This window comes from Phytohabitans maris (assembly GCF_031085175.1).
Classification (GTDB): domain Bacteria; phylum Actinomycetota; class Actinomycetes; order Mycobacteriales; family Micromonosporaceae; genus Phytohabitans; species Phytohabitans maris.
The window spans coordinates 1-56,282 of sequence record NZ_JAVHUY010000034.1 but is presented as its reverse complement, the minus strand read 5'-3'; the positions used below and the strand labels follow the sequence as shown (position 1 = coordinate 56,282).

Genomic DNA, 56,282 nt, shown 5'->3' with positions numbered 1-56,282 from the left:
CTCCTGCGCGCCGAAGCGGTCCACCGCGTCCCGGGTACGCCGGTCGGCCACGTCCGCCACCGCGATCGTCGTCGCCTCGTCCAGCGGTTCCGGGTCGGCGCCGCCCGCCCGCGTACCGGCGTCGGTCACCACCGCCCGTTCCCGCCAGCGCTTGGGCAGCTGCTCGAAAAGCAGCTGCCGGGCCCGCACGTCCCCGGCCAGGACCAGCACGTCCGGCCCGGTCGCGTCGGCCAGCTCCGTGGCGGCGGCGGCCACGTCGCCCGTGTTGCGCTGCCAGGTGGTCTCCGCCTCCCGCTGGTACCGCGCCTGCGACCAGCCGCCGGGCTTGAGCTTGCGGATCGGGTACGACTCGTGGCCCCGTACGGTCTCGCTCCGCCGGACCCCGCCCGCGTCGAACTCCGACACCTCGCCGCCGGTCCGGTCGGCCACCACCCGTAGCCACTCGACCTCCTCGCCGCGCTGGGCGACCAGGGGCATGGTGTGCGGCAGGGGCCCGAAGCTGGCGAGGTCGGCGCGCGGGGGCGTGGGCAGCCGCTCGACGGTCACGTCGTCCGGCGCGGCCTCGGAGGCGAACATGGCCACGCCCCGCCGGTCCGGCTCGGCCGGCGCCCCGTCCAGCGCCCGGTCCATGGCGACCAGCACGCCGGCGGCGGCGCCCTGCGCGGCGAGGCTCTCCCGCAGCCCGCGCCAGCGCAGGTCCAGTGCCCGCGCCGCGTCCTCGGTGTCCGGGGTGGCGTCCAGGTAGGCCGACGCCCACGGGCCCGGGTGGGCGTACAGCGACCGCAGGAATGAGAGATCCATGGCGAAAGCCATACCCCGTGACAGCGCATTCACTCACCCGCCGCCCCCTCGTGGGAATGCGCCATTGTCGATACGCTGAGTGCTTGCCTGATAAACAATGGGTAGGACTGTCATGACCTGGGACCGGGAGCTCTTCCCCGAGCCCGTGGCGCACCGGCCGGGCCCGATCATCAACGGACACGTGGTCAAGCTGGAGGGCGGCTACTCGCGCGAGGTCAAGGTGGGGCAGCCGATCCTGGTCGCGGTGCTCGCCGCCGCCGGTGTGGTCCGCCTTGTCGTCTCGGTGCTGCGGGCCGGCTCGGGGGGCGGCGGGCGCAAGTGGAAAGAGCTCAAGAAGGGCCCCGAGTACCTCGTCACCCCGCTGCGGATCCGGGCCACGGACGGCGTCCTGTGCGAGATGGAGATCCACGGCCACCTGCCACAGAGCGCGCTCGAGCCGCGGGACCACGTGCAGGTGACGGTACGCCGCCAGAAGGACCCGGACCTCGCACCGCGGGTCGAAAAGATCGTCAACCTCACGACCGCCCAGCTCCTCACCCCGCACCCGCCGAACCTCTGGTCACACCTGGGCCCGGCGCTGCTGACCCAGGCGGTCCTGGGCGTACTGGTCTTCGGCACGGTCGCCGCCTGCACGCTGCTCGCCTGACCCGTTTCGCCGCCGGGCCGGGCGTGGGGTCAGGCGGCCGCCCGGAGGACCATGTGCGACGGGTAGGCGGTGACCGGCGGGACGCGCGAGCCGGACAGGACGGCGCCGGCCGCGCCCGCGGCGATCTGCTCGACCGGGTGGGGTGCATGCACCCGCTTGAGGTGAGAACGCTCCCAGGGATGTGATGCCCGGGTGAGACAGGAGCACCCGTGAACGTCGTAGCCGCCCGCAACGGGGTCGCCGCGACCTTCGGCCTCAACGGGCTGGCGGTCGCGTCGTGGTTCGCCCGCGTACCGGCCGCCCGGGACGCGCTCGGCCTCACCGCGGGCGAGCTCGGCCTGCTGATGCTCTCCCTCTCCGCCGGGGCGGTGCTCGCGCTGCCGGTGGCCGGGCTGGTCGCGCACCGGCTCGGCGCCGCCCGTACCGTCGCCACCGCCGCCCTCGCCATGGCCGCCGGCCTCGTCCTGGCCGGCAGGGCCGCGGGCGCCTGGGGTTGGGCCCCGGCCGTGGGCGTGGGGCTCTTCGCGATCGGGTTCGGCGCGGGCAGCTGCGAGGTCGCGATGAACGTCGAGGCGGCCGCCGTCGAGCGCCGGCTGGGACGCACGATCATGCCGCGCTTCCACGCCGCCTGGAGCCTGGGTACCGTCGCCGGGGCCGGCCTCGGCGCGGCCGCCGCCCGCCTCGGGGTGCCGATCGCCGCGCACCTGGCGGTCATCGCGGCGATCGTGGGCGGGGGCACGCTGATGGCGGTCCGCTCGTTCCTGCCGGACGAGCGGGCGGCGGCCGGGGGCGCCGGCAAGGGCGGCGGGCTGCTCGCCGCCTGGCGCGAGCCGCGCACCGTCCTCATCGGACTGCTGGTGCTGGTGATGGCGTTCACCGAGGGTACGGCGAACGACTGGCTCGCGGTCGCCTTCGTGGACGGGCACGGGGTGGGCGAGGCGGCCGGCGCGGCGAGCTTCGGCGTGTTCGTGGCGGCGATGACCGTGGGGCGTACGGCGGGCACGGTCGCGCTGGACCGGTGGGGCCGGCCGAAGGTGCTCTGGGCGACGATGGCGCTCGCGGCGGCGGGCGCCGCGGTCACCGTGTACGCCGACTCGCTCCCGCTCGCGCTGGCCGGCGTGGCGCTCTGGGGCGTGGGCGCCTGCCTCGGCTTCCCGGTCGGGATGAGCGCCGCCGCCGACGAGGAGAGCCGGGCGCCGGACCGGGTGAGCGTGGTGGCGGTGATCGGGTACACCTCGTTCCTGGCCGGCCCGCCCCTGGTCGGGCTGCTCGGCGACCGGGTGGGCGTGCTCCGGGCGCTGCTCGTCGTACCGCTGCTGATCGTCCCCGCCCTCGCCCTCGTACCGGCGCTGCGCCCACCACGGGTCGCCACCCCGGCCGGCCACACCGAGCCCGCCCGGTCACCGACCGCGATCTGACGACGCGGACGCCACCACCTGGCGGTACAGCTCCAGGTAGCGAGCCGCCATCACCGCCGGCGTGAAGCGGGCCGCCGCCTCGCGCATCGACTCGGCCGGGTCGAGCTTGGCGGCCGCCTCCAGCAGGTCGGGCAGCTCCTCCTCGTCTTCGGTGAGGAAGCCGGTGCGGCCGTGGTCGACCAGCTCGGGCAGGCAGCCCTTGGCCAGGCCCACCACCGGGGTACCCAGCGCGAGCGCCTCGACCACGAACGTGCCGCCCGGCTCCGACCAGCGCAGCGGGGCGAGCACCGCCCGCGCGCCGGCCACGAGGTCGTCCCGGGCCGGCGGGCGTACCGTGCCGAGCCAGCGCACCCGCCAACCGTCCACATAGGGCTCGACCCGCTCCCGGAAGTACGCCACGTCCGGATTGTCCGAAGTGGAGACCGCGGCCAGGTCCGCCGGCGAGTGGTACGGCCCCACCGGCCCGGCCAGCACCAGGTCGAACCCGTACCGGTGGGCCAGCCGCACCCCGAGGTCCTGCCCCTTGCCGGGCGTGATCCGGCCGAGGATCACCACGTGGCCGCCCTTCTCCGGCGGGCGCCGCTGGTCCGCGCCCTCGGCGAGCGGGGTGGCCAGGTGCACGTGGCCGACCGCGTGGGCACGCAGCGCCTCGGGCGCGCGGGCCACCTGGTCCGCGGAGACGCCGTTGACCCAGACCCGGCCGCCGCCGTCGAACGTGCCGTACAGCTCGGGATGCTTGAGCAGGTCCCAGTGGAGCGTGTGCAGCACCGGCGGGTCGTCCGGGCCGAGCGCGGCCAGCGTGGCCAGGCCGGCCGCCTCCACGTGGTCGTGCACGAGGTCGATGTCGGACCGCTCGCGCACCGCCCGGACGACCGCGTGCTGGTGCGCCGGCACGACGCCGTTCACCTGGTTGTACGGGCGCTGCAGCTGCCGGAACTGCCCCTCCGGGAAGACCGACACCAGCTCCTCCACCGCCAGCGTCGAGGTGCCCACGCTGGCGAGCACCACCTCGACGCCGAGCTCGCGCAGCGGGGGTACGAGCGTGGCGACGATGTTCTCGATGCCGCCGTAGCCGTCCGGCGGCACCGGCAGCCACGGGCCCGCGTTCATCAGCACCTTCATGAGACGACCGTCATCGCCGAGCGGAGCCGCGCCAGTGGTGGGCGCTCGCGCACCGAGACGTCGTGCACGACGACCTCGCGGCCGAGGCCGGGCAGCGCGTCCTCGCCGCCCCGGCGGAACTGGGTGAGCGCGTCCGCCGCCGGTTCGGGCGTCGGCACGATGCCGGCGCGGTAGAGGCGGGACCAGGCGGTGTAGAGGATCTGCGCGGCCATCCGCCCCAGCGCCTCGGTGCTCTGGTGCCGGTGGTGCCGCTCGCCGAGGTCGACCTGGGCCAGCGCGTCGAGCCCCACGGAGTCCAGCAGGTCGATGAGCATCGCCAGCTCCACGCCGTACCCGGAGACGAAGGGGAGCTGTTCCAGCACGTCCCGGCGGCCCGCGTACTCGCCGGCCAGCGGCTGCACGAAGCCGGACAGCTCGGGCCAGCAGAGGTTGAGCAGCGGGCGGGCCATGATCTCGGTGACCCGGCCGCCGCCGTCGCGTTCGGTGTCGGCCAGGGACTCCAGCGGCCGGTGGTAGAAGCCCTTGACGTACACGACGCTCGGGTCGGTGAGCAGCGGTCCGAGCAGTCCGGTCACGAAGTGCGGGCGGAACTCGCGCAGGTCGGCGTCGACGAACGCCACGATGTCGCCGCGCGCCGCCGCGAGGCCGGCCCAGAGCGCGTCGCCCTTTCCCTCCAGCCGGGGCAGGCCCCGGGTCATCTGGTCCTGGTCGACCACCCGCGCGCCGGCCTCGCCCGCGACGCGCGCGGTCTCGTCGACGGAGCGGGAGTCGACGACGATGACCTCGTCGACGAGCGGCACGCGCTCGACGAGGTGCCGGCGGATCGTCCGTACGATCGCGCCGACCGTGTCCTGCTCGTCGCGGGCGGGCAGCACGACGGAGACCGTGCTGGATCTCTTGGCCCGGACCAGATCGCGCGGTTTCCACTGGCTGGCGGTGCTGGTCCGGTACGCGGACCAGGCCTCCACGACAGGGCTCACCGAAAGCGGATGCCACATGGCGCGTGGTTTCCCAAAGATCGGGTATCCAACCGCCGCCAGCATGGGCCGGCATCGCGGCGAGGATCGGCGTTGGGAGCGGTATCGGATGGGTGGCAGGTGCGCGGTCGCGATGATCGGCGCGGGCAACGTCGCCCGGCGGCACGCGGGCGTGCTGGCCGGGTTTGCGGACGTGCGGCTGGTGGGTGTCACCGACGTGGTGCCCGACGCGGCCGGCGCCCTCGCCGCGGAGCACGGCGCGCTCGCGTACCCCGACGTGGCCGCGCTCGTCGACGCCCAGCCGGACGCGGTGTACGTGTGCGTCCCGCCGTTCGCGCACGGCCCGGCCGAGGAGGCGGTGCTCGCGGCGGGACTGCCGATGTTCGTGGAGAAGCCCCTGGCGATCGACCTCGCCACCGCCGAACGGATCGCCCCGCTCGCCGAGCGCGTGGTCACCGCCGTGGGGCTGCACTGGCGGTACCTGGCGGTGGTCGAGCGGGCCCGCGACCTGCTCGCCGGCCGCCCGGTGCGGCTGGTCAACGCCGCCTGGCTGGACAAGGTGCCGCCGGTCGACTGGTGGGTGCGGCGGGAGTCCTCCGGCGGCCCGGTGATCGAGCAGGCCCCGCACGTCCTCGACGTGATGCGGCTGCTCGGCGGCGAGGTCGCCCAGGTACACGCGGCCGGTGGCGGGCGCCCGCCGGTGGCGGGCGCCGACGTCGACGCGGCCACCGCGGCCATGGTGCGGTTCGAGAGCGGCGTCCCCGGCACGCTCACCACGACCTGCGCGCTGGGCTGGAAGCACCGGGCGGCGGTCGAGGTGATCGCGGACGGCCTCGCCGTCTCGGTCGGCGAGGAGGCCCTGCTGGTACGGGACGAAGCGGGCGAACACCGCTACGCCGGTGACCCGGTCGCGGCGCGGGTGGCGGTGGACCGGGCGTTCGTCGACGCGGTGCAGGGGGTGGCCGACGACGTGCGGGTGCCGTACGGGGAGGCGCTGCGCACCCACCGCCTCGCCGCGGCGGTCGCCCGCTCGGCCGCGACCGCGGAGCCGGTCGGTGTCTGAGCGCGCGATCGTGGTCACCGCGCCGGGGAGCGTGGAGATCCGCGAGGAGCAGTCACCGCCCGCGCGTGCGGGGACGTTCCGGGTCGAAACGCTCTACAGTGGAGTGTCGGCGGGCACCGAGCTGAGCTACGTCAAGGGGACCAACCCGCTGCTCCGCGCCCGCCTCGACCCGGAGCTCGGCCTCTTCGTCGACGGCGAGCCGGCGCAGGCGTACCCGGTGACCCGGCTCGGCTACATGGAGGTCGGCCGGGTCACCGAGTCGGCCACGCCGGCGGTGGCGCGGGGCACGCTCGTCGCGATGGCGTACGGGCACCGCACCGGCCACCTCGCCGACCCGCTCGTGGACCGGTTCGTGCCGCTGCCGCCCGATCTCGACCCGCTGCTCGGCGTCTACGTGGCGCACGCCGGCCCGATCTGCGCCAACGGGCTGCTGCACGCCGCGGCGGACGCCTTCGGTCCGGCGGTGCGCGACCTCGGCGACGGGGTGCGGGGACGGCGTGTCGCCGTGGTCGGCGCCGGCATGATCGGGCTGCTGACCGCGGCGTTCGCGCTCCGGCACGGCGCCGAGTCGGTACTCGTACTCGATGCGACGTCGCGGCGCCGGGCCGTCGCTGCGGCCCTCGGGTGCGCGGTGCTCGACCCGGCGGACGGCGACCCGGCGGTCGCGGTCAAGAGCCGGTGGCGCCGCGGGCCGGGCGACCGGGGCGCGGACGTGGTCTTCCAGTGCCGGGGGCAGCCGGCGGCGCTGCACCTGGCGCTGCGCCTGCTGCGGCCCCAGGGGACGGTCGTCGACCTGGCGTTCTACCAGGGCGGGGCGGGCGACATGCGGCTGGGGGAGGAGTTTCACCACAACGGGCTTTCGGTGCGCTGCGCGCAGATCGGACGGGTGCCGCGCGGGCTGGCCGCCGCCTGGGACCGGGAGCGGCTCTCCGCCGAGACGGTATCGATGGTGCGCGAGTGCGGCGAGGGGATCCGGCGGCACGTGGTGACCGCGGTGGTCCCCTTCGACAAGGGTCCTGAGCTGCTGCGCGACCTCGCATCGCGGGCACGGCAGGAGGTGGCGACGATCTTGGAATGCTGAATAGTACCGTTGCCCACCATGGGTGTGTCGCAGCGGTTGAAAAGCAGGATGCAGCGCTTCCTCCAGCGCCCGGGTACCACGGTCGACCTCGGCCCGCTGGAAAAGCTGCTCCCCAAGATCGGTAGTCGTGCGGAGGAGCTGGCCGACCTCAGCGACTCCGAGCTGACCGAGGCGGCCGCCGAGGCCACCGACTACGTGGACATCTGCGCGTTCGGGCGGGAGGCGGCCCGGCGCGGGCTCGACCAGACGCCGTACGACGTGCAGCTGCTCGGCGCGATGGCGCTGCTCTCCGGCAAGGTCGCCGAGATGGCCACCGGTGAGGGCAAGACGCTGACCGCCGCGATCGCCGCGTACGGACACGTGCGCCGCGGCAAGGGCCCGGTCCACGTGCTCACCGTCAACGACTACCTCGCCCGCCGCGACGCGCTCTGGATGGCGCCGGTGTACCGGCTGCTCGGCCTCACCGTCGGCTGGGTCACCGAGGCGTCCAGCCACGACCAGCGCCGCGCCGCGTACGGCAACGACGTCACCTACGTCTCGGTCAGCGAGGCCGGCTTCGACTACCTGCGCGACCAGCTCGTCACCGACATCGACGACCGGGTGCAGCGCGACCTGGCCTGCTGCATCGTCGACGAGGCCGACTCGATCCTGATCGACGAGGCCCGCGTGCCGATGGTGCTGGCCGGCACCGTTCCCGGCGAGCAGGACCCGGTGCACCAGGCGGCCGCCCTGGTCAAGGGCCTGGTCAACAAGCGGCACTACGAGATCGCCGACGACGGGCGCTCGGTCGCGCTCACCGACAAGGGGCTCCAGGCCGTCGAGGCCAAGCTGGGCGGCATCGACCTGTACGCGGACGAGAACGTCGAGCAGCTCTCCGCCGTCAACGTCGCCCTGCACGCCGAGGCGCTGCTGCACCGCGACGTCGACTACATCGTCCGCAACGGCGCGGTCGAGCTCGTCGACGAGATGCGCGGCCGGGTGGCCCAGCGCCGCCGCTGGCCGGATGGGCTCCAGGCGGCCGTCGAGGCCAAGGAGGGGCTCAACGCCACCGCCGAGGGCGAGGTGCTCGACACGATCACCGTCCAGGCGTACATCGCGCTCTACAAGACGCTCTGCGGCATGACCGCCACCGCGGTGCTGGTCGGCAACGAGCTGCGCGAGTTCTTCAAGCTCGAGGTGGCGGTCATCCCGCCCAACACGCCCTGCGTCCGGGTGGACGACCCGGACCGCATCTACGCCACCCGGGCCGAGAAGGAGGAGGCGCTGATCGAGGAGATCCGCCTCACCCACGAGGTGGGACGCCCGGTGCTCGTCGGCACCCTCGACGTCAAGGAGTCCGAGCAGCTCGCCGCCGGCCTCACCGCCGCCGGCATCCCCTGCGTCGTGCTCAACGCCAAGAACGACGAGGAGGAGGCGGCGATCATCGCCGAGGCCGGCACGTACGGCGCGGTGACCGTCTCCACCCAGATGGCCGGCCGCGGCGTCGACATCCGCCTCGGCGGCAGCGACCAGGCCGACTACGACCGGGTCGCCGAGCTGGGCGGCCTGTACATCATCGGCTCCGGCCGCCACGACAGCCGCCGGGTGGACGACCAGCTCCGCGGCCGCTCCGGCCGGCAGGGCGACCCCGGGCACTCGGTCTTCTTCGTCAGCATCGAGGACGAGCTGGTCGTACGGCACGCGCCCGAGCTCATCCCCGCCTCGCCCAAGATGCACGCCGACGGCCTGGTGGTGGACGACCAGGTCACGTACGCGGTCGAGCACGCCCAGCGGGTCGCCGAGGGCGTCAATCACGAGATCCACCGCAACACCTGGCGGTACAGCGTGGTGATCGAGCAGCAGCGCATCGCGCTCGCCGAGCGGCGCGAGCGGCTCCTCACCACCGACGTCGCCGCCGATCTGCTGCGCGACCGCTTCCCGGACGAGACCGAGGAGATCGACGACGAGCTGCTGTCCCGGGTGGCCCGCTCGATCGCCCTCTTCCACCTCGACCGGCTCTGGGCCGAGCACCTGGCCGAGCTCAACGAGGTCCGCGAGGGCGTACACCTGCGCGCGCTGGGGCGGCTCGACCCGCTGGACGAGTTCCACCGCTCGGCGGTGCCCGCGTTCAACGACCTCTTCCCGAAGATCGAGCAGCGGACGCTGGAGACCTTCGAGACGATCGAGGTGACCGAGGACTGGGAGCCGGCGCGCTCGGAGATGGTCCGCCCCTCGGCCACCTGGACCTACCTGGTGCACGACAACCCGTTCGGCTCCGAGCTCGACCGCCTGATCTCCGCCGTGGGCCGCCGCCTGACCTCCCGCTGACCACAGCTCCCACCCACCCGCCGCCTTCGGCGCGAGCGTCGCTCGTGCTGCTCCGCACGGCGCGCGCCCGTCGTGGGCGGCCTGACGCCCAAAACCGGTCGCCGCGGGGCGATCGTGGTATCCCGGTGCCCCTCCGAGGGCACCTGGATACCACGATCTCAACGACCGCCCGGCCCGGCGGGGCCGGTCGACGGGCGGCGGGCGAGGGCGGGGGCGGGGTTGGCTGGTTGTGATCTTCCCGTTCGCGGGAGGATCGGTCCATGAGCGAGCACTTCAACGTCGTGGTGCTGGGTGCCGGGCCGGGTGGGTACACCGCCGCGGTCCGGGCCACCCAGCTCGGCCTGTCCACCGCCGTCGTCGAGGAGAGGTACTGGGGTGGGGTGTGCCTCAACGTCGGCTGCATCCCGTCGAAGGCGCTGCTGCGCAACGCGGAGCTGGCGCACATCTTCACCCAGGAAGCCAAGACGTTCGGCATCCAGGGCGGGGTCACCTTCGACTACGGCGCCGCGTACCAGCGCAGCCGCAAGGTCGCCGACGGCCGGGTCAAGGGCGTCCACTACCTGATGAAGAAGAACAAGATCAGGCAGTACGACGGCCGTGGCGAGTTCGTCGACGCGCACACCTTGCGGGTGGGTGACGAGACGGTCACCTTCGACCACTGCGTCATCGCGGCCGGCGCCACCACGCGGCTGCTCCCCGGCACCTCGCTGTCGTCGCGGGTGGTGACCTACGAGGAGCAGATCCTCTCCGACGAGCTGCCGAGGAGCATCGTGATCGCCGGGGCCGGCGCGATCGGCGTCGAGTTCGCGTACGTGCTGCGCAACTACGGCGTCCAGGTCACGATCGTGGAGTTCCTCGACCGCCTCGTGCCGCTGGAGGACGAGGAGGTCTCCGCCGAGCTCGCCAAGCGCTACCGCCGCCTCGGCGTCGACGTGCTCACCTCGACCCGGGTGGAGTCGATCGAGGAGTCGGACGGCGGCGTGCGGGTCACCGTCTCGCGCGACGGGCAGCGGCAGGTGCTCGAAGCCGACAAGGTGCTCCAGGCGATCGGCTTCCAGCCCCGCGTCGAGGGCTACGGCCTGGAGAACACCGGTGTACGCCTCACCGAGCGCGGTGCCATCGACGTCGACGGCCGCTGCCGCACCAGCGTCCCGCACATCTACGCGATCGGCGACGTGACCGCCAAGCTGATGCTGGCCCACGCCGCCGAGTCGATGGGGATCGTGGCGGCCGAGACCATCGCCGGCGCGGAGACGATGGAGCTCGACTACGTGATGATCCCGCGCGCCACGTACTGCCAGCCGCAGATCGCCAGCTTCGGCTGGACCGAGGCGCAGGCGCGGGAGAAGGGCTTCGACGTCCGCGTCGCCAAGTTCCCCTTCACCGCGAACGGCAAGTCGAACGGCCTCGGCGACACGGTCGGCTTCGTGAAGGTGCTCAGCGACGCCCGGTACGGTGAGCTGCTCGGCGCACACCTGATCGGGCCGGACGTGACGGAGCTGCTGCCCGAGCTGACGCTGGCCCAGCAGTGGGACCTGACGGTGCACGAGGTCGCCCGCAACGTACACGCGCACCCGACCCTGGGCGAGGCGGTCAAGGAAGCCATCCACGGCCTGGCCGGCCACATGATCAATATGTGACGGCCGGCCCCGTCGATGGGCACCCCTCCCAGGACAGGGCGGCGCCGGCCGCGTAGCGGGCGTGCCGGCGCGCGTCGGCACGTTCGCCCAGCCTGGCCGACGGTCCCGGCAGGCCGTCGTCGGGCATGTGGTCGGCGTTCACGAAGACGCCGCCCGGCCGCAGGGCCGCGCGGATCTCGCCGTAGAGCTCCGCCAGGCGCTCCGGGGCCAGCCAATGCAGCGCCGTCGCGGTCAGCACCGCGTCGAAGTCGCGGTGAGGCAGCGACGCCAGCCAGTCCCGGGTACGCAGGTCGGCCGTCACCACCGCCGCCCCGGCACCCAGCGAGCCAGTCGCGATGTGGCGGAGCACCGGGTCGAGGTCGAGCAGGGTCGTGGTGGCCTCGGGGAACCGGCGTAGCACGCGCAGCGAGATCGACCCGGTGGTGGTTACCGCACGGGTGGCTGTCACGGCGTAAGTGTGAGAACGCGCGGCCGGGGGTACCAGAGACTTTGATCACCGTGGAGGAGGCTGCGATGACGCTCGCGCGCGACGGTCTGGGCGAGACGGGTGACGGTCCGGGCGGGACGAGTGGCGGTCTGGGCGAGGCGGGCGGCGGAGAGGTGGGCGGCGTTGCCGTGATCCACCTCGAAGGCGACCTGGACATGCGGGCCGAGGAGCGCGTGGTGGCCGAGATCGAGGCGGCGCTCGCCGGCCCGCCCCGCGAGGTCGTGGTGGACCTCTCCGCCGTGCCGTTCCTGGACTCCAGCGGCATCCGCGCGCTGCTGCGCGGGCGCGAGGCCGCCCAGCGCCAGGGGGCACGGATGTGCGTGCGAACCCCCGCCGCATCGTCGAGGAGGTCCTGCGGATCACCGGAGTGGCCCCCCTCTTCGGGCCGCCCTGACCGTCCCCGCCCCCGGTCGGGTCAGGCGTGGTCGGCGGCGCGGTGGGCGGAGAGGACGTCGCCGCCGAAGTCGCCGTGCGGGCGGCGCAGCACCGTGTGCGCGTGGTTGCCGTCGTCGCTCGTGTTGTCGTACTCGATGAGGAGGTCTTCGCCCTGGACCCGGTAGTAGTGCCGGCCGCCCGGCCGGGTCGGGCCCTCCCACGCGAACCACTGCTCGCCGCTCGCGATCCGCGCGTACTCCCGCCCGGCCAGCTCCGGCCGCAGCCGGTCCAGGTAGAGCGTGACCAGCCGGTCCAGCGCGGCCCGGGCGCCCGGCCCGAGGCGGCTGGCGGCCACGCCGCGCGGCTCGATCGGTTCGCCGGCGGTCGGGCTCGTGGCGGTGCGGATGTCGGCCGGGGCCAGGTCGGCGACGATCGCGGCCCGCCGGTCGGCGCCGGACATCGCCTCCAGCAGCGCGCGGGCCAGGTCCTCCTCGGCGGCGAGCGGGCGCAGGACGGTGCCGCCGGCGTACCCGACGCGGTGCGGGTTGGCGCCCAGGAAGATCGGGGCGGGGGAGACCACGCCGTCCGCGACCGTCATGGTCACCGAGACGTGGTGCCCCTCGAACCGCCAGCCCCACGGTCCGTCCCGCCCCGGCTCGCCGAAGACCGCCACCCAGTAGTCGTCGCTGTGCCGCCCGCGGGCCCACCCCTCGCGCCGGTCGAGCACCTCCTCCAGGGCGACGATCGCCATCGCCTGGGCGTACGCGGGCGGGCTCAGCGCGGTCGCCAGCAGCCGGTGCGCGGCCTTGCGGGCGGTGCGGTCCAGGTCGGCCAGGCAGGCGCCGGGGCGGGGGCGCGGGCGGTACTCGATCCAGCGGCGCGCGGCCTCGTCGGTGAAGGGCCGCGACGCGAGGGAGCGCTGCTCGCCGCCGAGCGCGGCCAGCAGCGCCTCCGCCGCCTCAGACATCTCATCGGGTACGCCGTCAGCAGCCATTCCCCCTGTATACCGCCTACGACACCTCGCGCCGCAGGAGTCGCACCAAACCTGCCGCCAGGGGCACCACCACCCAGAGCCCCACGGAGGCGGCGAGCTTGGCCCAGTCCGAGCCGGCCATCGCGTTCTCGGTCAGCGGCATCGACGTGACGCTGAGGTCGAGCCACTGGGCGGGCGTCTTCAACGCGCCGACCAGGCTGGTGAGCACGCTCCACACGGTCGGCAGCAGGAAGTAGAGGACGATGGCGAGCGGCGAGTTCATCAGCAGCATGCCGAACGCCACGCCCATGGTGATGTTGACGACCTGGAAGAGCGCGGCGCTGCCCAGCGCGCCGACGGTCAGCTGCCAGCTGCCGTCGCCGTCCGCGAAGGCGATGCCGGCCAGGTTGCCCAGCGCGGCGAAGAACAGCCCGGCGACGACCGAGGCGGCGGCCAGCACCACCCCGGCGAGGAGCTTGGCGGCGGCGACCCGCTCGCGTTCGGGCACCAGCGTGAACGTGGTGAGCGCGCCCCGCTGCGTCCACTCCCCGGTGACCGCGAGGATGCCGATCACCGGCAGCAGCACGCCGGACGGGAGGAGCGTGATCTGGAAGAACCCGTAGAACGTCCGGTCCGGCGGGTCGGCGGCGAAGAGCACGACCGTGACCAGCGCCGCGTACCCGAGGGCGGTCAGCGCCAGCAGCCAGAACCCGGCCCGCGTGTCGGTCATCTTGCGTAGCTCGACGAGGGTGAGCCGGCCGATCGACGGGCGGCCGACCTCGACATGGGTGGGCGTGCGGACCGGCGCTTCGACAGTGGCGGTGTTCATCGGGCTGCTCCGTTCGCGGTGAGTTCGAGGAAGAGCTGCTCCAGCCCGGCGCCGTCGGCGGGGCGGAGCTCCAGCAGCACGAGCCCGGCCGCGGCGGCGGTACGCCCCACGGTCTCCGCGTCGGCCTGGGCGACCAGCGCGCCGTCCGGGGTACGGGTGGCGGCCACGCCGGCCTCGGCCAGGGCGAGCTCCAGCTTCTCCGGATCGAGGCCGCGTACCCGGACGCCGCTGCCGGCCAGCAGCTCCTCCTTGCTGCCGTCGGCGACGACCCGGCCACCCCCGATGACCACCAGCCGGTCCGCCACCGCCTCCACCTCGCGCAGCAGGTGGGAGGAGAGCAGCACGGTGCCGCCCCGGTCGGCGAAGTCGCGCAGGACGGTACGCATCCAGAAGATGCCCTCCGGGTCCAGGCCGTTGGCCGGCTCGTCCAGGATGAGCACGCGCGGGTCGCCGAGGAGGGCGTGCGCCAGGCCGAGGCGCTGGCGCATGCCGAGCGAGTACTGGCGGACCCGCTTGCGGCCGGCCTTCGCGTCCAGCCCGACGAGGTCGAGCAGCGCGTCCACCCGGCCCCGGTCCACCCCCATGACCTGCGCGGCGAGGGAGAGCGTCTCGCGGCCGGTACGCCCCGGGTGCTGGGCCGAGGCGTCCAGGAGCACGCCGACGCGGCGGCCCGGGTTCGGTAGCCGCCGGTACGGCACGCCGTCGACCGTCGCCGCGCCGCCGGTGGGCGGGGTGAGGCCGCAGATCATGCGCATGGTCGTGGACTTGCCGGCGCCGTTCGGCCCGAGGAACCCGGTCACCGTGCCGGCCTCGCAGCGGAACGACACGCCGTCGACGGCCGTGTGCGGGCCGTACCGCTTGGTCAGGTGCTCCACACTGATCATGCGTCCAGCCTGCGGCTCCCGCCGGTACCCGCGCGTCGGCCCGCGGTCGGCCGGCGGGTGACCGGAGTCGGTTACCGCGCGACCGAGGTCTACGGGCGGCATTCGACTTTGGTCGGATGCCCGGGGCCGCGACGGGTCGTACCATTTGATCATGGTTGGTGCGGTGACGCCCGAATACCGTGCGCTGCTGCCCGGCGCCCTGCTGGCGGAGCCGTACCCGGAGGCCCGCGGGCCGGTGCGGCGCACGGCCCGCGACTGGGTCGTGGACGTGGTCTTCTTCCTCTTCTCGGTGATGCTGGCACTCCTGCTCGCCGCGTACAGCTACGAGCGCGGCATCGACGAGTTGCGGACCACCCTCGACCTCGCGGTCGGCCTGCTGTGCTGCCTCGGGCTGTGGGCGCGGCGGCGCTGGCCGGTGGGGCTCGCCGTCGCCGTCACGGCCGCCGGCCTCTGGTCCGCGACCAGCGTCGGCGCGGCGATCGTGGCGTTCTTCACGGTGGTGGTGCACCGGCGTTTCGCGGTCGCGGCGGCGCTGGGCGTGGCCGGGTTCGCCGGCGGGTTCGTCTTCCCGCTGCTGCGGCCGGAGTGGTCCAGCGACCCGTACTGGGTGGACATCGTCTGGGCGGCCGTGGTGACGCTGCTGATCCTCGCCTGGGGGCTGGTGGTCCGGGCCCGCCGCCAGCTCGTCCACTCGCTGCGCGACCGCGCCCACCGCGCCGAGGCCGAGCAGCGGCTGCGCGTGGCCCAGGCCCGCCAGGCCGAGCGGGCCCGCATCGCAAGGGAGATGCACGACGTGCTGGCCCACCGGATCTCGCTGCTGAGCCTGCACGCGGGCGCGCTGGAGTTCCGGCCGGACGCGCCGGCGCCGGAGGTGGCCCGTGCCGCGGGTGTGATCCGGGCCAGCGCGCACGAGGCGCTCCAGGAGCTGCGCGAGGTGATCGGCGTGCTCCGCGACGACCCGGCCGACGAGGCCCCGGACCGCCCCCAGCCGACCCTCGCCGACCTGCCCGGCCTGGTCGACGAGTCGCGCGCGGCCGGCATGCGGGTACGCCTGGACCGGCGGGTGGACGACCTGGCCGCCGTGCCGGTGGCGGTGGGGCGCAACGCGTACCGGATCGTGCAGGAAGGCCTGACGAACGCCCGCAAGCACGCGTACGGTTCCACTGTGGACGTGATCGTGGCCGGGGCGGCCGGCGACGGGCTCTCGGTCGAGGTGCGCAACCCGTGGCCGGTGGGCGTGCCGGCCGGGCCGCCGATCCCGGGCACCGGCACCGGCATCGTGGGGCTCACCGAGCGGGCCACGCTCGCCGGCGGGCGGCTGGAGCACGGGCGTACGGCCGGGGGCGACTTCCGGCTCTGGGCGTGGCTGCCGTGGCCGGCGTAGACCCGGGGGAGGCGCCCGGCGGCGCGCCGATCAAGGTGTTGATCGTCGACGACGACGCGCTGGTCCGGGCCGGCCTCGCGATGATCCTCGGCGGCGCCACCGACATCGCGGTGGTCGGCGAGGCGTCCGACGGGGCGGAGGTGGCCGCCGCCGTCCGCTCGTACGCGCCGGACGTGGTGCTCATGGACATCCGCATGCCCCGCCTCGACGGGCTCGCCGCCACCGAGGCGCTGCGCCGCCGCCCGGAGCCGCCCGAGGTGATCGTGCTGACCACGTTCCACGCCGACGAGTACGTGCTGCGCGCGCTCCGCGCCGGCGCCAGCGGCTTCCTGCTCAAGGACACCCCGCCGGCCGAGATCCTGCGCGCGGTGCGCCGGGTGGCGCTCGGCGAGCCGATGCTCTCGCCCGCGGTGACCCGCCGCCTCATCGACCACGTGAGCGACAGCGGCGCCGACGGGCGGCGGCGGCACGCGCTGGCGCTGCTCGCCCGGCTCAGCGACCGGGAGCGGGAGGTCGCCGTCGCGGTCGGCCAGGGCAAGTCCAACGCGGAGATCAGCGGCGAGCTCTACATGAGCGTGGCCACGGTCAAGGCGCACGTGTCCCGGGTGCTGACCAAGCTGGAGCTCAACAACCGGGTACAGGTGGCGCTCCTCGCCCACGACGCCGGCCTCACGCTCCCCTGAGCCGAGCCGCGCCGGGCCGGGCCGCGCCGGGCCGCGCTTTCGCCAGGCGCCGCGTGGCGGCGTGCGGGCTGGTCCCGTCCGCGAAAGGCATCGAGGTATGTAAGAATATCGACGTGATGACGAGGCTTGTGGCCGCCGCGGCCGGGGTGCTGCTGTTGTTCGTCGCGCCGGCCGCGGCGCCGGCCCACTCCCGGGGCGGGTGCGCCGACCGCTTCCTGTTCTGCGAGGACTTCGAGCGGCTGCCGCTGGGCGGGGCCGCCAGCCTCGAGTGGGGGATAGACACCAAGCACGGCACCCTCACGGTCGAGCGCCACCGCGGCGACCGCGTCCTGCACGTGCACACCGAAGGCAACGGGCGCGCGTTCCTCAAGGTGGACGACTTCGCGCCGCCCGGCAACAGCTTCTACGGCCGGGTCCGGCTGCGGGTCGCCGCCTTCCCGACCGCGCCGGACTGGGCGCACTACACGCTGGTCGAGGCGACCGGCCAGGGTCCGGAGATCGTGCGCCCGCTCGGCGGCCAGTACGTGCCCACGCTGGACCGCGCCCTCTGGGGCGTCGGCGCCGACGGCGGCCCGACCGGTGACTGGACCAACTGGCGCGAGTCCGCGCCGTCGGTCGCCGGCCGCTGGCAGTGCGTGGAGTGGCGCGCCGACGCGACCGACAACCGCGTCGAGGTCTGGATCGACGGCCGCCCGCGGCCCGACCTCACGGTCACCACGACGCAGCACGGTGGCAACCCGGTCGACTTCGTCTTCCCCCGCTTCGACACCGTGAAGATCGGCTGGCAGCTCTACCGGGGCGACCCGACCCCGGCGGCGTACGACCTCCTGCTCGACGACGTCGCCCTGTCGGCGACCCGGGTCGGCTGCTGAGCCGCCGCCCGGCCTACAGCGGGATCTGGCGCATCCGGGCGATCTCGGCCTGCTGCTCGGCGAGGAGGCCGGTGGCCATCTCGCCGACCCGCTCGTCGCGGCCGGAGTGCAGCAGGTCGGTGGCCATCGCGATGGCGCCCTCGTGGTGGGCGACCATCATGTCGACGAACCTCGCGTCGAACGCGGCGCCCCGCAGGCCGGCCAGGCCCTCGATCGCCTCGGGCGACTGCATGCCCTTCATGCCGGCGTGGCTGTGCCCGGCCTCGTCCGCGCTGAGGTCGCGCGCCTTCAGCCAGGCCTGGAAGACCGCGATCTCCGACTTCTGCGCGGCGGTGATGCGGGAGGCGACCGCGCGGATCTGCGGGTGCCCGGCCCGGTCGGTGGCGAGGGCGGCCATCTCGAGGGCCTGGGCGTGGTGCGGGATCATCATCCGCACGAAGGTGGCGTCGGCCTCGTTGTAGAGGCTGCCGTCCGGGGCGGGGAGCTGGTCGGAGGGGATCACCGAGGCACTCTCGCCGGGACGTCCGGGCACGACCACCGGTACCGGCGAACCGGTCGGGCTCGGCGACGCGCTCGCCACCGGCTCGCCGTCCGGGCCGGCCGCCCGCACCCCGAGGGCGACCGCGACGCCGGCGACCGCCACCACGACGGCGGCGACGATCGCATACCCCCGACGGCTCATCAGCCCCTACCTCCGAAAACGCGTGCGTCGCCGGCTCCAGACCGGGTGCCGGCGATCGTATATCGCTAGGATGACCATCAAAGTGACGGGTGTCACATCGACGGTTACGATGCCTCGGTAAGGTGTGCACCAATCTGGCGCCCTTTCGGCCGTGAAAGGGCTCTGAAAGACGGGGTATTTCCATGTTCAGATCCGCCCCACAAGGGTTACGGCGGCTCGGTGCCGTCGCGGCCGCCGCGTTCGCCCTCACGCTGGCCGTCGCGGCCTCCGCCTCCCCGACCAGTGCCCAGTCGCCGTCCACAAACGAGATTCCGGGCGTCGACGAGATCGTGAGCAGCGGCAACATCCGCCAGCTCGCCAACGTGCCGCTGTCGGGACCGCTCGCCGGCGGCATCAACTCCGACATCGCGTTCCAGGGGAAGTACGCGTTCGCCGGCAACTACAACGGTTTCGCCGTCTTCGACGTCAGCCGGCCGAGCCAGCCCCGGGTGGTCACCCAGGTGGCCTGCGTCGGCGGCCAGGGCGACCTCAGCGTCTACGGCAACCTGCTCTTCATGTCGGTCGACGCCTCCCGCAGCGACGACTCCTGCACCAGCGTGTCGCAGCCGGCCTCGGTCAAGGAGTCGTGGGAGGGCATCCGCATCTTCGACATCAGCAACGTGCGCAGCCCGCGCTACGTGAAGTCGGTCGAGACCAACTGCGGTTCGCACACCCACACCGTGGTGCCGGGCAAGGACCGCAAGACGGTGTACGTCTACGTGTCGTCGTACTCCCCGTCGGCCTCGTTCCCGGACTGCCAGCCGCCGCACGACCTGATCTCGATCATCAAGGTGCCGGTCAAGCGCCCCACCCAGGCGGCGGTCGTGGCGACGCCCAACCTCTTCCCGGGCGACACCGGCAACCCGCCGGGCGGGCCCAGCGCGCAGACCACCGGCTGCCACGACATCACCGCGTACCCGCAGAAGGACATCGCCGCGGGCGCGTGCATGGGTGACGGCATCCTGCTCGACATCAAGCGGCCCGAGTCGCCCCGCGTGATCACCCGGGTCCGCGACACGGTCAACTTCGCGTTCTGGCACTCGGCCACGTTCAACAACTCCGGCACCAAGGTCGTCTTCACCGACGAGCTCGGCGGCGGCGTCGGGGCGGAGTGCAACGACGCGATCGGTCCGGACAAGGGCGCCGACGCGATCTACGACATCGCCGGGTGGGGCGACCACCGGCGGCTCGTGTTCAAGAGCTACTACAAGATCCCCCGGGCGAACGCCGACACCGAGAACTGCGTGGCCCACAACGGCTCGCTGATCCCGGTGCCCGGCCGCGACGTGATGGTCCAGGCGTGGTACCAGGGCGGCATCTCGGTCTGGGACTTCACCAACTCGTCCCGCCCCAAGGAGATCGCCTACTGGGAGCGCGGCCCGCTCTCGACCGAGAGCCTGGTGCTGGGCGGATCGTGGTCGGCGTACTACTACAACGGCCACATCTACTCCAACGACATCGTGAAGGGGCTCGACGTCCTGCAGGTGCGGGACTGGCGGCTCTTCGGTGCCGAGTTCAACCGGTTCGACGTGCTCAACGCGCAGAGCCAGCAGCGCTACTGACCCACGTACCAGGCGAGCGGGTCCGGCCTCGACGCAGGCCGGGCCCGCTCACTTTTTCCGGTACCGGCGCAACCTCGACGCGGTCCCGGGACGTCATCGTGGGTGAGGGTTGTCGGGGAGGAGTACACCGCATGCGGGCGGACGACACGTCCGAGTACGTCGAGTTCGTCTCGGCGCGGCTGGCCCGGTGGCACCGGGCCGCATACCTGCTCTGCGGCGACGAGCACCGCGCCGACGACCTGGTGCAGACCACGGTGACCAAGCTCTACGTGCACTGGGCCCGGGCCCGGGGCGCGGACAACCTCGACGGGTACGTGCACCGCATGCTGGTCCGGGCGTACATCGACGAGAAGCGGCTGGCCTGGTCCAAGGTGTGGCTGATGTCGGCGACGCCCGAGCGGGGCGCCTCCGGCGACACCGGCGTGGAGGAGCGCGACCTTGTCGTGCGGGCGCTCGCCGAGCTGCCCAAGGGGCAGCGGACGGTGCTGGTGATGCGCTTCCTCTGCGACATGCCGGTGGAGAGCGTGGCCGCGGCGATGCGGTGCTCCACCGGAAACGTCAAGGCGCAGACCGCGCGCGGCCTCGCGACGCTGCGCGCACGCCTCGGCGAGGCGCCGCTCGCCGGGGTGGGCACGGGCAAGGGTGGGGGATTGGCCGAGTGACCGAAGAGTACGACGAGCGGGCGGACGACGTTCGCGTGCTGCTGGAGACCGCCCACGTGCCGCCGGCCCACGCGGACCTGGCGCGGGCCATCGCGGCCGGGGGAGCGGTGCGGCGCCGGCGCCGGTACGCGGCGGTCGCGGCCGCCACCGTCTGCGCCCTCGCCGGCACCGCCGCGGTCGGGCAGGCGCTCGACCGCACCCCCGGGGGCGAGCGCCTGGAGGTGCCGATCGGCGAGACGGTGACCGGGACGCCGGCCCCGTTCAGCGCCTGCACGGTGCGGCCGCTGCCGCCCCCGGCCGGCAAGGGCGTCCTGACCGGGCAGGTGGTCGCGGATCCCACCGGCCGGTACGCGGCGGCGAGCCTGGTCCAGCCCGACGGTACGGTCCGCCCGGTGCTCTGGACCGACGGCGAGCCCGCGCTGCTCCCCGCCGCCGGCGACGGCGCCCAGCCCCGCGCGGTCAACTCCGCCGGCGTGGTCGTCGGCACCTCCTCCACCGCCGGCGGCACCCCGCTGGCCTGGGTCTACCGGGACGGGCGGGTCACCAAGCTGGCCCCGGTCGACGGGTACGAGTGGTGGGTCCCGCTGGCCGTCGACGAGCGCGGCGACGTGACCGGCGAGGCGTGGCGCGGCCTGCGGTTCGTGGTCGTCACCTGGCCGCGCGCCGGGTCCCCGGTGCTGCTCACCCGCCCCGGCGACGTACGCGGCTCGGGCGTCGGCGGCGACGGCACGGTGGTCGGCACCCGCGGCGAGGGCGCCGACCCGTACGTCTGGCACGCCGACGGCAGCGGCCGCGCGCTGCGGCTCCCGCCGGGCGCGGCCACCGGGCAGGCGCTCGCCGTCCGCGGCGACTGGGCCGCCGGCTGGGTCGGCCTGCACCCGGAGGCCTCCGCGCCGCCGGCCCGCCCGGTCGCCCCGCGCGCCCAGGTCACCGAGTCGGACAAGCGGGTGCTCGACATGCTGGGTAAGGCCGCAGGCGGCAAGCTGGTGACCGCGCCGGCCCGCTGGAACCTGCGTACCGGACAGGTGACCCACTGGCCGGAGCGGGCGACGCCGGCCACCGCCGTCAACGCCTCCGGCTGGGTCGCGCTCCCCGGCGACGGCGGCCCGACGGTCGTCTCGCCCGGCGGCGAGGTGACGGCGCTGCCCGGCCCCGCCGACGGCTACCCGACCACGCTGAGCGACGACAACCGCCGCCTGTACGGCGAGCGCGTCCCGCGAAGCACGGACGCCGACTCGGCGGCGAAGCAGCGACTCATGAACGGCGGCCCCGCCACCGAGCTGCTGATGTGGCACTGCTGAGGCGACCGGCGCGGGGTCAGAGGTCGAAGAGGTTGCGCAGCGCGTCGTCGACCCGGGCCAGGCTGGCCCCGGTGATCATGCCGAGCCGCTCGGCGCCGGACGTCACCGGGAGGCGGCGCATGCGGTTGACCACGACGACGCCGGAGACCGGGTCTGTCTCGGAGAGTGGGACGGCGAACGGCGGCAGGTCGGTGATGCTGCCGCGCTGGCGGACGACCGGCGCGCAGTACGGCGCGGCGTTGGGGCGGTCGTTGTGGCTGTCGCCGGAGAGCACGACGACCCGGTAGCGCAGATCGGTGCGGTCGCCGATGGTCCACACCTCACCGCGGTTCACGAGGCCGATGCTACGCCGGCTCTCAGCTGATCAGCGGCGCGGGACTCGCGAGATCCTTTCGCGGATCTCGGTGAAGTGGTCGGCCACCGCGGCGGTGAGCACCTGCGCGTCACCACCCCGCAACGCGTCCAGGATGTCGCGGTGCGCGGCGGCCGCGACCTGCGGTGTCTCGGCGGTGCGGGGCAGCTCCGCGTTCACCTTGTCGAAGACGCTCCAGAAGACCCGCAGCAGGTCGCTGATCAGCTCGTTGCGCAGCGGCGCGTACAGCGTCTTGTGGAACAGCCAGTCGGCCTCGGGGCAGTAGCGCCCCTGCGCGGCCTCGCTCTCCATCGTGGCGACCGCGCTCTCCAGGGTGTCGAGGTCGGCGTCGTCGACCAGGGCGAGGACCTGGCGGACCAGGCCGGTCTCCAGCACCTCGCGGATCTGCACCAGGTCGCCGATGTCGCGCAGGTCGCCGCGGAGCGACAGGTGCGTGTGGAACGTCAGGCCGGCCTCGAGCGGCGAGAACGAGGGGGTGCCGACGTACGTGCCGAGGCCGTGGCGGATGTCGACGATGCCGAGCGCCTGCAGAGCCTTGATCGCCTCGCGCAGCGGGTGGCGGCTGACCGAGAGCTCGGCCATCAGCTCGGTCTCGGTCGGCAGCAGGGAGCCGGGGGCGAGGCCGCGCCGCACGATCAGCTCCTTGATCGCCTCTTGCAGCGCCCGCTGGTTTTCGCTGGCTCCCCGCCGCGGTTGGGTCATCGATCTTCTGTCTTTCCTCGATCAGTCAGGTCATAGGACGTCCGAGGTTACCCTATCGAAGCTGCTGGATGGGTATCCGCCGGAAGGCTATCCGCTCGCTGGGCCCGAAGTCGCCGGTCTCGTAGAGCACGCCCAGTGTGGCCGGGCCGAGCTGGACCAGGTCCGAGTACGCCGCGGGCAGCCCGGAGAGCGCGAGCGACGCCCGCCAGGTGGCGCCCCGGTCGGTGCTCACCCGCAGGGTCAGTGCCGCGCGGGCGGCCGGGTCGGCGGGGCCGGCGAAGACCAGCGGCGCGCCCGCCCCGGCGAGCTGGAGCACGCTGCCCTGCACGACCGGGCCGGCGAGCGTCGCCTGCGGCCGGTACGGCAGCTCGAGGCTGGCCCCGCCGTCCGCGCTGTACGCGTCCGCCCGGTTGCCTGGCCCGGTGCCGTTGTGCTCGCGGGTGTTGAGGTAGAGGCGGCCGTCGGGGAGCTCGGCGACGGTGGTCTCGTTCACGTTGAGGTACCCGTTGGGGTTGTCGTCGACCGCGCCGACCGCCCACGTCCCGCCGCCGTCGTCGCTGTACAGGGTGTGGCCGCCGTAGTACTTCGCCTCGGTGCCGGCGTCGGTCGAGCCGGCCGGCGGCGCGATCGAGTGGTTGGCCGGGACGACGAGGCGGTCCCGGTGCGGGCCGCGGGCCAGGCGGATGCCGTGCACCGGTCCGGTGGCGTACCACCGCCAGTTGGCCGCCTTGGCCGTCGCGGTGATCTCGCGCGGCGGCGACCAGGTCGCGCCCTCGTCGTCGCTGGCCTGGACGAAGACCCGCCGGCTCTGGTCGGCGGGGACCTCGCCGCGCATGATGGCCGCCTCCGTGGCCGTCCCGCCGTTGTACGTCGAGAGCAGCACCACCCGCCCGCTCGCCGTGACCACCGGCGCGGGGTTGCCGGAGGTGTTCGCGCCGCTGTCGACGACCACCTGGAGCGGACCCCAGGTGCAGCCGCCGTCGGCGGAGCGGCGCAGGACCAGGTCGATGTCGCCGGCGTCGCCGAGGCCGCCGACCCGCCCCTCGGCGAACGCGAGCAGCGCGCCGGAACGGGTGGCCACGATCGCCGGGATGCGGAACGCGCTGTACCCCTCGGTGCCGGAGGCGTACGGGACGGAGGCGTCGCACCGGGCCCTTTGCGCCTCGCGCGCCCCGCCCGCGGCGCCGCCGCTGGTGGTGGCCGTCGCGGCGCCGCTGGTGGTGGCGAGGATGGCGGCGCTCAGCAGGAGTACCGCGGGTCTCGTCAAGTGGGTCATGGGGGCTCCACTCGCTCGTTGGTGATCAGACATAGGACGTCCGCTGTGTCTTTGGCGACGGTAGGTGGGCATGTCGATGTCGTCAAGACGGGGTTCGGTTGGCGGATCCCTGGGTATGGCGGGCGGGACCCTGCATGCAGAAGAACCGGAGGGAGCTCCCGATGCTCACGCTGACCGACAACGCGGTGGCGGTGATCCGTAACCTCACCGAGCAGCCGCAGGTGCCGGAGGGCGCCGGCCTGCGTATCGCCACCGACAGCAACCAGGGCGCGCTCATGCTCACGCTCGCCGCCGAGCCGATGGAGGGCGACGAGGTGCGCGACGAGGCAGGCGCGCGCGTGTTCCTGGAGACCGAGGCGGCCCGCATCCTGGACGACAAGTCCCTGGACGCCGCGGTCGACGCCAACGGTGCGGTCCAGTTCGCCGTGGCCGAGCAGCCCGGTTGACCGGGCGGGCCCGCCCGTACCGCTGGGCGGGCCCACCCTCGCGCCGCGGCGCGGCTAGGGGTCGAGGAGCTCCAGCAGGCCGAGCGCGTGGGCGGTGGCCAGGGCGCCGGCCCGGTTTCGCGCGCCCAGCTTGCGGAAGAGCCGCGCCTGGGTGTTCTCGACCGTCTTCTCGGCGATTCCGAGGGATCGCGCGGTCTGCCGCACGCTGTGGCCGGCCGCGATCGAGCGGAGGATGTCGCCCTCGCGGATGGTGAGCTCCGGCAGGCCGGTGTCGGCCTCGCCGGCGTGCGTGCCGGCGGCCGCGATCAGCCAGTTCGCCGCCGCCGGGTCGATCGTGAGGTGGCCGGCGGCGGCGAGCGTCAACGCCGGCACCAGCGCCTCGCCGATCCGTTCCGCCGCCACGATGGCCACCGCCCCGCGGCCGAGCGCGTCCAGCGTCTCGCCGCGTCCCATCGGGCGGGTGGTGACCACCATGACCGGCGCCCGCGCGTCGCCGAGCCGCTGCCACGACTCCGCCGTCGGGTCGACGAGGATCACCGGTACCGCGCCCGAGCCGGCCTGGTCCCACAGGTCGAGCCCGCCGTTGCCGCCGTCGGTGACGAACGGGATGTGCTGGGCGAGCAGCGCCACCGCCACGTCGTACCGGGCGGGCCCGTCCGGTCCACAGAGGACAGCCAGGGTGAGGCCGCCGGCCGCGTACACCCTCGGGCGGGGCACCGGGGAGCGGTTGACCAGGCCGAGCGTGATGGCGCGGGCGATCGCGTGGCTCTGGCTGGTGACCGCGAGCTTCTGGTAGATCCGCCGCTTGCAGTTCTCCACCGCGAACGGCGTCATGGTGAGCAGCTCGGCGATCCGGCTGACCGGGTGCCCGGCGGCGGTCAGCGTGATGATCTCCCGCTCCTGGGTGCTCAGCCCACCGGGTACCGGCACCACCGCGCCCGAGCGGAGCGCGTCGGCGTGCTGGTGCAGCAGCATGAGCAGCGCGTCCAGCCCGTGCGAGCAGGGGATCAGCGTGTCCACACCGGCCTGGCGGGTGCCGGAGAGGTCGGTGGGGGAGAGCCGCTCGTAGATCACCACGAGCCGGATGCCGGCGAAGCGGGTGCGCAGCGCGCGCAGGGCGCGCAGCGCCTCGCCCACGGCGGGACCCGCGTCGTACACGACGAGGTCTGGTCCGCACAGGTCGCAGAGGCCGAGCAGGGCGATGTCGTCGGCGACGTGGCCGACCACCGTGAACTCCGGCTGCCCGGACAAGCAGACCGCCAGGGTGTCGCGGAACAGGCGCCGGGGCGAGCGGATGGCCACCCGCACCAGGTGCCCACTCGGTGCCGAAACCTGTCCCATACCGGCCTCCCCGGCGGTCAGGACTGCGTTTCCACTTTGTTACATAGACCCTAGTGAGTGTCAAGCGAAGGGAGGCCGGTACTAGGGGATTCCTGCGCCCGCGCGGCCTCCGCGAGGCGATGGCCGAACAGGGGCTGACCGGCCGGGTCGGTCAGCCGCCGCGGGTGGCCGACCAGGCGGTCCAGAGCCGCGCGTACGCGCCACCCGCCTCGACCAGCACCGCGTGCGGGCCGGACTCGACCACCCGGCCCGCGTCGAGCACGACCACCCGGTCGGCCGTGGCCGCCTGGGTCAGCCGGTGCGCGACGACCAGGCCGGTGCGGCCGTCCAGCGCGCGGGCCGCCGACTCCTCCAGCACCCGGGCGCCGGCGCTGCCCGCGTCGGCGGTCGCCTCGTCCAGGACCGCGACCGGCGGGTCGGCGAGGACGAGGCGGGCCAGGGCGAGCTGCTGCGCCTGGGTGACGGTCAGCTGGTGCCCGCCCTCGCCGACGACCGTGTCCAGGCCGTCCGGGAGCGCCCGCGCCCAGGCCAGCGCGCCGACCCGGGCCAGCGCCTCGCGCACCCGCTCGTCCGACGCGTCCGGCCGGGCCAGCCGCAGGTCGTCCGCGAGCCGGCCGGCGAAGACGTGCACCTCCTGGGTGATCAGCGCGACCAGGCCACCGGTCGCGGCCGCGCCCAGCTCCTCGACCGCCACTCCGGCGATGTGGACGGTGCCGTGGCTGGGCCGGTGCACGCCGGCGACGAGCTTGGCGACGGTGGTCTTGCCGGCCCCGCTCGCGCCGACCAGCGCCACCCGCTCGCCGGGCGCGATATGCAGGTCCACGTCGCGCAGCACCAGGTGCCCGGGGAGGTACGCGTGGCCGAGCCCGGCCGCCTTGACCGACGCCTCGACCGCCACCGGGCGTTCCGCCTCGGCCTCCCCAACCGGCGGCAGCGACGCGACGCCGACCAGCCGGGCCAGCCCCGCGGCGGCCACCTGCGCGTCGTCCACGAGGGAGAGCGCGATGTTGATCGGCCCGAAGAGGTTGTGGAAGTAGAGCGCGGCCGCGGTCGCCGTGCCGATCGTCACCGCGTCGGCGCGGACCAGCAGGAACCCCGCCGCGAGCACCGCGGAGAGCCCCGCGTACTCGGCGAGGTTGAGCCGCCCGTAGAAGCGCGTGATGAGCCGTACCGCCCGCAGGGCGAGCGTGACCGTGGCGGTGGAGCGCTCGGTCACCCGCTCCACGTGGTGGTCGCCGAGCCGGAACGCCCGTACCGTCGCGGCGCCGCCCACCGTGTCGAGCAGTTGCTGCTGCTGGGCGCCGACGCTGACCCGCTGCGCCGCGTAGAGCGGGACGGCGTGCCGCACGTACCAGCGGACGGTGTGCGCCTGGATCGGCACGGCGAGCAGGGCGGCGACGAAGAAGCGCCAGTCGAGCACGGCGAGCGCCACCAGGGTCAGCGCGATCGCCAGCACCGACCGGGCGAGCTGGGGCAGGGCGCGGCGGACCGCCTCGGCCACGATGGAGACGTCGGCGGTGACCCGGGCGGTGAGGTCGCCGGAGCCGGCCCGCTCCACGCGTTCCAGGGGGAGCCGCAGCGCCCGGGACACGAACCGCTCGCGCAGCTCGGCCAGCATCCCCTCGCCGAGCTGGGCGACCAGCGTCACGCCGAGCGCGGTCAGTCCACCTTGGACCACCGCGGCCCCGACGATCAGCACGATCGGCCAGGTGACCGCGCTCGCCGGGCGGCCGCTCGCGACGATGTCGACCACGCGGCCGAGCAGCGGCGCGGTGAGCAGGCCGGCCGCGGTGGCGGTGACGAGTACGGCGAGCGCGCCGAGCGCCAGGAGGCGGCGGCCGCGCAGCAGGTCGCGTACGGCGGCCCAGGTCCCGCCGGCGCTCGCGGTGGGCAGCAGTGCGCTCACTGGAGCACCGCCGCGCGGTACGCCGGGTCGAGGTCGACCAGGGCGAAGTGGCTGCCGGCCGCGGTGACCGCGCCGCCGTGCAGGACCACCACCCGGTCGGTGGCGGCCAGCAGGGCCGGGCTCGTGGTGACGAGCAGGGTCGTACGGCCGGCCCGCACCTCGCGGATACCGGTGGCGATCCGGGCCTCGGTGACCGCGTCCACCGCCGTGGTCGGGTCGTGCAGGACGAGGACCGGCGGCTCGGCGGCGAGGGCGCGGGCCAGCGCGACCCGCTGGCGCTGGCCGCCGGAGAGCGACTGGGCGCGCTCGTCCAGCACGGTGTCGGCGCCGTCCGGCAGGCTCCGCGCCACCTCGTCGGCGGTCGCGGCGGACATCGCCCGGCCGGCCGGGGCCGCGCCGCCGGCGGCGGTGACGTTGGCCAGCAGCGGGCCGGCGAAGAGGATGGCGTGGTGGGCGGCGACCAGGATCGCGCCGCGCGCCTGCGCCGGGTCCAGTGTGGACAGTGGTACGCCGTCCAGCGCCACGGTGCCGGCATCCGGGTCGGCGTCCCGCCCCAGCACGGCCAGCAGCGCGGTCGCCGCCGCCGGGTCGGGGGCCACGACGCCGAGCAGCTCGCCCGGCGCCACGTCCAGGTCCACACCGGACAGTGGGCCGTGGTGCACGCCGGTGAGGGTGACCCGCCCGCGTACCGGGGAGGGGAGCGACCCCGCCCCGGCGGTGACCGCGGGCGGGGCGGCGAGCACCGCGTCGATCCGCCTCGCCGAGGCGCGCCCCTGGGCGAACTCGGCGTTGACCCACGCGAAGATCTGCAGCGGGGTGAGCAGGAACAGCGCCAGCCCCACGGCCGCGACCAGGTCGCCGACGCTGATCTCGCCGCTGGCCGCGAGCCGGCCGCCGACCAGCGCGACCGCCGCGATGAAGACCCCGGTCAGGGCCAGGATGGCGCCGTCGTGCACGGCCTGCGCGCGGGCCGCGCGCAGCGTCGCCGACAAGGACTCCCGGCTGGTACGGCGGTAGCGGGCGATCGCCGCTCCCTCGGCGCCGATGCCCTTGAGCACCCGCAGCCCGGTGACCAGGTCGGCGGCGACGCCGGAGGCGTGTGCGGCCCGCTCCTGCTCGACCTCGCTGCGCCGTTCCAGCGGGCGGCCGAGCAGGTGGCCGAGCCAGAGCAGCGGGGGAGCGCCGAGCAGCACGACCAGGCCGAGCGGGATCGAGATCCAGAGCAGCGCGACGGCGCTGACCAGCAGGCCGGTGAGCGCGGCGACCGCCGAGGGGAGGACCACGTTCACACCGCCGACCCGGCGGGCGTCGCCGGTCGCGATGTTGGTGAGCTCGCCGGCCAGCCGCCCGGCCTCGGCGCCGCCGCGCGGGTCGAGGATCCGGCGGGTGAGCCGTACCCGCAGGTCGTGGCCGGCCCACTCGGAGGCCCGCTCGGCGGCGCGGGCGCCGAACCGGTAACTGGACGACAGCACCGCGAACACGGCGGCCAGCACCGCGAGCCACAGCGCCAGCCTCGTCGCCGACCCGGTCGCCACGGCCTGGTCGATGACCACGCCGATCAGCACCGGGACCAGCGCCTCGCCCGCCTGATGCCCGGCGGCCAGGGCGGCGGCGAGCCCGACGTGTCGCCGCTGGCCGCCGATCGCCCGTCGCAGGGCGGTACCTCGATCACCTCGCATAGTAAGGCGAGGCTAATCTAACCGTTGTGCGGATGGCGAGAGGGACGGCCGCCACGGCCGCGCTCGCGCTGGTGTACGGGATCGCGTTCCGCCGTACGCTCTCCGGGCAGGTGTGGCTGATCGGCAGCCTGAACGGCCGGCGCTGGGACCACGTGCGGCCGCTCGCCCTCGCCCTGGCCGTGCTGCTGCTGGTGCTCCACTATGGACGGAAGCTGGCCCTGCTGGAGTTGGGGGACGACACCGCTTCGTCGCGCTCGCGGCGCCGCGGGTGGCGCGGTGGCTGACCCGGTCGGCGGGGCCCGGCCTGACCGCGGTCGGGCTCGCCACCTCCGCGCTCGGCGGCGTCTACCTGGCCTGGCTCCTCACCCGCGAGTGGCGCCGCACCCGGGCATGGAACGGGCACCGACGCCGCCCGAACGGGCATCCGAAATTCAGGGGCATGTCCGAAAAATCCTTGGGCAAGCGTTGCTCCCGTGAGTCCGAACGGGCAAAGTCAGGCGCAGGAACCCGTGCTGTGAACCGGCTCACACCGTTTCGCCGGTGTTAGAACTTGGTTACGCGCGGCTGGACTGTCGCTTCGCGGTCCGCGACCCGACCGGTGAAGCGGGAAACGCAGTGAGGGGGTGGGGAACCAGGTGAACGCCGACGAGCGGCAGCACCGCATCCTCGTCCTGGCCCGCAGCAACGGCGACGTCGACGTGGCCAAGCTCGCTGCCGAGCTCGCCGTGGCACCGGAGACCATCCGGCGCGACCTGCGCACGCTGGAGCAGCACGGCCTGGTCCGGCGTACGCACGGCGGGGCGCGCGCGGTGGAGACCGCCCGTTTCGAGACCACCCTCGCGATGCGGACCACCCGCCGGGTGCCGGAGAAGCGCCGGATCGCGGCCGCCTGCGCCGATCTCGTGGGCGACGCCGAGACCATCTTCGTCGACGAGGGGTTCACGCCCCAGCTCATCGCCGAGGCGCTCCCCGGCGACCGGAGCCTGACCGTGGTCACCGCCTCGCTCAGCACCGCCGCGGTCCTCGCCGCCAACCCGGCCACCACCGTCCTGCTGCTCGGCGGGCGGGTGCGCGGGCGCACGCTCGCCACCGTCGACCACTGGGCCACCGCGATGCTGGCCGGTTTCGTCATCGACCTGGCGTTCGTCGGCGCCAACGGGATCTCCCGCGAGCACGGGCTGACCACGCCCGACCCGGCCGTCGCCGACGTCAAGTCGCAGGTCGTCCGCGTCTCCCGGCGGCGGGTGTTCGCCGGGGTGCACACGAAGTTCGGGGTGAGCAGCTTCTGCCGCTTCGCCGAGATCGCCGACTTCGAGACCATCGTCACGGACGCGTCACTGCCCGCGTCCGAGGCGCACCGCTACTCCCTGCTCGGCCCGCAGGTGCTGCGGGTCTGAGCTTCGCTGAATCGCTTTTCGGGAGGTCTGTCGTGTCACGCCGCCCCTTATTTATTGGTATTTCAGCACTTGTCATGATGCTGGCCGCCACCGGCTGCTCGGGTGCCGGCGGCTCCGGCTCGAGCAGTGATGGGGAGAGCAAGACCATCACCGCGCTGATGGTCGGCAACCCGCAGATGGAAGACATCGCCAAGCTCACCGCGGACTCGTTCACCAAGGAGACCGGCATCACGGTGAAGTTCACGATCCTCCCGGAGAACGAGCTGCGCGACAAGGTCACCCAGGACGTGGCCACCCAGGGCGGGCAGTACGACGTGGTCACGATCGGGGCGTACGAGGCGCCGATCTGGGCGAAGAACGGCTGGCTGCACGAGCTGTCGTCGTACGCCGACAAGGACTCCGGCTACGACGAGGCCGACCTGCTCCAGCCGATGGTCAAGTCACTGTCCGGTGAGGACGGAAAGCTGTACGCGGCCCCGTTCTACGGCGAGTCCTCGTTTCTGATGTGGAACAAGGAGCTCTTCGCCGCCAAGGGCATCACGATGCCGGAGCGCCCCACCTGGCAGCAGGTCGCCGACTTCGCCGCCAGGCTCAACGACAAGCGGGCCGGCGTCGCCGGGATCTGCCTGCGCGGCCTGCCCGGCTGGGGCGAGGTCTTCGCTCCACTCACGACGGTGGTGAACACGTTCGGCGGCACCTGGTTCGAGAAGGACTGGACCCCCAAGGTGAACTCGCCGGAGTTCACCGAGGCGACCAAGTTCTATGTGGACCTCGTCCGCCGGTACGGTGAGGCGGGCGCGTCGCAGGCCGGCTTCACCGAGTGCCTCAACACGTTCGGGCAGGGCAAGGCCGCGATGTGGTACGACGCGACGTCCGCCGCGGGCACGCTGGAGGACACGTCCGCGTCCAAGGTGGCCGGCAAGGTCGGCTACGCGTACGCGCCGGTGAACAAGACCAAGGCGTCCGGCTGGCTCTGGGCCTGGGCGTGGGCGATGCCGAAGACCACCAAGCAGGCCGACGCCGCGTGGCAGTTCATCTCCTGGGCGACCGGCAAGGAGTACGAGAAGCTGGTCGGCGAGAAGCTGGGCTGGTCGCGGCTGCCGGCCGGCAAGCGCACCTCGACGTACAACCTGCCCGAGTACAAGCAGTCGGCCACCGCGTTCGCGGACATCACGCTCAAGGCGATCGAGGAGGCCGACCCGACCAACCCGGGCCTGCAGCCGCGCCCCGCGCTCGGCGTGCAGTTCGTCGGCATCCCCGAGTTCGCCGACCTCGGTACCAAGGTGTCGCAGGAGGTGGCGTCCGCGATCGCCGGGAAGACCACAGTGGAGAAAGCCCTGGCCGACGGGCAGAAGCTCGCCGAGGGCGTCGCGGAGAAGTACCGGAAATGAGTTCCGCGACGCTGGAGAAGGCACCAGCTCGGCCCGCCACACGGCGGGTCGGGCGGGTGCCCTCCCGGCGGGACCGGTGGTCCCGCCGGGCACCGCTGCTGCCCGCGCTGGTCTTCGCGATCGTCGTGACGCAGGTGCCGTTCCTCGTCACGCTCTACCTGTCCACATTGAGCTGGAACGCGCTGCGGCCGGGGTCACGCTCCTTCGTGGGGCTCGACAACTACGGCACCGTACTTTCCGACGGGCGGCTGCGCGCCGCGCTCCTCAACACCGTCGTGCTGACCGCGAGCGCGGTCATCGTGTCGGTGCTGCTCGGGCTAGGACTGGCGATCCTGCTCGACCGGAAGTTCCCCGGCCGGGGCATCGTGCGCACGCTGCTGATCACGCCGTTCCTGGTGATGCCGATGGCCGCCGCGCTGCTGTGGAAGCACGCCATCTACAACCCGGCGTACGGCCTGATCAACGGGATCCTCGGCGGTGACACCGACTGGGTCTCCCGGTACCCGATGGTCGCGGTCGTCGCCACGCTCGTCTGGCAGTGGACGCCGTTCATGATGCTGATCATCCTGGCCGGGCTCCAGTCGCAGTCCCTGGAGACGCTCGAGGCGGCCCGGGTGGACGGTGCCACCGCGTGGCAGACCTTCCTGCACGTCACGCTCACGTACCTGCGTCCCTACCTGGAGCTCAGCGCCCTGCTCGGCTCGATCTACCTGGTGCAGACGTTCGACGCGGTCTTCACCATCACCCAGGGCGGGCCGGGCACGGCGACCACCAACCTGCCGTACGAGATCTACCTGACCACGTTCCGCAAGTTCGAGTACGGCGAGGCCGCCGCGGCCGGTGTCGTCGTGGTGATCGGCACGATCGTGGTCGCCACGTTCGCGCTGCGGGTCATCTCCGGACTGTTCAAGATGGAGGTCTCCAGATGAGACGTCTACCGTGGACGATCCTCGCCTGGGCGTGCGGGCTGTTCTTCTTCTTTCCGGTGCTCTGGATGGTGCTGACCGGCTTCAAGCGCGAGGCCGACGCCGCGTCCAACCCGCCCACCTGGGTCTTCACGCCCACATTGGACGGATACCGGCAGGTCTTCGACCGCGACCTCACGCCGTACCTGCTGAACTCGCTGATGGCCAGCCTCTTCTCGACGCTGCTCGTGCTCGTGCTGGCCACCCCGGCCGCGTACGCCCTGTCGCTGCGGCCGGTGGCGAAGTGGCGGGACGCGCTGTTCTTCTTCATCTCCACCAAGATGCTGCCGGCCGTCGCCGCGCTCCTCCCGATCTACCTGGTCGTCAAGGAGCTCGGCATGCTCGACAACGTCTGGACCATGGTGATCCTCTACTCCGCCATGAACCTCCCGCTGGCCATCTGGATGATGCGCTCGTTCCTGCTGGAGGTGCCGGCGTCGGTGCTGGAGGCCGCGGAGATGGACGGCGCCGGGCTGCTCGTCTCGATCCGGCGGGTGCTGCTGCCGATCGTCTCGCCCGGCCTGGCCGCGACCGCGCTGATCTGTTTCATCTTCTCCTGGAACGAGTTCTTCTTCGCGGTCAACCTGACCGCGACCCGCGCCGGCACGGCGCCGATCTTCCTGGTCGGGTTCATCTCCTCCGAGGGGCTGTTCCTGGCCCGGCTCTGTGCCGCCGCCACGCTGGTGTCCCTGCCCGTCGTGCTGGCCGGATGGCTGGCGCAGAAGCAGCTCGTGCGGGGCCTGTCGATGGGAGCTGTCAAGTGAAGGCCGCTGTGGTTGTCACCCCCGGGCAGATCGCGATCGAGAAGGTGCCGGACCCCACGCCCGGCCCACGCGACGTGGTCGTCGAGGTGGCCGGGTGCGGGATCTGCGGCACCGACCTGCACATCATGGACGGCGAGTTCGCGCCGGCGTACCCGATCGTCCCCGGCCACGAGTTCGCCGGCCGCGTCGTGGAGGTGGGCAGCGCGGTGACCGAGCTCGCGGTCGGGGACCAGGTCGCCGTGGACCCGTCCCTGCACTGTGGAGAGTGCTACCAGTGCAAGCGGGCCCGCGGCAACCTCTGCGAGAACTGGAACGCGATCGGCGTCACCAAGCCCGGCGGGGCCGCCGAGTACGCGCTCGCCCCGGTCGCCAACTGCTTCCGCCTCCCCGACGGGGTCAACGTGGCGGACGCCGCGCTGATCGAGCCGCTCTCCTGCGCGGTACGCGGCTTCGACGTGCTGCCCCGCCGGCTCGCCGACCACTACCTCATCTACGGCACCGGCACCATGGGGCTGATGATGATGGAGCTGGCCAAGCGGGCCGGCGCCGCCTCGGTGTCCATGGTGGACATCAACCCGGCCCGGCTGGAGACCGCCCGGCTGCTCGGCTGCACGGCCGCGGTCACCTCGGCCGACGAGCTGACCGCCCCGCGCGGCTGGGACGTGGTCGTCGACTGCACGGGCGTGGAGGCGGCGATCACCGACGGGCTCGGCCGGGTCGGCAAGGGCGGCACGTTCCTGCAGTTCGGCGTCGCGTCGTACGGCGCCCGCGCGGTCATCGAGCCGTACCGGATCTACAACCAGGAGATCACCATCACCGGTTCGATGGCGGTGCTGCACAGCTTCGACCGGGCCGGCGAGCTCTGGGCCGGCGGCCTGCTCCCGGCCGACGTCTTCGTCAGCCACCGCTACCCGCTCGACGACTACGCGAAGGCGATGACCCAGTTCCGCGAAGGCGTCGGCCGCAAGATCCAGATCGAGCCCCGTGTGATCGAAGCTCCCTCCAAGTCGTTCTAGCGACTTGAAGGGAGCTTCGATCACAGGCGTGGGGAGGTTACTAGAAACGATGAGCCCGAGATACTTCGGCGGGCGCCGAAGGGTTTCGGGCTTAGCGTCGGCGGCCATGGAGACCTTCTGGGAGCTGCACCACGGGGAGCGGCCGCTCGTGCTCCCCAACGCCTGGGACTACGCGTCGGCCGCCGCGCTCGCGGCACGGGGGTTCGCGGCCGTCGGTACCACGAGCCTCGGGGTGGCGGCGGGCGCCGGGAAGGTGGACGGGACCGGGGCGATCCGGGCCGAGACGGTGGACCTCGCCCGGCGGCTGCGGCGGCTGCCCTGCCCGGTGAGCGTCGACATCGAGGGGGGCTTCGGCGAGCGCCCCGACGAGGTGGCCGACCTCGTGGCGGAGCTCGCCGGCCTCGGCGTCGCCGGCGTCAACATCGAGGACGGGCGGGCGGACGGCACCCTCGCCCCGATCGACGAGCAGCAGTCCGTGATCGGCTCCGCCAAGTCGCGCGTACCCGGGATGTTTGTGAATGCGCGCACGGACACGCACTGGCGGCGGCGGCCGACCCCCGCGGCGCTGGAGGAGGCGCTGCGGAGGGCGCGGGGGTACGCGGAGGCCGGCGCCGACGGGGTCTTCGTGCCGGGGGTGACCGGCGACGCGGCCATCGGGGCGCTGGTGGCGATGGCCGGTGTGCCGCTCAATGTCCTTTATGTACCTGGAGTGAGCCTCGACCGGCTGGCGGCGCTCGGGGTGCGGCGGGTGAGCACCGGCTCGCTGCTCTTCCGGGCCGCGCTGACCGCGGCGGTCGAGACGGCGGCGGCGGTGGCCGCGCCGGTCGAGACGGCCGCCGCGCCGGCCGCGGCGGTCGCGCGGGCCGGGTCGGCGGCGAAGGGCCTGGTCAGCTACGAGGAGGTACAGGCGTTGAACGAACTCACAGCCGGGGCGCGTACAACTGACACGTGAGGACCACCTCCCGACGCGGGTTGCTTTCCCTGGCCGCTGCGTTCGGTGTCGCGGGCCTGGCTACTGCTGGTGCTGGTGTCGTGACACTGCGTTCTGATCGCCCCGCCGGAGCCACCACCGGGCCCGGGGGTGCGGGCACCAGCACGAGACCGACCCCGTCGCCGACGCCCGACCGGGTGGCGGAGACGAAGGTGGCGCTGGAGAAGTTCGTCAAGGCCAACGGCGGGCGGGTCAGCGTCGCGCTCTACGACCGGGCGACCGGGGCAGGGCTGTCGGTGGGCACGCGGCGCTTCCGCACGGCGAGCATCGTCAAGGTCGACATCCTCGCCGCGCTGCTGCTGGAGGACGACACGCTCACGTCCACGCAGCGGGCGCTCGCCACCGACATGATCACGGTGAGCGACAACGACGCGGCGAGCAGCCTCTTCCGGACCGTGGGTGGCGTTTCAGGGCTCAACAAGGCGAATGCCACCTTCGGGATGAAGGAGACAAAGGCCAACTCGGCCTGGGGCATCACCACGACGACCGCCGCCGACCAGGTGCGGCTGCTGCGCTCGCTCACCACCGCCGACGGTCCACTGTCGACGGCCGCGGCGCGCTACCTGTTCGGCCTGATGGGCCAGGTGGTCGACGAGCAGCGGTGGGGCGTGCCCGCCGCCGCGCCCACGGGGGCGTCCGGCGTCTGGGTCAAGAACGGCTGGGTCCAGGTCACCGCCGACGACGGTCTCTGGGTGGTCAACAGCATCGGTCGCATCGCCGAAGAGGGGCACGACTGGCTGCTGGCGGTCCTCTCCGACCACCACGCCACCCAGGAAAAGGGCATCGAGATCGTCGAGCAGGCCGCCACCACCGCCCTCACGTCCATGCGCGCCTAGGCTCGCACGCTCACGCCCGGGCCCGCGGCGCGGAGGTCCCGGCGGGTCGGCGTGGGCGCCGCGCGGGGAGGGCGGTGCGCGAGAATCGGCCCATGCGGATCAGCCTGCTCGGGCCCCTCCAGGTGCGCTCGGACGAGGGCACGGGGGTCAACGTCGGCGGGCCGCGGCCGCGTTCGCTCCTCGCCCTGCTGGCGTTGAACGCCGGCCGGGTGGTCACCACGGACCAGCTGATCGAGGGCCTCTACGGGCAGGATCCGCCGGACGGCGCGGTGAACGCGCTGCAGTCGCAGGTGTCGCGACTGCGCCGCGGCCTGCGGGCGGCGGGCGTGACGGCGCCGATCGAGATGCGGTCCGCCGGCTACCGGCTGGGGGTCGACCCGGAGCAGGTGGACGTGCACCGGTTCGCCCGGCTCGCCGAGGAGGGGCGGCGCTCCCTCGACGCGGGCGAGTTCCGCCACGCGGCGGCGCTGCTGCGCGAGGCAGTCGGGCTGTGGCGGGGAGCCGCGCTCGCCGACGTAGCGGGCGCACCGTTCGCCGCCGGCCAGGCGGTCCGGCTGGCGGAGCGGCGCGTCGCCGCCGTGGAGGACCTGGCCGAGGCCGAGCTGGCGGTGGGGCGGCACGCCGCGCTGGTGACGCCGCTGCGGGAGGCGGTGGAGGAACACCCGCTGCGGGAGCGGCTACGCGGGCAGCTGATGCGGGCGCTGGCCGGAGCGGGGCGTCAGGCCGAGGCGCTCGCGGTGTTCGAGGACGCGCGGCGGCTGCTCGCCGACGAGCTGGGGGCCGATCCGTCGGCGGAGCTGGCGGAGGTTCATCTGGCGGTGCTGCGGGGGGAGGTGCGGCCCCGCCCCCGGCGGACCGCGCCGGGGCCGGATGGGGCCGGGGCGGTGGTGCCGGCGCCGGTGAGCAGCTTCGTGGGCCGCGAAGGGGAGCTCGCCCGCGTCGGCGACCTGCTGGCCTCCGGGCGGCTGGTGACCCTGGTCGGCCCGGGCGGCGTGGGAAAGACCCGGCTGGCGCTGGAGGTGACCGGGCGGGCGGTGGAGCGGACCGGGGTCGAGGCCTGGTTCGTCGACCTGGCGCTGGTGGACGCCGACGCGCCGGCGGGCGGCGTCGCCGAGGCCGTGGTCGCGGCGCTGGGGCTGCACGACGCGGGATCGCTGCACCCGGCCAAGCGGCCGCCGGCGGGCGGCGGCGCGACCCGCCCGGACCCGGCCGGCCGGCTGGTCGCCGCGCTCGCCGAGCGCGAGGCGCTGCTGGTCCTCGACAACTGCGAGCACGTCGTGGCGCGGACGGCCCACCTGGTGCGGCGGTTGCTCGGGGCCTGCCGGCGGGTGCGGGTGCTGGCCACCAGCCGGGAGGCGCTGGGGATCACCGGGGAGTCGCTGTGTCCGGTGGCCCCGCTGGAGGTTCCGGTGGGGACCGGCACGGACCCGGCGACGGTCACCCCCGAGTGGGCGCTCGGGTTCGCGGCGGTACGGCTGTTCGTGGACCGGGCGGTGGCGGTCCGGCCGGACTTCGCCCTGGGCGGCGCCGAAGCGGGATCGGTCCTGCGGATCTGCGCCACGCTGGACGGACTGCCGCTCGCCATCGAACTGGCGGCGGCGCGGCTGCGCGCGCTGCCACTGTCCGAAGTGGAGGCCCGCCTCGGCGACCGGTTCCGGCTGCTGGCCCGCGGCGAGCGGACGGCGGTGCCGCGGCACCGCACCCTGCGCGCGGTGGTGGAGTGGAGCTGGGACCTGCTGGACGGGCGGGAGCAGGCCCTGGCCCGGCGGCTGACGGTCTTCGCCGGCGGTGCGCCGCTGGCGGCGGTCGAAGAGGTCTGCGCCGGGGACGGCGTGGACGACCCGGTCGAGGCCGCCGCCGGGCTGGTCGACAGGTCACTGGCGGAGGTGGACGCGTCCGGCCGGTACCGGATGCTGGAGACCGTCCGGCAGTTCTGTGCCGAGCGGCTCGCGGAGTCCGGCGAGGAGGCCCGGTCGCGGGAGGCGCACGCCGAGTGGTTCCTGCGGCTGGCGGCCGAGGCGGAGCCGTTCCTGCGCCGGTCCGAGCAGCTGGAGTGGCTGCGGCGGCTGGACGCCGAGCACGCCAACCTGCTGGCCGCGTTGAACCGTTCCGTGGCCGCCGCGCCCGATCGGGCGCTGCGCCTGGTCGCCCTGCTGAGCGGATACTGGCTGCTGCGCGGGTTGCGCGCCGAGGTCGCGCAGCTGGCCGCGGCGCTGCTGCACACCCTCGGCCAGGAGGTACCGGACGGGCTGGAGGACGAGTACGTCCTATGTGTCCTGGCCGCCAGGGCGGACGGCCGGGAGCGCCCCGGGCAGCGCGAGTGGTGGCGGCGAGCCGAGTCGATCATGTCGGCTCGGAGCACGCCGCCGCGGTACCCCTACCTCAGCTTCCTGTGGGCGGTGGCGGCCGGGCCGACCGCGGCCAGCCAGCGGCGCCCGGAGACGCACGTCGGCGCCGACCCCTGGTCGCAGGCGTTGCAGCGGATGGGGAACGGCTACGTGGCCCTCTTCGCCGGTGACGTCGGCGAGGCGGCGGAGCGGGAGTTCGACGCGGCGCTGCGCGGCTTCCGCGCGGTCGGGGACCGGCTGGGCACGGCGGAGACCCTGGACGCCGTGGCGACGCTGGCCTCGCGGCGCGGGCACCACGCGCGGTCGTTGCGGCTGTGGGCGGAGGGGATCGCGGCCGCCGTGGAGCTGGGGGCGGCGGCCTTCGCGGTGAACATGCGGTGCAACCGGGGGTACGGGCTGCTGGGCGCCGGGGATCTCGACGCGGCGCGCGCCGACTTCGCCTGGGCACAGTCGCGGGCCCGGCGCGGCGGCCTGCGCGAGGAGCTCGGCGCGGCCCGCTGCGGGCTGGGTGAGGTGGCCCGGTTGGACGGCGACCTGGCGCAGGCCCGCCGGCAGTTCGAACTGGCCCTGCGCGAGGCGCCCGCCGAGGCCACGTTCGGCGAGGTGACGCGGGTGCGGGCGCTGGTGGGCCTGGGCCGGGTGGCCGAGGCGGACGGCGACCTGGAAGGCGCGCTCGCCGCGCACCGCGAGGCGTTGGACACGGCGCTGCGGGGCGGCGACCTCGACGAGGCGGCCGGCGTCGTGGCGGCGTTGGCCGCGGTCGCGGTGGTGGCCGGCGACGGCGAACGGGCCGCGTGGCTGCTCGGGCTCGGGCGGGCGGTACGCGGCGGGGAGCCGGGCGTCGGGGCGGAGACGGAGCCAGCCACGGCGCGGACAGCGGCCCGGGCGCGGGAGCTGGTCGGCGCCCACCGGTTCGACCAGGCCCACCGGCGGGGCGCGTCCATGACGGTGGAGGCGGCGCTGGCCGGGCTCGGGGTCACGGCGGCGACCGACGCCATCCGGTGGAGCCGCCCACGGTAACGACACGGTCAGCGAACTGTCAGCGCGCGGTAGGCGCCGGGGCCGATGGTCGCCCGATGAGGAGATCACGCAGCACTCGGAACGCGCCACACCCACCCCCGGAGAGCGGCGAGGCCCTGCGGCTGGTCGAGGTGCGCAAGGTCTACGGCGACGAGGGGACGCGGGTGACCGCGCTGGCGGGCGTCTCGCTGTCCCTGCCGCACGGCACGTTCACCGCGGTGATGGGCCCGTCGGGATCGGGCAAGAGCACCTTGCTGCACTGCGCGGCCGGCCTGGAGGAGCCGGACGCCGGACGGGTGTTCGTGGACGGCCACGAACTGGGCGGCAGGAGTGAGACGGCGCTGACCAGGTTTCGGCGCGCGCACATCGGTTTCGTCTTCCAGCAGTTCAACCTGCTGCCGACGCTCACCGTGACGCAGAACACCACGCTGCCGCTGAAGCTGGCCGGGCGGCCGATCGACCACGCGGCGGCGCGCGCCGTCCTGGAACGGGTCGGCCTCGGCCAGCGGCTCGACCACCTGCCCGGCCAGCTCTCCGGCGGGGAGCGGCAACGGGTCGCCATCGCGCGAGCGCTGGTCACCCGGCCCGGTGTCGTCTTGGCCGACGAGCCGACCGGCGCGCTCGACAGCCACAGCGCCCGCGAGGTGCTCGAACTGCTCCAGGAGACGGTGCGCGGGTACGGGCGGACCGTGGTGATGGTGACCCACGACCCGGTGGCCGCCGCCTACGCGGACGTGGTGGTGTTCCTGGCCGACGGGCAGCTCGCCGGGCGGATGGCGAGCCCGACCGCGCGGGCGGTCGCGGAGCGGCTGACGCACCTGGGCGACGCGGCGCAGCAGGGCATCGGAGGTTGACGGCCATGTTCATGCTGGCTGTGCGATCCTTGCGGCGGCGAGTGGCCGCCTTCACCGCGACCTTCCTGGCCGCGTTCCTCGGCGCGGTGCTGGTGATGGCCTTCGGCTCGCTCTCCGACACCGGCGCCGCCGAAGGGGTCGCGGAGACCGACCGGCAGACCCTCTCCACCATGTCGACCGTGGTGGGCGGGTGGAGCCTGGTCCTGGTGGCGTTCGCGGTCACCTCCACGCTGACCCTGAGCGTGCGGCAGCGGGCCACCGAGATGGCGCTGCTCAAATGCGTCGGCGCCACCCCGGCCCAGTTGCGGCGGATGGTCCTGGGCGAGGCGCTGCTGCTGGCGCTGGCCGGGGCGCTCGTGGCCATCCCGGCCGGGGCACTGACCGGGCGTGCGTTGCTGGCCCTGCTGAAGTCCACCGACCAGGTCGCGGACGGGGTGCCTTTCGCCTACGGGCCGGTCGCCCTGGGCGCCGGGATCGGCGTCACGGTGCTGGGCGCCGCCGGCGCCGCGTTCCTGACCGCGCGGCGGGTGGCGAGGATGCGGGCGGTGGCGGCGTTGGGCAGCGCGGCGGACGCGGGTACGGGCGGCGGGCGCCTGGGCAAGGGCCGGATCATCCTCAGCGCGCTGTTTCTGGCCGGCGGCGTCCAACTGGGCGTGATGGCCGCCACGGCCGGTCCCGAGGGCTTCGACTCGATGCAGTTCGCCGGCTCGGCGGACATCCTGTTTGGGATCGGGCTCGCCGGTCTCGCGCCGATGCTCGTGCGCGGGGCGAGCGCGGCGCTGGCCCGCCCGGTGCGGCGGTTCGGCGGCGCCAGCGGCTACCTGGCGGTGCTCAACCTGCGGCAACGTACCGCGCAGTTGGCGGCCGCGCTGACCCCGGTGATCCTGTTCGTCGGCATCGGCGTGGGCACACTGTGGATGCAGGCCATCCAGAACGACACCAGCGCCGGGGCGGTCCCCACGACGCAGGAGGACGCCATCGAGACGCTGAACTTCGTGGTCACCGGGATGATCGTGCTGTTCACCTGCATCATGCTGATCAACACGCTGGTCGCCGCGACCACGTACCGGCGGCGGGAGTTCGGCCAGCAACGCCTCGCCGGGGCGACCCGCCGGCAGGTGCTGGGCATGGTCGTCCTGGAGGGTGCGGTGCTGACCGTCGCCGGGCTGGTCTGCGGCACCATCGCCGCCCTGCCCACCGTGCTGCCGTTCAGCTACGCCAAGACGGACGACTGGCTGCCCGACCCGGAGTACGGCATCTGGCTCGGCACGGTGGCGGTGGCGGTGACGGTGACGATGGCCGCCCTCGTCGGCACGGCGCGGCGCACCCTCCGGACACCCGCCGTCGAGGCGGTGTCGGTGGCGTCCTGACCTGGGCCTGGCTCCCGGCCCTCGCCTCGCTCCACCGGGCGGGATCCGGGCATCCGGGCCCAGCGGGACGGTCTGCACGGCAGTGACGGTGGGTGAGTGGACATACACCACATCTGTCACAGAGAATTGATGCGCCGGGTAGTGAACCCGGTACGCAGCGTCGACGTATAGCTGAAAACATCCGCGGTTCTCTTTGGCGGGAGGAGCCGTGACAGTAGCCATCGTTCCGTTGCCGAGGCGCGTGGTGGCCCGGCGCCGGCGTGCGTTCACGCTGCTGGCGTTCGTGCAGGCCACGCTCATCTTCACGATCACCGTGGTGTCGGTGCCACTGCCCGCGATCGGTCGTGAGCTGGGGCTGGAGCGGGCGCAGCTGATCCTGGTCAGCGCCGCGTACGCGCTCTCCTTCAGCGGCCTGCTGCTCTTCGGCGGCAGGCTCGCCGACCGGTACGGCGGGCGCCGCATGCTCCTCATCGGACTGTTCGTCTTCGCCGCGACGTCGATCGCCGCCGGCTACGCGGTGGGCTACGAGATGCTGGTCGGCGCCCGGTTCGGCCAGGGCGTCGGCGCCGCGATCATCGCGCCGGCGCTGACCGCGGTGCTGCGTGGCGTCTTCGCCGACCCGGTCAGCTACCACCACGCGATGGCGAGGTGGGGCGGCATCTCGGTGCTCGGCGCCACCTCCGGCGTCGTGCTCGCCGGCATCGCCACCACGTGGGTGTCCTGGCGGTGGATGTTCGCGGTGCCGGCGCTGATCGCCACGCTCGGGCTGCTGATCGCGCCCCGCCTCGTGCCCGGCGGCGGCGTCGCCCACCATGGCCAGCGCCCCCGCCTCGACCTGCCCGCCGCCGTGCTCGCCACCGGCGGCATCACGATGCTCAGCTACGGCTTCGTGATCACCGACCAGTACCCGTGGTCCTCGCCCCAGGTCACCGGCCCGCTGGTGGGCGGCCTGGCGCTGGTGCTCGCGTTCGTGCTGGTGGAGCTCCGCGGCAACACGCCGCTGCTGCCCCTCTCCTTCCTGGCCAACTCGCGCCGCGTGATCGCCCTGCTCGCCATCGGGCTCGCCGCCGCCGGCTCGTCGATCATCTGCCTGCTCCTCGGCCTGTACCTGCAACAGGTGCGCGGCTGGACCACGCTGCACACCTCGCTCGCCTTCGTGCCGTACGCGGTCTCGCTGATCGTCATGGGCCGGATCGGGCGGCGCCCCATCGAGCGGTACGGCGCGCCGGCCGTCGTCGCCACCGGCCTCGCGCTGTCGGCGGCGGGCTTCCTGCACCTGTCCGGCCTCGACCCGGCCACCACCTACCTGACCGGCCTGCTGCCCGGCCTCGTGCTGGTACCGGCCGGCGTGGCGCTCGCGTTCGCCGGCTCGACGGTGCTGGCCATGGCCGACGTGCGGCCGCGGCAGGCGGGGCTGGCCGGCGGCCTGATGAACACGTTCATGGAGATCGGCCCCACCCTCGGCGTCGCCCTGCTGATGGCCGTGGCCGCCGCCCGCAGCACCCACGTCGGCGGCGCCGACGCGGCCGCCGCCACGACCAGCGGCTACGCCTGGGCGTTCGGCGCCGCGGGGCTGGCGTTCGCGCTGCTCGCGGTGGTGGCGCTGGCGACCGAGCAGCCCGACCCGGCGACCGAGCCGGCCCGCGACGAGGCCGACCCCGACTACGCCTGGCGGGCCCGCGCCGCCGCCTAGCGCGCCTTCAAGAGGAAGATTCGAGCGACCGCGACGTCCGCGGTGGTCCGGACCGTCGCGCGGGGTGCATTCCCGCGGCCTCACCCTTCGCGGTGGGACGACTCCGGCTTGCGGCCGGAGTCGCGCTTTCGCACGCGCCGGGCCGCTGTGCCGACCCGCGCCGCCCTCGGTCTGGCGCCGGCGCCGACCTTCGCGGCAGATCGTGGTACATGGGTGCCCCGATAGGGGCACTGAAATACCACGATCGCCCGGTCACGGGGCGAAGGGGCCGCATGGCATTCCACATCAGTGCGGTGGCCACTGACCCTTGCCGGCTTCGCCGGGCCCGGGGTGACCAGCGGCCGAAGGCCGCCGGTCACCCGGTGAACGTTGGTGGCCACCGCACTAGCGCTCTTCGGGGTCGAGGCCGCGGGCGGCGCGGCCGCCGTCGACCGGGACGACGGCGCCGGTGATGAAGCTGGCCTGGTCCGACAGCAGGTGGGCGACCGTGGCCGCCACCTCCTCGGGGCGCCCCACCCGGCCCAGCGGGTGCAGCCGCCGCATCTCCGCGCCGATCCGGGTGGCGCCGGCCGGGCCGGCGTCGGCGAGGTAGGCGTCGTAGCGCTCGGTGGCGAACGAGCCGAGCGCCACCGCGTTCACCCGGATGCCGTGCCGGCCGTACTCCACGGCGAGTGCCCGGGTCAGCCCCTCGACCGCGGCCTTCGCCGTCGCGTACGGCAGCGCGCCCGGCACCGGCCGCTGGGCCTGGTGGGAGGAGACGTTGACGATCGCGCCCGGCGTACCGGCGGCGAGGAAATGCTTGACCGCCGCGGCGCAGCCGGCCACCGCCAGGCCGAGGTTGAGCGTGACGAGGTCGAGCACCTCGCGGGCCGGGGCGTTGTGCAGGGACGCGTCGCGGAAGACGGCGGCATTGTTGACCCAGCCGGCCAGCGGCGCCGCCGACGCGGCGAGGTCCGCGGCGCGGGCGGCCACCTCCTCGTCGCCGGCGTCGCCGGTCACGGTGAGCAGGCGGTGTGGCCGGCGCTCCCCGGGCCACCCGACCTCCACGTCGACGTCGGCGTGGCCGTGCGGCAGCGGCTCGCGCCAGTCGGCGTCGACCCCGACGACCGGGCCGTCGTGCAGGAGGCGTTCGGCGATGGCGCGGCCGATGCCGCGGGCGGCGCCGGTGACCACATAGGACCGGTTCACCGGAACGGGTCCGCGTGCGCCGGGCCCAGCGCCCGGTGGCTGCCTTTCGCCCCCGTGACGACGATCATTCCTGGAGCTTACCGAGGAGCCCGTTCATCCGGCCGTAGTCCAGGTCGCTCGCCAAGGAGTCGTACGTGCCGGTGGTGAGCACCTCGCGCATGCCCCGAGCGGCATGGGCATAAGCGGACAGCGCGATCGCCGCTCCGACGCTCACCCGGACCACGCCGAGCTTGGCCAGGTCGGGCACGGTGGGGGAGCCGGGGCCGGCCATGATGTTGAGCGGCGCGTCGATGCCGGCGGCGAGCGCGGCGATCGTCTCCGGGTCGGCCACACCCGGCACGAAGATCCCGTCGGCGCCGGCCGCGAGGTACGCCGCGGCGCGATCCAGCGTCACCCCCAGGCGGGTCGCCGGGTCGCCCACCGCGCGCAGGTAGACGTCCGTGCGGGCGTTCACGAAGAGGGGTACGCCGGCGGCGGTGGCCGCCTCCCGCGCGGCCGCGATCCGCTCGACCTGCTCCCCGGTGTCGCGCAGGCCCGCTCCGTCGCCGTCCTCGAGGTTGATGCCGCTGGCGCCCGCGCCGGCGATCGCGCGAACGGTCTGCGCGACACCGGCCGGATCCGGCGCGTAGCCGCCCTCGACGTCCGCGGTGACCGGCACGGCCACGGCGGCCACGACCCGGGCGACGAGGCCGGCGGCGAGGTCCCGGCCGAGGTGGTCGCCGTCCGGCGCGCCGAGGCTCCACGCGACGCCCGCGCTGGTGGTGGCGACCGCGGCCGCGCCGGCGTCCTCGGCGAGGCGGGCGGTGGCGGCGTCCCAGGCGTTCGGGAGGACGAGGAGGCTGCCCGGGGCGTGCAGCGCGCGGAAGGCGGTCGTCTTGTCGAGGTGGCTCGTCATGCCTCCACCCCACCAGCCGGTGCCGCCGATGTCTGGCCGTTTTCGGACATGAACCCCGGCCGGGCCGCCCCCCCCGGCCCTGCGTCCGTCCCGGGTGGATCCGCGCACCGCCGCGGGTCAGGTGAGCCAGACGATCAGGACGATCACGACCGCTATCGCGACCAGGACCGGGATCAGGCGGATCAGCACCGGCGCGGCCGCCGCGCGGAGCAGGTCGACCGGGGCGGGCTCGCCGGCCGCCGGGACGTCGTCGGCGCCCGCCTCGTGCCCGGGGGCGGGGCCGCCGGCCCCGGCGGGGCCGGCGGCCGAGGGGCCACCGCCGGAGGAGCCGGCGCCGGCGCCGGCTCCGGCGGGCCCGGCACCCGAAGGGCCGGGGCCAGCGCCGTTGGCGGCAGCGGCGGTGGGACCGCCGGCGGCGGTGGAGGGGGCCGCGGTCGACGAGGCGTCTGCCAGGACGGTCTCCCGGAGCTGGGCCACGAACTGGTCCAGCAGCTTGCCGCTGACCTGCGCGATCGCCCCGCGCCCGAACTGCGCCAGCGGCCCGGCCACGGTCAGGTCGGTCACCACCGTGACCCGGGTGCTGTCGCCCTCGCCGGCCAGGTCGGCCGTCACCACCGCGGACGCGCGGCCGGTGCCGCCGCTCTGCTTGCCGTTCGCCTCGATGACGGCGTGGTGGCGTCCGGCGTCGCGTTCCCGGAAGCGGGCCACGCCGGCGTACTGGGCGACGACCGGGCCGACCTTGACCTTCACGGTGCCGTGGTAGTCGTCGCCGTCCACTTCGGTCAGCTTGGCGCCGGGCATGCAGGGGGCGATCCGCTCGATGTCGGTCAGGACGGCCCATGCCTCGTCCACCGGGCGTGGTACGACGAACTCGTTGTCCAGGCGCACTTCTACTCCAAGATGGGCAGCTACTCCGAGACGGGCAGCGGGGACAAGACGGGCAGCAGGGAAGCGGAGGGCGGTACCACGGGCGGTGGGGGAGCGGCCCGGGGGCGGCTCGCCACGATCTCAGCGAGGATGGAGAGGGCGACCTCCGGGGCGGTACGGGCGCCGATGTCCAGCCCCGCCGGGGAGTGCACCGCGGCGGCATCGACGTCCAAAGAGGACAGTACCGCCGAGCCGCGGCGCCGGCTGGCGACCAGCGCCACGTACGGGACGCCGGCCCGCAGCGCCGCCGCCAGCACCGGCTCCTCGTCGTGGCCGTGCGAGGCGACCACCACCGCGGCCGCGTCCGGCGGGATCGGCGCGGCGGGGTCGGTGACGGCGTCCACCTGGTAGCCCAGCGGCCCGCCGAGCGCGACCAGCGCCCGCGCGACCGGGGCGTCGCCGAGCACGTGCACCAGCGGCGGCGGGAGCATCGGCTCCATGAAGATGTCGAGCGCCCCGCCGGACAGGCACGGGTTGGCGACCGTGACCGAGCCCTCGTCCTCCACGTCGGCGCCCGCCGACGGCGTGATCCGCAGCAGCGTCGACTCGCCGGTCGCGAGCAGGCGCAGCCCCAGCGAGCACACCGTCGCCTCGGCGCAGGTACCGCCGACGAACCCGTCGAGCGTGCCGTCCGCCAGCACCAGCGCGGAGTCGCCCGCCTTGGCGCTGGTCGGGCGCTGGGCGCGCACCACCGTCGCCAGCACGAACGGCGTCCGCCGGGCCCGCAGGTCCGAGGCGCGCAGCAGCAGGTCGGACGGGATCATGTGATCGCCAGGTCCGTGCGGATCGGCCGCCCCTGGATCGCCCGCCACACGTGCGCCGGCGTGAGGGGCATGTCGGCGTGCCGTACACCGTAGGGTTTGAGGGCGTCCAGGACCGCGTTGACGACGGCGGCCGGGCTGCCGACGGTGGCCGACTCACCGACTCCCTTGGCACCGATCGGGTGGTGCGGCGAGGGAGTGACGGTCTCGCCGAGTTCCCACGACGGGCATTCCATCGCGGTGGGGAGCAGGTAGTCCATAAAGGACGCGCCGAGGCAGTTGCCGTCCTCGTCGAAGGCGATCAGCTCCATCAGCGCCATCCCGATCCCGTCCGCGAGGCCGCCGTGCACCTGCCCCTCGACGATCATCGGGTTGATCCGTACGCCGCAGTCGTCGACCGCCACGAACCGCCGCACCTTCACCTGCCCGGTGCCGGGGTCGACGTCGACCACGCAGACGTACGCGCCGAACGGGAACGTCAGGTTGGGCGGGTTGTACACGGTGGTCGCGTCCAGGTGCCCCTCGACGCCCTCGGGCAGTTCGAGGCTGGAGTGGGAGGCGAGCGCGATCTCCTGGATGGTGCGCCCCTGCGACTGGTCGCCGCGCACGTACCAGCGGCCCTTCTCCCACTCCAGGTCGCCGGGGTCGACCTCGAGCATCGCGGAGGCGACCTGCCGGGCCCGCTCGCGGACCTTGCGGGCGACGACGGCGGTGGCCGCGCCGGAGACCGGGGTGGAGCGGGAGCCGTACGTGCCGAGGCCGAACGGGGTCTGGTCGGTGTCGCCGTGCACCACCTCGACGTCGTCCGGCGGGATGCCCAGCTCCTCGGCGACGATCTGCGCGTACGTGGTCTCGTGCCCCTGCCCCTGCGACTGCACCGAGATGCGCAGCACCGCCTTGCCGGTCGGGTGCACCCGAAGCTCGGCGCCGTCGGCCATGCCGAGGCCGAGGATGTCCATGTGCTTGCGCGGCCCGGCGCCGACCGCCTCGGTGAAGAAGCTGATGCCGATGCCCATGAGCGGCCCGCCCGGGGGGCGCGCGGCCTGCTCGGCCCGGAGTTCGGCGTACCCCGCCATGTCGAGAGCGAGCTGGAGGGCGCGCGGGTAGTCGCCGGAGTCGTACTCCCACCCGGTGGGGCTGGGGTAGGGGAACTGCTCGGGGCGGAGCAGGTTCTTCATCCGCAGCTCGGCGGGGTCCATCTCCAGCTCGTACGCGAGGACGTCGACCATCCGCTCGACCAGGTACGCCGCCTCGGTGATCCGGAACGAGCAGGCGTACGCCACCCCGCCCGGCGCCTTGTTGGTGTAGACGCCGGTGACCGCGCAGTGTGCGGCCTCCATGTCGTACGAGCCGGTGAAGACGTGGAAGAAGCCGGCCGGGAACTTGGTCGGCTGGGCGGTGCCGTTGAACGCCCCGTGGTCCGCGATCACCTTCACCCGCAGGGCGCGGATCTTGCCGTCACGGGTCGCGGCCACCTCGCCGCGCATGTGGAAGTCGCGGGCGAAGCCGGTGCTCATCAGGTTTTCCGAGCGGTCCTCCATCCACTTGACCGGCTTGCCGGTGACGATCGAGCCGACGACCGCGCAGACGTACCCGGGGTAGATGGGGACCTTGTTGCCGAAGCCGCCGCCGACGTCCGGCGAGATGACCCGGATCTTGTGCTCGGGCAGGCCGGCCACCAGCGCGTACACCGTGCGGTGGGCGTGCGGTGCCTGCGTGTTGCACCACATCGTGAGCTTGCCGGTGACCGCGTCGAAGTCGGCGACCGCGCCGCACGTCTCCAGCGGCGCGGGGTGGACGCGCGGGTAGAGCACATCCTGCGCGACCACCACCTCCGCCGACGCGAACACCGCGTCGGTGGCCGCCTCGTCGCCCGCCCCCCAGTCGAAGATGTGGTTGTCGGTCTGCCCGTCCTTGTCGTCCCGGATCACGGGGGCGCCCGGGTCGAGCGCGCGGCGAGCGTCCACCACCGCGGGCAGCGGCTCGTACTCCACATCGATCAACTCGAGGGCGTCGCGAGCCGCGTAGCGGTCCTCGGCGACCACGAACGCCACCTCCTGGCCCTGGAAGCGGACCTTGTCGGTGGCGAGTACCGCCTGGGTGTCCTGCGAGAGCGTCGGCATCCAGGCGAGCTTGAGTCCGTCCAGGGTCTGCCCTGTGATCACGGCCTTCACCCGCGGGTGGGCCTGCGCGGCGGCCGTGTCGATCGAGACGATCCGCGCGTGCGCGAACGGGCTGCGCAGCACCGCGCCGTGCAGCATGCCGGGCAGGTTGACGTCGTCGACGTACGTGCCGCGCCCGCGCACGAACCGCGCGTCCTCCTTGCGGTGCATCCGCCCGAAGCCGATCGGAGGCTGCTCCACAGTGGTCATGACCGTCCTCGCTTCGCTGCGGGCGGCCATGAGCTCACCAAAGGACTGTGGCCAATGATTCGCTCGCTTCGCTCACTCATGACGCGCTCACCTCCGTGCCGCGGGAAGCGGCCCAGCGAACGGAACGGACGATGTTTTCGTAGCCGGTGCAGCGGCACGACTGGCCGGAGATCGCCTCGCGGATCTCGTCCTCGGACGGGTCCGGGTTGTGGTCGAGCAGCCAGCGGGCGGTCATCATCATGCCCGGCGTGCAGAAGCCGCACTGCAGCCCGTGGCACCGCACGAAGCCCTCCTGCACCGGGTCGAGCGCCGCCCCGTCGGCGAGCCCCTCGACGGTGCGGACCGTGTGGCCGTCGGCCATCACGGCGAGCACGGTGCACGACTTGACCGGCGTGCCGTCGAGCCAGACCACGCAGACGCCGCAGTTGGAGGTGTCGCAGCCCCAGTGGGTGCCGGTGAGGCCGAGCTTGTCCCGCAGGAAGTGGACCAGCAGCAGGCGCGGCTCCACGTCGGCGGTGTGCTCGTCGCCGTTGACGGTGACGGTGATCTGCATCAGGCCCTCCCAGCCCTAGGTCGGCGCGGCCGCCGGCTCACGCCACGCCTCGCGCCCGCGCCACGGCCCGGCGCAGCGCGCGGACCGTCAGCTCGCCGGCCAGGTGCTTCTTGTAGTCGGCCGGGCCGCGCTGGTCGGCGACCGGCTCGCACCGCTCGGCGGCGATCCGACCCGCCTCGACCAGGACCGAGTCGGTCGCGGCCGACCCGCGCAGGAACTCCTCGGCCGCCGGCGCGTGGAAGTGCGCCGCCCCGACCGCGGTCAGCCCGATGCCGGCGTCGGCGATCGTGTCGCCGGCCAGCCACACGGCGGCTCCGGCGGCGGCCACGGCCCAGTCGCCGACCCGCCGCTCCACCTTCTCGTACGCCGAGCCGCCACCCGGTCGGACCGGCACCACGACCTCGACGAGCAGCTCGCCCGGGGCGACCACCGTCTCGTACGGCCCGGTGTGGAACTCCCGCACCGGCACCCGGCGCACGCCGTCCGGGCCGCGGACCACCGCCGCCGCGTCGACCGCCGCGAACGCCGCCGACAGGTCCTCGGACGGGTCGGCCTGGCAGAGCGAGCCGCCGACCGTGCCGCGGTTGCGCACGACCGGGTCGGCGATCACCCGTTCGGCGTCGTGGAAGATCGGGTAGTGCTCGCCCACCAGCGGCGAGGCGAGCAGGTCCGCGTGGCGGGTCATGGCGCCGACGGCCAGCACGTCGCCGTCGAGCCGGACGTACGCCAGCTCCTCGAGGTCGTTGATGTCCACGAGCGCCTCGGGCCGGGCGAGCCGCAGCTTCATCATCGGGATGAGGCTGTGCCCACCGGCCACCACGCGCGCCTCGCTGCCCCACTTGGCCAGCAGCGCGAGGGCGTGGTCCACACTGGTCGCCCGCTCGTACTCGAAATGCGCCGGCACCTGCATGGGGCCCATCGTCGTGACGATTGTGAGAAGCTGGCAATGCCGCGATAACCGAATGGTTAAGGGGTGGCCGCGATGACCCTCACCCAGCTCGGGGTGTTCGTGCTCGTCGCGCGGCTGCGCTCGGTGCGGGCGGCGGCCGACGTGCTCGGGGTCAGCGAGCCGGCGGTGTCCCGCTCGCTCGCCGCACTCCGCCAGCACCTCGGCGACCAGCTCGTCGTCCGCGACGGCAACGAGATGACCCTGACCGAGGGGGGCAACCGCCTCTTCGGCATCGCCTCGCAGATGGTCGCGCTCGGCGCCGAGGCCGAGGCGGCGGTCCGCGCGGCCCAGGGCGCGGCGGCCCAGCTGCGGCTGCTGGTGACCAGCACGATCGCCGAGTTCATCGCGGCGCCGCTGGTCGAGGCGTTCGGCAAGCGGTGGAGCGGCCAGATCGAGACCTCCTCCGGCGTCGCCAACGCGGCCGAGATGCGCGTCCTCCTGCCCAACCGCCTCGCCGACGTCGCGCTCGGCCCCGACCTGAGCGGCGACCCCGCGCTCGCCTCGGAGCCGGTGCTCCGCTACCGCCTCGTCGTGGTCGGCCCGCCCCGCCACCGCCCGGCCGGCCCGCCAAGCCGCTGGCCGTGGCTGGTCGACCCGACCGGCACCGACCCGGACAGCGAGACCGGGCGGCTGCTGCGCGCGTTCCGCGTACCCGAGGGTCGGATCCAGGTTTTTCCCAACCAGACCGCGGCGTGGTCGGCGGCGGCCGACGGCGCCGGTGTGGCACCGGCCGTCTCGACGCTGGTCAGCCGCGAGCTGCGGCGCGGCGAGCTCTCCGTCGTGGAGACCGAGCGGACGCCGGTGCAGGCCTGCTGGCACGTGACGACGCTCGCGCCGGACCGGCGGCCGGACGCGGCCCGGCGGCTGCGCAACTTCCTCGGCACACCGGACGCGATGCAGCTGATGTGCGCGCCGGGCGCGGGCGTGCCACCGTCGCGCTTCCGCCCGCCGGTGTACGTGACTATCTGGAGCTGATCGTCACCAGCACCGCGCCGCCCGCGTCGACCACCTCGAGCCGGTCGATCGCCGCACGCTCCACAGTGGTGCTTCCGAGCCCGGTGAAGGCGTCCTGCCCGGCCGCCATCCGCCAGCGCAGCGCCGTCCGCGCCGCGCCGTCCGCGGTGACCACCCGGAGCAGGCAGTCGCGCGGCCCCGGGAGCGCGGTCACGCTGAGCGACACGTCCAGGCCCGCCGCGGTGCGGCTGAGCCGCACCTCCGCCGCCGCGCCGGTCGCCGGGTCGCGCCCCGCGAGGCGCTCACCCGCCGCGCCCCCACCCGGGTCGCTCTTGATCGTGTCGGGCCTCGTCGCCGCCGGTGCCGGCTTCGTCTTTTCCTTGGTACGCGCGGGAAGCGCCCCGGTCGTCGCAGGCGTGACCCCCGGCGGTGGCGGGGATGGTGGCGCGGGCGCCGTGGCCGGCGACGCGCCGGTGGCCGGGGGAGCGGCGGCGGTGGTGGACGTGCCGGCGGCCGCGGCCGTGCCGGGCGCCTTGGCCGGCGCCGCGGCGACCGAGGCCCCGGGACCGGTCACGCTGGACCGCGCCACGATCGTGACCAGGCTGACCATCATCACCACGGTCACCGCCGCCGCGACGAGCACGAGCCGCCGCACGACGGCGCCGCTGCCCTTCCGCCGGCGCCGCACGGGTCCGCGCCGGCGCTCCGCTTGCGCGTGCCTCTCCTCCGCTCCGCGGTCTTGCTGTGCGCGCTGCGCTTCGCGGTCTTGCCGCGTGTGCTCCGCTTCGTGGTCCTCGCGTGTGTGCTCTGCTTCGCGGTCTTCCCGCGCGCGCTCCGCTTCGCGGTCTTCCCGTGCGGCGCGAGCCGGTCCGGGCGGCGGGCGGAAGCGGTCGTCGAGCTCGTTCCAGGCGCGCAGGTGCGGGCGGCGGCGCCGCTCGCGCGCGGGCTCGCGCTGGCGCGGAAAGAGCGGTATCACCGCCCCGGGCGGATGCGGCGGGATCCGGCGCACCCACCCGCGCTCGGCGTCGGCTAGCAGCGCCGCGGCGCCGCTCTGGCCGAAGAGCGTGGCCGCGTCGTTCAGTCCGAACAGCGCCGCCGCGTCGCTCTGGCCGAAGAGTGTCGCCGCGTCCACCTGCCCGAGCAGTTCGATCAGCGGGGCCAGGCCCTCCAGCGTCCGCAGGCAGTGGGCGCACGTGATCAGGTGCCGCTCGTAGGCGTGGCGTTCCTCCGCCTCGAGCAGTCCCAACGCGTACGCGCCCACGTCCGGGTGGACGCAGGGGCCTGGCCGGTCAGGCATCGACGGTCCCGCTCCCCATCAGCACCTTCTGGAGCGCGCGGAGCGCGAAGAACAGCCGCCACTTCACCGTCTCCGGCGGCAGTCCCAGGTCGTCGGCGACGTTTCGCACCCCGCGGCCCTTGAAGTACGCCTCGACGAGGATCTCCCGGTCCGGCCCGGGCAGCGAGCGGAGCCCGTCCAGCACCATCATCCGCTGCATCGCCGGCTCGACGTCGGCCGCGTACACGTCGGGCGGCTCGTCGTCGTAGCGCCGCTCCCGGCCGTACGGCTCCCGCCGGTACTGGTCCCGCTCGTACGGGTCGCCGCGGATGTCGTCCACGATCCGGCGGGCGATGCTGATCAGCCAGGGACGCAGCGACGGCGCCGCCACGCCGACCTGGTCCACGTCGCGCCAGGCGGTCAGCAGCGTCTCCCGCACCACGTCCTCGGCCATCCGGCGGTCGCCGTTGGTCAGGCTCAGCGCGATCATGAACAGCGGTTCGGCGTGCTCGTCGTACAGGCTGCGCAGCAGTCCACCCTCGGCCCGGTGGATGCCGGTGCGATGACTCTGCCTGTCGACGAGCGTGCGGCCGGCCGGACCGTGCACCGAGCGGGAGTGCCGCCCACGGCCGGTGACCGGCCGCGCCTCTAGGTGGCGCGGCGGTGACATGAGAGCTTCTCCACGAGGTCCCCCAACCAGTCGTGATCGTTGTCGCACCCGGGTACGGCGCTGATCTGCCGGTTGGATCGACGGTCCGGCGGAATTAAGGATCTCTTAAGGCGGATCGATGAACCTCATCGTTTCGTGGCGCGTCTCCGACTCCTTGACCGGTCATCCCCCTCCCCGCCCGCCGCCGTCCTCCTGGCCCTGGCCCTCGCGGCGTCTCCCGCTCTCGCCGCGTCTCCCGCTCTCGCCGCGTCTCCCGCTCATGGCGCGTCCGCCGCTCGCGGGGCGCCGGTGGCACTCGCCACGTCCGCCGCTCGTGGCGCGGCCCCGGTCGTTGCCGGGTCCTCGGCCCTTGCCGGGTCCTCGGCCCTTGCCGCGGCCCCGGCGCGCGGGGCGGCGCCGGCCGCTGTCGCGTCCTCGACGACGGTCACGCCGGCCGGTCACGGTTTCACCGCCACACCGGCGCCGGGCAGCACGGCCGACTTCCAGGTCGGCTCGGTGACGGTCACCTGCAACACGTCCGCGACCAGCGGCGCCGTCCCCGCCGAGCCGGACAACCACAGCCCCGACGGCCCGGTGACGGTCGGGGTGAGCCCGCCGACGTTCGACAACGACGGCGGCGCCTGCCCGACCGGCGTCTTCCTCACCACCGCCACGACCACCATCACCGGCGACTGGACAATCGGCCTCCAGTTCGACCCGGCCGGCTCCACCGGCACCCTCACCATCCCGGCCGGGGGCGTCACCACCCAGATCTCCGGCCTCGCCTCCTGCACGGTCCTGGTCGCGCCGGACGCCCCCGCGGCGATCACCGGCCCGCTGCTGGACGGCGGCGCGGACACCCCGCCGCGGCTCGACTTCTCCGCCGGTATCGACGTCCCGATCCGCGTGACCGGCGGCTTCGGCTGCCCGACGGCCGCGACCAGCGCGCTGTTCCGCGCCACCTACGAGATCGCCGACACCACCGACCCGACCCAGCAGCTTGCCATCACAGCCCGACCGGTAGCGGCGGGCCACGCCTAGATCCTTGGGTTTGGGAATCTGAACACGGGAGTCAGGTTTTCAGGCCGCGGTTTTTAGTCGTGTGCGGGTGATGTAGTCCTCGACGTGCTGGTCGATGGTGGCTAGGGCGTGGCGGAGGGTGGGTGGGGCTTGAGGCTGGTCGGCGGCGGTGAGTGGTCGTAGGAGTCGGTTGTGGAGTTTGGTGTAGAAGATCGCTAGGCGTTGCCCGTCGGGGGTCAGGGTGTAGGTGTGGGTGTGTTCGATCCGGTGGATTAGGCCGTTGGCGCGTCGCCGGCGTAGGTCGTAGGTCATCTGGCTGGTGCTGTAGCTGGTGCCGAGCAGCCGGGCGGTCAAGGCGCGAAGGCTGTTGTTGGTGATGCCGGTGACGGCGAACAGGTTCAGGCATAGGGCGCCGGTCAGGGCCATGACCGGCGGGTCGCCGAAGCGAAGCGCTGGGGCCCTCTTGCCGTCCTCGGTGAGGGTGGGTTGGGCGACCCGCTCGATGGCTGGGCTCGCCAGGACACAGCCCTGACCGACCCGGATAGTGTCCAACAGTCGGCGGTTGACGTCACGGGCCTTGAC

General features: G+C 74.0%; 52 protein-coding genes and 1 pseudogene (1 of these 53 running past the window's edge). 28 read left to right on the top strand and 25 right to left on the bottom strand.

Annotated features, from left to right (window positions below):
• Positions 1-801, bottom strand: the 5' portion of a protein-coding gene (locus RB614_RS30245) for a baeRF2 domain-containing protein (protein WP_308716091.1). 321 nt of this gene lie to the left of the window's left edge; only the first 801 of its 1,122 coding nucleotides appear in the window; its start codon is at positions 799-801; its stop codon lies off the left edge, out of view.
• A gap of 112 nt (positions 802-913) precedes the next feature.
• Here RB614_RS30245 and RB614_RS30240 point away from each other — a divergent pair, with 112 nt between their 5' ends.
• Positions 914-1,447 carry a hypothetical protein gene (locus RB614_RS30240; protein ID WP_308716090.1) on the top strand — a complete coding sequence of 178 codons (534 nt, stop codon included), beginning with the start codon at positions 914-916 and terminating at the stop codon, positions 1,445-1,447.
• A gap of 29 nt (positions 1,448-1,476) precedes the next feature.
• Here RB614_RS30240 and RB614_RS30235 read toward each other — a convergent pair whose 3' ends face one another.
• Positions 1,477-1,599, bottom strand: coding sequence for a hypothetical protein (locus RB614_RS30235; protein ID WP_308716089.1), 123 nt, complete (start codon positions 1,597-1,599; stop codon positions 1,477-1,479).
• A gap of 57 nt (positions 1,600-1,656) precedes the next feature.
• Here RB614_RS30235 and RB614_RS30230 point away from each other — a divergent pair, with 57 nt between their 5' ends.
• Positions 1,657-2,865 carry an MFS transporter gene (locus tag RB614_RS30230; RefSeq protein ID WP_308716088.1) on the top strand — a complete coding sequence of 403 codons (1,209 nt, stop codon included), beginning with the start codon at positions 1,657-1,659 and terminating at the stop codon, positions 2,863-2,865.
• Here RB614_RS30230 and RB614_RS30225 read toward each other — a convergent pair.
• Positions 2,848-3,987 (bottom strand): glycosyltransferase, encoded by a 1,140-nt coding sequence (locus RB614_RS30225; protein WP_308716087.1) that lies wholly within the window; start codon positions 3,985-3,987, stop codon positions 2,848-2,850. The two genes, RB614_RS30230 and RB614_RS30225, sit on opposite strands and share 18 nt — an antisense overlap.
• Entirely contained in the window at positions 3,984-4,985 is a 1,002-nt protein-coding gene (locus RB614_RS30220) for a glucosyl-3-phosphoglycerate synthase (RefSeq protein ID WP_308716086.1), read from the bottom strand. Before RB614_RS30220 ends, RB614_RS30225 begins: the two co-directional genes overlap by 4 nt.
• 88 nt (positions 4,986-5,073) lie before the next feature.
• On the opposite strand from RB614_RS30220, the gene RB614_RS30215 reads away from it, so the two are divergent.
• From RB614_RS30215 to lpdA, 4 genes are all read left to right on the top strand, one after another.
• Positions 5,074-6,027 (top strand): Gfo/Idh/MocA family protein, encoded by a 954-nt coding sequence (locus RB614_RS30215; RefSeq protein ID WP_308716085.1) that lies wholly within the window; start codon positions 5,074-5,076, stop codon positions 6,025-6,027.
• Positions 6,020-7,108, top strand: a complete 1,089-nt coding sequence (locus RB614_RS30210) for a zinc-dependent alcohol dehydrogenase (RefSeq protein WP_308716084.1) — start codon at positions 6,020-6,022, stop codon at positions 7,106-7,108. The genes RB614_RS30215 and RB614_RS30210 overlap by 8 nt, the downstream gene beginning before the upstream one ends.
• Positions 7,109-7,126: 18 nt before the next feature.
• Complete coding sequence (gene secA2, locus RB614_RS30205; RefSeq protein ID WP_308716083.1) at positions 7,127-9,415, top strand: accessory Sec system translocase SecA2; 2,289 nt, start codon at positions 7,127-7,129, stop codon at positions 9,413-9,415.
• 260 nt (positions 9,416-9,675) lie between these two features.
• Entirely contained in the window at positions 9,676-11,055 is a 1,380-nt protein-coding gene (gene lpdA / locus RB614_RS30200) for a dihydrolipoyl dehydrogenase (protein WP_308716082.1), read from the top strand.
• Here lpdA and RB614_RS30195 read toward each other — a convergent pair.
• Entirely contained in the window at positions 11,045-11,503 is a 459-nt protein-coding gene (locus RB614_RS30195) for a class I SAM-dependent methyltransferase (RefSeq protein WP_308716081.1), read from the bottom strand. The genes lpdA and RB614_RS30195 overlap by 11 nt on opposite strands.
• A 65-nt stretch (positions 11,504-11,568) precedes the next feature.
• On the opposite strand from RB614_RS30195, the pseudogene RB614_RS44385 reads away from it, so the two are divergent.
• A pseudogene (locus RB614_RS44385) lies at positions 11,569-11,871 on the top strand (STAS domain-containing protein); the annotation flags it as partial.
• An 86-nt stretch (positions 11,872-11,957) separates the two neighbouring features.
• On the opposite strand, the gene RB614_RS30190 reads toward RB614_RS44385, so the two are convergent.
• The 3 genes from RB614_RS30190 to RB614_RS30180 are packed head-to-tail and all read right to left on the bottom strand — an operon-like array spanning position 11,958 to position 14,603.
• A complete protein-coding gene (locus tag RB614_RS30190; protein ID WP_308716080.1) occupies positions 11,958-12,911 on the bottom strand; it encodes a DUF3500 domain-containing protein in 954 nt (317 codons plus the stop codon).
• A gap of 16 nt (positions 12,912-12,927) precedes the next feature.
• On the bottom strand, positions 12,928-13,719 hold the full coding sequence (locus RB614_RS30185) for an ABC transporter permease (protein ID WP_308716079.1): 792 nt from the start codon (positions 13,717-13,719) through the stop codon (positions 12,928-12,930).
• Complete coding sequence (locus tag RB614_RS30180) at positions 13,716-14,603, bottom strand: ABC transporter ATP-binding protein (protein WP_308716078.1); 888 nt, start codon at positions 14,601-14,603, stop codon at positions 13,716-13,718. Before RB614_RS30180 ends, RB614_RS30185 begins: the two co-directional genes overlap by 4 nt.
• Before the next feature lie 151 nt (positions 14,604-14,754).
• Between RB614_RS30180 and RB614_RS30175 the strand changes: the two genes are divergently transcribed.
• The 3 genes from RB614_RS30175 to RB614_RS30165 all read left to right on the top strand — a co-directional run bounded on the left by RB614_RS30175 (position 14,755) and on the right by RB614_RS30165 (position 17,542).
• Complete coding sequence (locus RB614_RS30175; RefSeq protein ID WP_308716077.1) at positions 14,755-15,987, top strand: sensor histidine kinase; 1,233 nt, start codon at positions 14,755-14,757, stop codon at positions 15,985-15,987.
• On the top strand, positions 15,966-16,670 hold the full coding sequence (locus RB614_RS30170) for a response regulator transcription factor (protein ID WP_308716076.1): 705 nt from the start codon (positions 15,966-15,968) through the stop codon (positions 16,668-16,670). The genes RB614_RS30175 and RB614_RS30170 overlap by 22 nt, the downstream gene beginning before the upstream one ends.
• Before the next feature lie 116 nt (positions 16,671-16,786).
• On the top strand, positions 16,787-17,542 hold the full coding sequence (locus RB614_RS30165; RefSeq protein WP_308716075.1) for a hypothetical protein: 756 nt from the start codon (positions 16,787-16,789) through the stop codon (positions 17,540-17,542).
• A 13-nt stretch (positions 17,543-17,555) separates the two neighbouring features.
• Here the strand turns inward: RB614_RS30165 and RB614_RS30160 are convergent, their stop codons facing one another.
• On the bottom strand, positions 17,556-18,224 hold the full coding sequence (locus tag RB614_RS30160) for a DUF305 domain-containing protein (RefSeq protein ID WP_308716074.1): 669 nt from the start codon (positions 18,222-18,224) through the stop codon (positions 17,556-17,558).
• A gap of 182 nt (positions 18,225-18,406) precedes the next feature.
• Here RB614_RS30160 and RB614_RS30155 point away from each other — a divergent pair, with 182 nt between their 5' ends.
• The 3 genes from RB614_RS30155 (at position 18,407) to RB614_RS30145 (ending at position 21,788) form a co-directional block, all read left to right on the top strand.
• Positions 18,407-19,825, top strand: a complete 1,419-nt coding sequence (locus RB614_RS30155) for an LVIVD repeat-containing protein (RefSeq protein WP_308716073.1) — start codon at positions 18,407-18,409, stop codon at positions 19,823-19,825.
• 131 nt (positions 19,826-19,956) lie between these two features.
• Positions 19,957-20,487 (top strand): SigE family RNA polymerase sigma factor, encoded by a 531-nt coding sequence (locus RB614_RS30150; protein ID WP_308716072.1) that lies wholly within the window; start codon positions 19,957-19,959, stop codon positions 20,485-20,487.
• Complete coding sequence (locus tag RB614_RS30145) at positions 20,484-21,788, top strand: hypothetical protein (protein WP_308716071.1); 1,305 nt, start codon at positions 20,484-20,486, stop codon at positions 21,786-21,788. Before RB614_RS30150 ends, RB614_RS30145 begins: the two co-directional genes overlap by 4 nt.
• A gap of 16 nt (positions 21,789-21,804) precedes the next feature.
• Here the strand turns inward: RB614_RS30145 and RB614_RS30140 are convergent, their stop codons facing one another.
• Genes RB614_RS30140 through RB614_RS30130 form a run of 3 tightly spaced genes read right to left on the bottom strand, consistent with a single transcriptional unit; the run spans position 21,805 to position 24,139 of the window.
• Positions 21,805-22,122, bottom strand: a complete 318-nt coding sequence (locus tag RB614_RS30140; RefSeq protein ID WP_308716070.1) for a type II toxin-antitoxin system PemK/MazF family toxin — start codon at positions 22,120-22,122, stop codon at positions 21,805-21,807.
• 30 nt (positions 22,123-22,152) lie between these two features.
• Positions 22,153-22,863 carry a FadR/GntR family transcriptional regulator gene (locus RB614_RS30135; protein ID WP_308716069.1) on the bottom strand — a complete coding sequence of 237 codons (711 nt, stop codon included), beginning with the start codon at positions 22,861-22,863 and terminating at the stop codon, positions 22,153-22,155.
• A gap of 52 nt (positions 22,864-22,915) precedes the next feature.
• The gene (locus RB614_RS30130) at positions 22,916-24,139 is read right to left on the bottom strand and encodes a sialidase family protein (protein WP_308716068.1); all 1,224 of its coding nucleotides are present in this window, start codon (positions 24,137-24,139) and stop codon (positions 22,916-22,918) included.
• Positions 24,140-24,300: 161 nt separating this feature from the next.
• On the opposite strand from RB614_RS30130, the gene RB614_RS30125 reads away from it, so the two are divergent.
• A complete protein-coding gene (locus tag RB614_RS30125; RefSeq protein ID WP_308716067.1) occupies positions 24,301-24,585 on the top strand; it encodes an adhesin in 285 nt (94 codons plus the stop codon).
• Between the two features lie 54 nt (positions 24,586-24,639).
• On the opposite strand, the gene RB614_RS30120 is transcribed toward RB614_RS30125, so the two are convergent.
• From RB614_RS30120 to RB614_RS30110, 3 genes are all read right to left on the bottom strand, one after another.
• Positions 24,640-25,926 carry a LuxR C-terminal-related transcriptional regulator gene (locus tag RB614_RS30120; RefSeq protein ID WP_308716066.1) on the bottom strand — a complete coding sequence of 429 codons (1,287 nt, stop codon included), beginning with the start codon at positions 25,924-25,926 and terminating at the stop codon, positions 24,640-24,642.
• 151 nt (positions 25,927-26,077) lie between these two features.
• Positions 26,078-27,832, bottom strand: coding sequence for an ABC transporter ATP-binding protein (locus RB614_RS30115; RefSeq protein WP_308716065.1), 1,755 nt, complete (start codon positions 27,830-27,832; stop codon positions 26,078-26,080).
• Entirely contained in the window at positions 27,829-29,511 is a 1,683-nt protein-coding gene (locus RB614_RS30110; RefSeq protein WP_308716064.1) for an ABC transporter ATP-binding protein, read from the bottom strand. Before RB614_RS30110 ends, RB614_RS30115 begins: the two co-directional genes overlap by 4 nt.
• A 32-nt stretch (positions 29,512-29,543) precedes the next feature.
• Here RB614_RS30110 and RB614_RS30105 point away from each other — a divergent pair, with 32 nt between their 5' ends.
• The 12 genes from RB614_RS30105 (at position 29,544) to RB614_RS30050 (ending at position 44,156) form a co-directional block, all read left to right on the top strand.
• On the top strand, positions 29,544-29,795 hold the full coding sequence (locus RB614_RS30105) for an iron chelate uptake ABC transporter family permease subunit (protein ID WP_308716063.1): 252 nt from the start codon (positions 29,544-29,546) through the stop codon (positions 29,793-29,795).
• Between the two features lie 351 nt (positions 29,796-30,146).
• On the top strand, positions 30,147-30,908 hold the full coding sequence (locus RB614_RS30100) for a DeoR/GlpR family DNA-binding transcription regulator (protein ID WP_308716062.1): 762 nt from the start codon (positions 30,147-30,149) through the stop codon (positions 30,906-30,908).
• A gap of 74 nt (positions 30,909-30,982) precedes the next feature.
• Complete coding sequence (locus RB614_RS30095; protein WP_308716061.1) at positions 30,983-32,299, top strand: ABC transporter substrate-binding protein; 1,317 nt, start codon at positions 30,983-30,985, stop codon at positions 32,297-32,299.
• Complete coding sequence (locus RB614_RS30090) at positions 32,296-33,228, top strand: carbohydrate ABC transporter permease (protein ID WP_308716060.1); 933 nt, start codon at positions 32,296-32,298, stop codon at positions 33,226-33,228. The genes RB614_RS30095 and RB614_RS30090 overlap by 4 nt, the downstream gene beginning before the upstream one ends.
• Positions 33,225-34,028: a carbohydrate ABC transporter permease gene (locus RB614_RS30085; RefSeq protein WP_308716059.1), complete on the top strand. Its 804-nt coding sequence runs from the start codon at positions 33,225-33,227 to the stop codon at positions 34,026-34,028. Before RB614_RS30090 ends, RB614_RS30085 begins: the two co-directional genes overlap by 4 nt.
• Entirely contained in the window at positions 34,025-35,044 is a 1,020-nt protein-coding gene (locus RB614_RS30080; RefSeq protein ID WP_308716058.1) for a zinc-dependent alcohol dehydrogenase family protein, read from the top strand. The genes RB614_RS30085 and RB614_RS30080 overlap by 4 nt, the downstream gene beginning before the upstream one ends.
• Positions 35,045-35,150: 106 nt before the next feature.
• Positions 35,151-35,996 carry an isocitrate lyase/PEP mutase family protein gene (locus RB614_RS30075; protein ID WP_308716057.1) on the top strand — a complete coding sequence of 282 codons (846 nt, stop codon included), beginning with the start codon at positions 35,151-35,153 and terminating at the stop codon, positions 35,994-35,996.
• A gap of 176 nt (positions 35,997-36,172) precedes the next feature.
• Positions 36,173-36,871 (top strand): serine hydrolase, encoded by a 699-nt coding sequence (locus tag RB614_RS30070; RefSeq protein ID WP_308716056.1) that lies wholly within the window; start codon positions 36,173-36,175, stop codon positions 36,869-36,871.
• A gap of 92 nt (positions 36,872-36,963) precedes the next feature.
• Complete coding sequence (locus tag RB614_RS30065; RefSeq protein WP_308716055.1) at positions 36,964-40,239, top strand: AfsR/SARP family transcriptional regulator; 3,276 nt, start codon at positions 36,964-36,966, stop codon at positions 40,237-40,239.
• A gap of 56 nt (positions 40,240-40,295) precedes the next feature.
• Positions 40,296-41,093 (top strand): ABC transporter ATP-binding protein, encoded by a 798-nt coding sequence (locus tag RB614_RS30060; protein ID WP_308716054.1) that lies wholly within the window; start codon positions 40,296-40,298, stop codon positions 41,091-41,093.
• Positions 41,094-41,098: 5 nt separating this feature from the next.
• Positions 41,099-42,463: an FtsX-like permease family protein gene (locus tag RB614_RS30055; protein ID WP_308716053.1), complete on the top strand. Its 1,365-nt coding sequence runs from the start codon at positions 41,099-41,101 to the stop codon at positions 42,461-42,463.
• 208 nt (positions 42,464-42,671) lie between these two features.
• Positions 42,672-44,156 carry an MFS transporter gene (locus tag RB614_RS30050; protein WP_308716052.1) on the top strand — a complete coding sequence of 495 codons (1,485 nt, stop codon included), beginning with the start codon at positions 42,672-42,674 and terminating at the stop codon, positions 44,154-44,156.
• Between the two features lie 384 nt (positions 44,157-44,540).
• Here RB614_RS30050 and RB614_RS30045 read toward each other — a convergent pair whose 3' ends face one another.
• From RB614_RS30045 to RB614_RS30015, 7 genes are all read right to left on the bottom strand, one after another.
• The gene (locus RB614_RS30045) at positions 44,541-45,344 is read right to left on the bottom strand and encodes an SDR family NAD(P)-dependent oxidoreductase (protein WP_308716051.1); all 804 of its coding nucleotides are present in this window, start codon (positions 45,342-45,344) and stop codon (positions 44,541-44,543) included.
• Between the two features lie 64 nt (positions 45,345-45,408).
• The gene (locus RB614_RS30040; RefSeq protein WP_308716050.1) at positions 45,409-46,239 is read right to left on the bottom strand and encodes an isocitrate lyase/PEP mutase family protein; all 831 of its coding nucleotides are present in this window, start codon (positions 46,237-46,239) and stop codon (positions 45,409-45,411) included.
• 117 nt (positions 46,240-46,356) lie between these two features.
• Entirely contained in the window at positions 46,357-47,127 is a 771-nt protein-coding gene (locus tag RB614_RS30035) for an SRPBCC family protein (protein ID WP_308716049.1), read from the bottom strand.
• Positions 47,128-47,147: 20 nt separating this feature from the next.
• Positions 47,148-47,930, bottom strand: a complete 783-nt coding sequence (locus RB614_RS30030) for an XdhC family protein (protein ID WP_308716048.1) — start codon at positions 47,928-47,930, stop codon at positions 47,148-47,150.
• Complete coding sequence (locus RB614_RS30025; RefSeq protein ID WP_308716047.1) at positions 47,927-50,299, bottom strand: aerobic carbon-monoxide dehydrogenase large subunit; 2,373 nt, start codon at positions 50,297-50,299, stop codon at positions 47,927-47,929. The genes RB614_RS30030 and RB614_RS30025 overlap by 4 nt, the downstream gene beginning before the upstream one ends.
• 76 nt (positions 50,300-50,375) lie before the next feature.
• Positions 50,376-50,852, bottom strand: coding sequence for a (2Fe-2S)-binding protein (locus tag RB614_RS30020; RefSeq protein ID WP_308716046.1), 477 nt, complete (start codon positions 50,850-50,852; stop codon positions 50,376-50,378).
• 37 nt (positions 50,853-50,889) lie between these two features.
• Positions 50,890-51,762 (bottom strand): FAD binding domain-containing protein, encoded by an 873-nt coding sequence (locus tag RB614_RS30015; RefSeq protein ID WP_308716045.1) that lies wholly within the window; start codon positions 51,760-51,762, stop codon positions 50,890-50,892.
• Between the two features lie 72 nt (positions 51,763-51,834).
• On the opposite strand from RB614_RS30015, the gene RB614_RS30010 reads away from it, so the two are divergent.
• A complete protein-coding gene (locus tag RB614_RS30010; RefSeq protein ID WP_308716044.1) occupies positions 51,835-52,776 on the top strand; it encodes a LysR family transcriptional regulator in 942 nt (313 codons plus the stop codon).
• Here RB614_RS30010 and RB614_RS30005 read toward each other — a convergent pair.
• A complete protein-coding gene (locus RB614_RS30005) occupies positions 52,763-54,052 on the bottom strand; it encodes a hypothetical protein (RefSeq protein WP_308716043.1) in 1,290 nt (429 codons plus the stop codon). The two genes, RB614_RS30010 and RB614_RS30005, sit on opposite strands and share 14 nt — an antisense overlap.
• On the bottom strand, positions 54,045-54,701 hold the full coding sequence (locus tag RB614_RS30000) for a sigma-70 family RNA polymerase sigma factor (protein WP_308716042.1): 657 nt from the start codon (positions 54,699-54,701) through the stop codon (positions 54,045-54,047). The genes RB614_RS30005 and RB614_RS30000 overlap by 8 nt, the downstream gene beginning before the upstream one ends.
• Before the next feature lie 288 nt (positions 54,702-54,989).
• Between RB614_RS30000 and RB614_RS29995 the strand changes: the two genes are divergently transcribed.
• Positions 54,990-55,721, top strand: a complete 732-nt coding sequence (locus tag RB614_RS29995) for a hypothetical protein (protein WP_308716041.1) — start codon at positions 54,990-54,992, stop codon at positions 55,719-55,721.
• 39 nt (positions 55,722-55,760) lie between these two features.
• Here the strand turns inward: RB614_RS29995 and RB614_RS29990 are convergent.
• A partial coding sequence (locus RB614_RS29990; protein ID WP_308716040.1) for a hypothetical protein occupies positions 55,761-56,282 on the bottom strand: 522 nt, incomplete at its 5' end.

Bases quoted from the DNA above. Each gene is read 5' to 3' on its own strand.
- RB614_RS30240 (WP_308716090.1), top strand. From the start codon at position 914: ATGACCTGGGACCGGGAGCTCTTCCCCGAGCCCGTGGCGCACCGGCCG.
- RB614_RS30225 (WP_308716087.1), bottom strand. From the start codon at position 3,987: ATGAAGGTGCTGATGAACGCGGGCCCGTGGCTGCCGGTGCCGCCGGAC.
- RB614_RS30220 (WP_308716086.1), bottom strand. From the start codon at position 4,985: ATGTGGCATCCGCTTTCGGTGAGCCCTGTCGTGGAGGCCTGGTCCGCG.
- RB614_RS30215 (WP_308716085.1), top strand. From the start codon at position 5,074: ATGGGTGGCAGGTGCGCGGTCGCGATGATCGGCGCGGGCAACGTCGCC.
- secA2 (WP_308716083.1), top strand. From the start codon at position 7,127: ATGGGTGTGTCGCAGCGGTTGAAAAGCAGGATGCAGCGCTTCCTCCAG.
- lpdA (WP_308716082.1), top strand. From the start codon at position 9,676: ATGAGCGAGCACTTCAACGTCGTGGTGCTGGGTGCCGGGCCGGGTGGG.
- RB614_RS30190 (WP_308716080.1), bottom strand. From the start codon at position 12,911: ATGGCTGCTGACGGCGTACCCGATGAGATGTCTGAGGCGGCGGAGGCG.
- RB614_RS30185 (WP_308716079.1), bottom strand. From the start codon at position 13,719: ATGAACACCGCCACTGTCGAAGCGCCGGTCCGCACGCCCACCCATGTC.
- RB614_RS30180 (WP_308716078.1), bottom strand. From the start codon at position 14,603: ATGATCAGTGTGGAGCACCTGACCAAGCGGTACGGCCCGCACACGGCC.
- RB614_RS30175 (WP_308716077.1), top strand. From the start codon at position 14,755: ATGGTTGGTGCGGTGACGCCCGAATACCGTGCGCTGCTGCCCGGCGCC.
- RB614_RS30165 (WP_308716075.1), top strand. From the start codon at position 16,787: ATGACGAGGCTTGTGGCCGCCGCGGCCGGGGTGCTGCTGTTGTTCGTC.
- RB614_RS30160 (WP_308716074.1), bottom strand. From the start codon at position 18,224: ATGAGCCGTCGGGGGTATGCGATCGTCGCCGCCGTCGTGGTGGCGGTC.
- RB614_RS30155 (WP_308716073.1), top strand. From the start codon at position 18,407: ATGTTCAGATCCGCCCCACAAGGGTTACGGCGGCTCGGTGCCGTCGCG.
- RB614_RS30150 (WP_308716072.1), top strand. From the start codon at position 19,957: ATGCGGGCGGACGACACGTCCGAGTACGTCGAGTTCGTCTCGGCGCGG.
- RB614_RS30135 (WP_308716069.1), bottom strand. From the start codon at position 22,863: ATGACCCAACCGCGGCGGGGAGCCAGCGAAAACCAGCGGGCGCTGCAA.
- RB614_RS30130 (WP_308716068.1), bottom strand. From the start codon at position 24,139: ATGACCCACTTGACGAGACCCGCGGTACTCCTGCTGAGCGCCGCCATC.
- RB614_RS30125 (WP_308716067.1), top strand. From the start codon at position 24,301: ATGCTCACGCTGACCGACAACGCGGTGGCGGTGATCCGTAACCTCACC.
- RB614_RS30120 (WP_308716066.1), bottom strand. From the start codon at position 25,926: ATGGGACAGGTTTCGGCACCGAGTGGGCACCTGGTGCGGGTGGCCATC.
- RB614_RS30110 (WP_308716064.1), bottom strand. From the start codon at position 29,511: ATGCGAGGTGATCGAGGTACCGCCCTGCGACGGGCGATCGGCGGCCAG.
- RB614_RS30105 (WP_308716063.1), top strand. From the start codon at position 29,544: ATGGCGAGAGGGACGGCCGCCACGGCCGCGCTCGCGCTGGTGTACGGG.
- RB614_RS30095 (WP_308716061.1), top strand. From the start codon at position 30,983: ATGATGCTGGCCGCCACCGGCTGCTCGGGTGCCGGCGGCTCCGGCTCG.
- RB614_RS30090 (WP_308716060.1), top strand. From the start codon at position 32,296: ATGAGTTCCGCGACGCTGGAGAAGGCACCAGCTCGGCCCGCCACACGG.
- RB614_RS30085 (WP_308716059.1), top strand. From the start codon at position 33,225: ATGAGACGTCTACCGTGGACGATCCTCGCCTGGGCGTGCGGGCTGTTC.
- RB614_RS30075 (WP_308716057.1), top strand. From the start codon at position 35,151: ATGGAGACCTTCTGGGAGCTGCACCACGGGGAGCGGCCGCTCGTGCTC.
- RB614_RS30065 (WP_308716055.1), top strand. From the start codon at position 36,964: ATGCGGATCAGCCTGCTCGGGCCCCTCCAGGTGCGCTCGGACGAGGGC.
- RB614_RS30060 (WP_308716054.1), top strand. From the start codon at position 40,296: ATGAGGAGATCACGCAGCACTCGGAACGCGCCACACCCACCCCCGGAG.
- RB614_RS30055 (WP_308716053.1), top strand. From the start codon at position 41,099: ATGTTCATGCTGGCTGTGCGATCCTTGCGGCGGCGAGTGGCCGCCTTC.
- RB614_RS30040 (WP_308716050.1), bottom strand. From the start codon at position 46,239: ATGACGAGCCACCTCGACAAGACGACCGCCTTCCGCGCGCTGCACGCC.
- RB614_RS30030 (WP_308716048.1), bottom strand. From the start codon at position 47,930: ATGATCCCGTCCGACCTGCTGCTGCGCGCCTCGGACCTGCGGGCCCGG.
- RB614_RS30025 (WP_308716047.1), bottom strand. From the start codon at position 50,299: ATGACCACTGTGGAGCAGCCTCCGATCGGCTTCGGGCGGATGCACCGC.
- RB614_RS30020 (WP_308716046.1), bottom strand. From the start codon at position 50,852: ATGCAGATCACCGTCACCGTCAACGGCGACGAGCACACCGCCGACGTG.
- RB614_RS30015 (WP_308716045.1), bottom strand. From the start codon at position 51,762: ATGCAGGTGCCGGCGCATTTCGAGTACGAGCGGGCGACCAGTGTGGAC.
- RB614_RS30010 (WP_308716044.1), top strand. From the start codon at position 51,835: ATGACCCTCACCCAGCTCGGGGTGTTCGTGCTCGTCGCGCGGCTGCGC.
- RB614_RS30005 (WP_308716043.1), bottom strand. From the start codon at position 54,052: ATGCCTGACCGGCCAGGCCCCTGCGTCCACCCGGACGTGGGCGCGTAC.
- RB614_RS30000 (WP_308716042.1), bottom strand. From the start codon at position 54,701: ATGTCACCGCCGCGCCACCTAGAGGCGCGGCCGGTCACCGGCCGTGGG.